Raw genomic sequence first — 56,229 nt, forward strand, 5'->3', positions numbered from 1 at the left:
AGGAAAGCCTCGGCGCGCCGCTTCTGGAGCGGCGCCGGCGCGGCGTGGTGCCGACGGCGGCCGGACAGGCGCTGCTCCACCATGCGCGCGCGGTGCAGAACCAGATCGAGGCGATGGCCGGCGACCTCGGCGCCTATGCCACGGGCCTGCGCGCCCGCATACGGCTGATGGCCAACACGGCGGCGACCAGCGAACTCCTGCGCGACACGCTGCCGGCCTTCCTGGTCGCGCATCCCGGGATCGACATCGAGCTCGACGAACGCCCCAGCCATGAGATCGCCGAGGCGGTGGCGAACGGTGCCGCCGATCTTGGCATCGCCGCGACCTGGGCCGGCCTTTCGCATCTCGAGCAAAAACCGTTCTTCGTCGACCGCCTGGTGGTGATTACGGCGCGGAACAGGCCCGGCCTCGAAGGCCAGACCGCCAGCCTTGCCGACCTTCTCGGCGAAGCCTATGTCGGCTTGAGCGCCGGCCATCCCTTGCAGGAGCACATCACCCGCCAGGCCACCCGGCTCGGTGGCCACCTGCACTTCCGCATCCGCGTGCCCGGCCTCGACAATGTCTGCCGGCTGGTCTCGCAAGGCGCCGGCATCGCCATCGTGCCCGAAAGTGCCACGCGCCGTTCGGCGCGCACGCTGCGCAGCCTGCGGCTCGGCGATGACTGGGCCACGCGCCAGCTCAATCTGTGCGCCCGCCGCTTCGAGGCGCTGACGCCGCAGGCGAAACTGCTGGCGGCGGCGTTGGCGTGAGGACAAGCCGCCCTGCCCTGCTCACACCACTTCGAGCACCTTGCCGGTGTCATGCTGGCGCACGAAGTCGACGCGGCCGCCGTCCCAGTGGTAACTGTAGTGGCGGCCCTGGACCGGGACACCGATGACATCGGGCCAAAAGATGCCGATACACTCCCCGTCCGGCATGCGCACGCTGTTCCACACCAGCCCGTCGCTTCCCGAGGCCCGCAGCGCCCGTCCTTCCGCCTGCGAGGCCGTGTAGTCGTCCGGGTCGAGCACGCCGGGCACGGCGTTGACGTCGTCGAGATCGCGGTCGACGCTGCCGATCAGCACGCGGAAGTCGGCCGTCCAGCCCGGCGCCTCGTTGGTCGCGCGCATGAATTTCTGGTGATGGTGGATGGTTTCGGCCAGCGCCACGTCCTCGCTGTCGCCGGCATAATAGATGCCGTAGCTGCCGTCCGAGAACCGGCCGGGCCGCAAGGTCGAGCAATGCACGAAAGGCGCCATGACGAAACTGGCGCCGGGGCCTGAAACCCGCCTTGCGGCCGGCACCTTGCCGAGATCGCCGAGTTCGAGCCGGATGCGCGGGTTGGTCTTCTCCTCGACGGCGGCCAGCGCCTCCCAGTCGCGCGGGTCGGCAATGTCCTCGAACAGGTCGATCGGCGGATGGATGGAGCGGATGATGCGATAGGTCTGTGGCCAGTGAACGCGGCGCCGGACCGCGAGCCCACTCACCATGCACCACGCTCCGCGTCGAGCCATTCGCGCATCGCCGCGAGATCGGAGATGTCGCCGCGCAGCATCAGGTCGAGCGCCGACTGCCCGCCGAAAGTGGCATTGGGCTTGCGGATCCAGGCATAGCCGCGCGCCGGCTCGGTGAAGAGGTAGCGCAGCCCCTTGTGGATGCCCATCAGATGCGCCATGCGGGTGCGCAGGTCGCGGTCGATCCGGCCGACGGCGCCTTCCTTCCACCGCGCCCAGGTGCGCGCCGAAATGCCGCCAAGCAGCACGCAGGCCTCGAAGTCGGTGAGGTTCCAGGCCTTGAACAGATTGACCGTGGTGCGCGCCAGCGCACCGGCCTCTTCATCCGAAATGGCTGAGCCGACCGCGGCCGGCGTGGTGGTGATGGCTTGAAGCTGCATATTTAGGCCTCGCTAATGGCAGATATATAGCACCTATCTGCCAATTGGCAAGGGTGGAGGATATGGCTGAGCATATCAGTGTGGGCCTTGTGACCGAGACCGCCAATCGCCGAGGTCGGCGCCGCCCCTCATTGTCCTGCCGGACATTTCTCCCCGTATAGTGACGGGGAGAAAGATGCAGGCCGCAATGCCGGCGCCGCCTTCGCAATGCTGGAGATTGGCGAAATCATCCGCGAAAGCGTCCTTCTCCCCGTCACTATACGGGGAGAAGATGCCGGCAGGCAGATGAGGGGCGGCGCCGGCCCCTCTCCAGCTACGCTGCGGCCAAAGAACTACTCCGCCGCCTCGTACCCCGCGATGCCCTTGATCTCGAGGAAATCCTCGAGCCCGTATTCGGCATATTCGCGGCCGTTACCGGACTGCTTGTAGCCGCCGAAGGGCAGGCCGGCGTCCCATTGGGGATAGTTGATGTAGACATTGCCCGAGCGCATGCGCGCCGCCACGTCGCGGGCCTTCTGCAGGTCCTTGGCCTGGATGTAGGAGGCAAGGCCGTAGACGGTATCGTTGGCCTGCTCGACCGCCTGCTCGACCGTGTCGTAGGGCAGGATCGCCAGCACCGGGCCAAAAACCTCTTCGCGCGCGATGCGCATGTCGTGGGTGACGTCGGCGAACACGGTCGGCCTGACATAGTAGCCGCGGTTGAGTTCGGCAGGACGGCCGGGGCCGCCGGCGACCAGCGTCGCACCCTCGTCGATGCCGCTCTGGATCAGGTCCTGGATCTTGTCGAACTGGACCTGGCTGACGACAGGGCCGAGCTTGGTGTTGGCGCCGTCGGCCGGGCCGACGGTGAATTTTTCAGCCGCGACCTTGGCGTATCCCGCGGCCTCGTCGTGGCGGTCGCGCGGCACGAACATGCGCGTCGGCGCGTTGCAGGACTGGCCGCTGTTACCGAAGCAGCCGGCGACCCCCTTGCTGACGGCGGTGGCGAGGTCGACATCCGGAAACAGGATGTTGGCCGACTTGCCGCCAAGCTCCTGATGCACGCGCTTGACGGTGTCTGCTGCGGCCTTGGCCACCAATATGCCGGCCCGGGTCGAACCGGTGAACGACATCATGTCGATGTCGGGGTGGCTGGACAGCGCCTGGCCGACGCCTGGGCCGTCGCCGTTGACGAGGTTGAACACGCCTTTCGGCAAGCCGGCCTCGTCGATGATCTCGGCGAAGATGATGGCGTCGAGCGGCGCGATTTCGGACGGCTTCAGCACCATGGTGCAGCCGGCGGCGAGTGCCGGACCCACCTTGCAGGTGATCTGGTTCAGCGGCCAGTTCCACGGCGTGATCAGGCCGACGACGCCGATCGGCTCCTTGACCACGAGATGGTTGCCCTTGACATGGCGGAACTGGAAATTCTTCAGCGTCTCGGCCATCTTCTGCAAATGCGCGAGACCGACGCCCACCTGGCTGTCGAGCGCCATCTGGCGCGGCGCGCCCATCTCGCGCGATACGGCGAGCGCCAGGTCCTTGCTGCGCTTCTTGTAGATCTCGATAACGCGGTTGAGGATATCGAGGCGCTCCTCGACAGAGGTGAAGCCGTATGTGTTGAAGGCGCGCTTGGCGGCGGCCACCGCCTTGTCGACATCGGCCTTGGAGCCGAGCGAGATCTGCGCGAAGGCGTCTTCATTCGACGGATCGATGACGTCGAGCGTGTTGGGCACCACAGGATCGACCCACGCGCCATCGATATAGAACTGCAGATCGTGTGACATGGTTTTCTCCCTGGGGGTGCCGCATGGCCGGTCCGGCCGTGATATCGGGCTAGAAATAACGATGCGCGAACGGCGCTGTCAAACGCAACCCCAGAAATGGTTGAGCCAGCGCGCCAGGGATTGAGCCAGAGCGCCAATCGTTGATCAGCGGCCGGCGATGAGCTGCCTAGAGCAGCGTATGCCCGGCTTCGCCCAGAAATCCTCTAGCCGCGGGCTCGTCTGTCGCTTTCACCAGCAGGTGGTCGCCATCGAAGGTCGATACCAGGAAGATGCCCAAACCGTTTTCCGACAGCGGCCTGATGACGGACAGCACAATGCCGGTTTCGTCGAACGCAAACGGCCCTTGCAACTTGAAGGCGACCCAGTCGCGATCGTGCTTGACGGCATCCGGCACGCGATCCTGAAGGCAGGTGATCGAGAGCTCGTCGTCGGTTCTGGTGACGCTGACGAAGCCTGGTCCGTCAGCCCAGGCAGGAATGCCGTCACCGGCTTGAAGTCGCGAAATCGCATACAGGCCGGGGAGTTGCTTGAGCTTGATCCTGGCAGCCATCCTCACGTTCCGGTTGGTGGGCATCCAACAAGCCGCTTGCTCATATAGATCGTCGTTCCGTTCAGGAACGGCTCCTCCCGATCGATCGCATAGCCAAGCTTGCGATAGAGCGACACATTGGCTTCGAAGGCGCCGTTGGTCAACAGGCGGAGCTCCGCGTGTCCTGCCGCGCGCGCCTTGGTTTCCACGCGCTCCAGCAGCAGCCGGCCGATGCCCCTGCCCTGCGCCTGCGGCGCAACGCAGACATTCTCGACCCACAGGTGATCGTCGGCGAGCAAAGTCTCGATCATGCCGACGATGCGGCCGTCCTCGACGGCGAGATCGAACGGATGCTCGGCGACAGCCTTGTCGTAATCGGCACGCATCGGCAGCGGCTCGCGGCCGATCACCGGCACCCATCTGGCATAGGCGGCACGCACGATATCCCTGATCGCGGCGGCGTCGGCAGGCTCGGCCGGCCGAAACCGGATGGAAGGATTGGCAATCATCAAAAGGCTCCAGACATGAAAACCCCGCCGGCTGATGGTGCGGGCGGGGCGGGAAACGAACAAACCGGATCTATCGTGCCGGATTTATCGTCGCGCAATCAGCCTGCCGCTCCGCGCTATGCAGGAGCGGCGTCGCTTGGTGTTGGCGGGCGCGCGAGCGAACATGGCGGCAAGCTGGCGCAGGAAGAGCGGTGCGTCAAGATCTGGGGATTGGCCCAAGCCCCCGACCTCGTCATCCACGGGCGAAGCAATGAGCGTAGCGTCGCGGCGCAGACCCGAGGATCCATGCCGCGACTTCCAGGCGCCGCAGCGGTGCAGAATCGGGCTCCGCTGCACCTCCCACCAAGGTCGCGGCATGGATCCTCGGGTCTTCGCGACGCCGCTACGCGGCTGCTCCGCCCGTGGATGACGACGGGGTTGATGTTTCCACCGATCGTCCGAGCATGTGGGTCATGAACGCAAGCGAGCCATCGAACTGTCAGCGCTGTTTCAACACTCCTGCGCCGTCGGCCTAGACAGGATCTTGTTGATGTCGACCTCATCCGGCTGGCTCATGGCGAACACCATCGTCCTGGCGAAGGAATCGGCCGGGATCACCACGCGGTCGTAGAGCGCGCACGCCTACTGCGACATCAGCGTGCTCGCTGCTGGTCGATGCATTCCGGTACCGGGCTGGAAAGTCTGGACTGTGCCGACGGTCGTTCTATCTTCCGGTCGAGCATGATCTCGTCCAAGCGTCAGCAACGGAGCCATCACCGTGACCGAAACCGATCTCTATCGAGGCTATATCGACTGCCTCAACAACCAGGATTGGCAAAGGCTGCACCGCTTCGTCCATGACGAGGTGCACTACAATGGCGACCGCGTCGGATTGTCAGGCTATCGCGACATGCTGGAGCGGGATTTTCGGGAAATTCCGGACCTCTATTTCGATGTGCAACTGCTGATCTCCGATCCGCCTTTCATAGCCAGCCGCCTCCAGTTCAACTGCACGCCCAAGGGAACGTTCCTCGGCCTGCCCATCAATGGCAAAAAGGTCTCCTTCAGCGAGAACGTCTTCTATGAATATCTGAACGACAGGATCAGGAACGTCTGGTCGGTGATCGACAAGGCGGCGATCGAGGCGCAGCTTTGATGTCATGCGCCACCTGGCCTCCTTGCAGCCGGTGGTAAACTTGCCTACTTTGCCCAGGTAGGAGAACCCGCCGATGGCGAATGTCGAGAAAGTGAGCGTTGCCCTCACGCCCGAAATGGCAACCATGATGCGCGAGGCCGTTGCGGCGGGCGAATACGCTTCGGCGAGCGAAGTCATGCGCGAGGCCTTGCGCGAGTGGAAGTTTCGTCGGATGCAACGCGACCAAGCCATCGACGAGCTAGGCCGGCTTTGGGACGAAGGCATGGCAAGCGGCGATCCGGTCGACGGCCGCGATACCTTCGCCCGGATCAAAGGCAAGCTTGATGCGAGGATTGCCGAGCGCACATCGCGATGACGCTACGCCTTCGACCGGAGGCCGAAGCTGATATCGAAGCCATCGCGCTTTATATAGCCGAGGACAGTCCTGCGGCGGCGTTGCGTTGGTATGACGAAATCCATGCCCATTGCGAACGCATCGCCGACATGCCGGGCATGGGCATTGCCCGGCCGGAAGTGCGACCGGTCTTGCGCACGTTCCCTGCGGGAAACTACTTGATCCTCTATCGCCAAACGGACGACGGTGCGGAGATCGTGCGTGTCATTCATGGCGCACGGCGGTGGCAGGACTTGTTGTAGCCCGACGGATTGCGTTCTCGCAGCTCGGTGCCGATGCATCGCCAAGCCATGAGCAATGCGCACACGCTTCCTTGAGACCGTTTGGACGGCCAATCGTTCGTAAAAATAGATCATTCCAACCACAATAATTCGTTGGAAAGATCGATTATGAAATGGCATTTCCCCGGGATACCCGCCTGGAGAATTGCATTGTCTTCCCTGACCCGCATCGCGAACGATATTCCGAAAAGCAGGATTTCCGCCGATCTGGCGCGGGGCCGCAAGCGCCTCGATTCCCTGTGGAACGGCATCATCCCCGGGATCGTGCTGGTGTCGATGATCACGGCCGTCGCCTTCTCCGCCCGCAATGTCTCCGGCTTCGCCTTGTTCAGCCCGATGATCCTGGCCGTCGTGGCCGGCATGGTCTATTCCAATGTGCTCGGCACGCCGGCGCACGCCAAGGCCGGCATCGCCTTCTCGCAAAAGCGCCTGCTGCGCTTCGCCATCGTGCTGCTCGGCTTCCAGTTGACGCTCGGCCAGGTGGTTTCGATCGGCGCCAGCGGCGTCGGCATCGTGGCGGCGACCCTTGGCGCCACCTTCCTCTTCACCATCACGCTCGGCCGGCTGATCGGCGTCGATGCCAAGCTGGCGCAGCTGATCGCCGCCGGCACTTCGATCTGCGGCGCCTCGGCGATCGTGGCCACCAACATCGTCACCGACGCGCGCGATGAGGACGTCACCTATGCCGTCGCCTCGATCACCTTGTTCGGCACCGTCGCCATGCTCGGCTTCCCGCTGCTGGCGCCGCTGCTTGGCCTCGACCAGCACGCTTTTGGCCTGTGGGCGGGCGCCTCGATCCATGAGGTGGCGCAGGTCATCGGCGCCGGTTTCCAGAACGGCACCCAATCCGGCGAGATCGCCACCGTGGCCAAGCTGACGCGCGTCGCCATGCTGGCGCCGATGGTCATCGCGCTCGGCCTGATGGCACGCCGCAAGAGCGGCGACCCCTCGGCGGCGCGCCCGCCCATGCCGTGGTTCGTCGCCGCCTTCGTCGCCGTCGTGGCGCTGAACAGCCTTGTGGCGGTACCGGCCGAAGTGAAGCAGGCGATAGTGCTTGCCACCACCATCATGCTGACCATGGGGCTCGCCGCCATGGGCCTGCAGGCCGACATTTCGCAGCTTCGCTCGCGCGGCCTGCGCCCGCTGGCGCTCGCCTTCTGCGCCTTCCTGTTCATCGGCGGCTTCAGCCTGATGCTGGTGAAGCTGGCCTGATCCGCCTGTCCCTGCGCGTGAAGGCATAGGGGCACACGGCATCTGTCAAAACAAGGGCTTAGAGCAATTCCAGGAAAAGTGCGTAGCGGTTTTCCCGGGAGAAGCGCCTAGCGCTTCCCCTTGGGAGTTGAGTAAAAACAAGAAGTTAGAGCGGGTCAGAGATTCTATCAAACTCTGAACCGCTCCAGGAGGCCTTGTCTGAATCTGATTGTGAGCCGGATTCAATCCTCGAACGAACTCGCCGCGACATAGATTGCCGCCAGCGCCTCGATGCCGGCCTGGTCGGCACTGTCGAAACGGCCGGGCGTCGGGCTGTCGAGATCGAGCACGCCGAAGACACCCTCCTCGTCTTCCAGCAGCACCACCAGTTCGGAGCGCGAGTCGGCGTCGCAGGCGATGTGGCCGGGGAAATCATGCACGTTCTTGATCAGCATCGAAGTGCCGAGCTCGACCGCCGTTCCGCACACGCCCTTGCCGACAGTGATGCGCACGCAGGCCGGCTTGCCCTGGAAGGGGCCGAGCACCAGTTCCTCGTCCGATGCCAGGAAGTAGAAGCCGGCCCAGTTGAGGTCGGGCACCATCTGGAAGATCAGCGCCGAGGTGTTGGCGGCGTTGGCGATGGAATCGCCCTCGCCCTCCAGCAATGCCTTCAATTGCTTGGCGAGGTCGCGGTAGAATTCGGCCTTGTTGGAGGCGTCGATGGCCTTGGCGGCAAACATGGCTTGTCTCCGTATACAGAATCGCGGTTCCGTTTTCCGCAAACGCCCCCAATCGACCACCGGACCATCCTAGGCAATTTCAGGAAGGTGCGAAACGGATTTCCGTTCGAAATAGCGTCCGTTGGCACCGCGGCCCGACCTACATTTCCCGGAGGCAAGGATAATCTTGGCCGCGGGAAAATATTCAAAAGTATTATTTCAGCGCTCGCTTTCTCGGTGCCCGCAAAGCGCCAAATAATTCGAAAGATTGAATTTTTCCTGCCGAGCGCCTATTTATCGGACAAGTTCGTTTTCACGATTTCAGCATGAAGGAGATTTGTTCGATGGCCGATGGCAATCAGACTCTGATGGAAAAAGCCCAAGCCCGCTTTGTCGACAAGCAGAAGAAGACGGCGGAGCACAACAAGGCGACCGCTGAATACATGTCCGAGGCGCGTGCCAGGGAGATCAAGACGAAACGGCTGAGGGAGTTGCGGCTGGCCAAGGAAGAAGCCGACCGCGTGGCCGAAGCGCTGAACCCGACGCCGAAGGCGAAACGGGTGGCCAAGAAGGCCGCCGCAACGGGGGTCAAGACATGAGCCTGACCTTCCCCAACCGCAGCCGCAGCTATGACGTGGCCGGTCAACGCATCCGCTTCGTCGGCCATGACGGCATGCTGCAGATTTCCTTCTCCGTGGCCGCCGATGCCATGACCAGGATGCAGCCCGACACCACCGCCGACGAGGCCGGCTATCTTGCCGCCTTCGACAGGTCAAGCTCCACGATCCACGACGTCGCCGCCAAGGCCTACAGCCGCACCCACAAGAGCTTGTATGTGCTGACATCGGATGATTTCCGCTGAGACGCTGCCGAAGCGGTCTTGAGTCCATGAATGCGCACGGCGAGACCTGTGAGCCCGGCACCGATTGGCCGCGCCCCCGCGAAATCCGATCGCGCCAGCGACTGCAATTTTTCTCTTGAACAGGTCTTGGATGTGCCCTAGCTTGAGTTGAGAAAAGGTTTTTCCAAACAGTCCCGATCAGGCTCGGCCATTGGCCGGGCCTTATTCCGGCCGATAAGGGAAAACCTTTTCCCAGCTAAGGATTCTTGCCGCGATGGCATCGGACGATCAGCCAGTTCCGGTCTTTCCCAAGCCCGTCACCTTGCGCGACGTGGCCGCCCGGGCCGGCGTCAGCGTCGCCACCGCCTCGAAGGCGCTCAACGGCCAGGGGCGCATGACGGCCGAGACCCGCGAGCGCATCCGCGAGACGGCGCGCAGCCTGGGATTTCGTCCCAACAGCCTGGCGCAGAGCCTGCTGAGGCGGCGCTCCTTCACCGTCGGCCTGCTCACCAACGATACCTATGGCCGTTTCTCGCTGCCGCTGATGTCGGGCATTTCGGACGCGCTGGTCGATGCCGGCGTTTCGGTGTTCCTGTGCAATGTCGAGGAGGATCCGCGCCTCGGCCAGCTCCATGTCGAGGCCATGCTCGACAAGCGCGTCGACGGCATCATCGCAACCGGCAAGCGCATCGACCGCCATTTGCCGGTCGACCTGTCCAATCTTCGCGTCCCGGTGATCTATGCCTTCACCCAGCCCGATCCCGACGCTGTCGCCTTCGTCTCCGACGATGGCGGCGGGGCGCGGCTGGCGATCGAGCATTTCCGCCGGCTTGGCCGCAAGCGCATCGCCCATGTCACTGGCCCGGCGAGCTTTGCCGTGGTGCACGAACGGGCGCAGGCTTACCGCGCCGTGCTGACGGAGAACGGCCTGCCGGTGATCGAGCCGCTGCTCGGCTCCTGGTCGGAAGCCTGGGGACATGACGCCGTGGCGAAACTGTTCGATGGCAACGGCGAAAAACCGGACGCCGTCTTCTGCGGCAACGACCAGATCGCGCGCGGCGTCATCGATGCTCTGCGCGAACGCGGCCTCGGCGTGCCCAGTGATGTCGGCGTCATCGGCTTCGACAATTGGGAGATCGTGGCCGAGGCGACCCGCCCGCCGCTGACCTCGGTCGACATGAACCTCGCCGCCCTCGGCCGCGAGGCCGGCCTGACCCTGCTTTCCCTGGTCGGCGGCCAATCCGCCGCGCCAGGCATCAGAAAACTGCCGTGCCGGCTGGTGGTGCGTCAGTCCTGCGGCCGTCCGCCGGACGGCTGAGAAAGACGGAACGAAACGCCGCGATCGGCGGCAAGCCGCGCATCGCGGCCAATGTGGAGGAGGAGAACATGAGGACTTTGATTGCCAAACTGGCCCCGACGAGACCGGCCCTGACGAGACTGGCCTTGACGGCTGCCGCTCTGGGCTGCGGCCTGCAACTTGCCGCCGCCGAGACCGCCAACATCTGGGTGCGCGCCGACGGCTCGAACTTCATGCCGAGGATCGTCGACGCCTTCAACAAGGCGAACAAGGACCAGGTCAAGCTCGACATCATCCCCAATGCCGAGATCATCCCAAAATATGGCGCGGCCGCCGCCGGCGGCACGGCGCCCGACGCGCTGTCGCTCGACCTGATCTACACCCCGTCCTTCGCCGCCGCCGGCCAGCTCGAGGACATCACCGACTGGGCCAAGTCCCTGCCCTATTTCGCCAGCCTGTCGCCGGCGCATGTGAAGACCGGCACCTACAAGGACCATATTTACGGCCTGCCCTTCTCGGCCGACGCCTCGGTGCTGATCTGGAACAAGAAGCTGTTCAAGCAGGCCGGCCTCGACCCTGAAAAAGGCCCGACCAACTGGGCCGAAATCGAAGCCGATGCCGAGAAGGTCAACGCGCTTGGCGGCAACATCAAGGGCTTCTATTTCTCCGGCAATTGCGGCGGCTGCAACATCTTCACCTTCACGCCGCTGATCTGGGCCTCTGGCGGCGACATCCTGTCGGAGGACGGCTCCAAGGCGACGCTGGACAGCCCGCAGCTGCGTGGCGCCATCGATCTCTACCGCTCCATGGTCAAGAAGGACCTGGTGCCGGCGGGCGCGCAGACCGACACCGGCGCCAATTTCTTCGCCGCCTTCGCCGCCGGCAATATCGGCATCTCGCCCTCCGGGGCCTTCGCCATCGGAGCGCTCAACACGCAGTATCCCAATGTCGACTACGGCATCACCTTCCTGCCGGGCAAGGATGGCAACTGGTCGTCCTTTGCCGGCGGCGACAATTTCGTCGTCACCAAGGGCACCAAGAAGCTCGCCGTGGTGAAGGAGTTCCTCGACTTCGCCTATTCGCTCGAGGGCCAGACCATCCTCGCCAAATACGGCAGCCTGCCGGTGCGCGGCGACATCGCCAAGGACACGCTCAAGGATCTCGATCCGCGCTACCAGATCGCCGCCGAGGCGATGGCGAAGGGCAAGACGCCCTACTCGGTGGTGTTCAACGATTTGATCAACTCCGCCAACGGCCCATGGACGCAGATGATCAACGAGGTGTTCTTCGGCGACGACGTCGATGGCGCGATCGCCAACGCCCAGGAAACCATGCAGTCGATCATCGACCAGGCGCCGCAGAAATAGGCGCCTGTCCGGCCGCCCGCCTGTCTCCCTGGGCGGGCGGCCGGAAATTGTTTTGGTTCAAATGGCAGGGCTATCGCGTTGAGAAGACTCGGTTGCATCTCCGCTTCGGAGCGTCGGAGGGTTGGTTCTCCCTTCTCCCCTTGTGGGAGAAGGTGGCCTCGCGAAGCGAGGTCGGATGAGGGGTGCTCCAGCTTGGCAACAAGTTCGAAATCGCACCTGCCTCATTGCTTGGCGCACCCCTCAACCGTCTCGGCGCTGCGCGCCGATCCACCTTCTCCCACAAGGGGAGAAGGAAGAACGAGCGCCCAGCCATGACCACCATCACAACCACCGCCCCGCCCCGCGCCCGCAAGCTCGTCGGCGCTGGGCGCCGGCAGTGGATCGGCCTGCTCTATGTCGCGCCGGCGGTCGCGCTCGTCATGCTGTTCTTCGTCATCCCGCTCGGCATGACGGCGTGGATGTCGCTGCACAATTGGCCGCTGATGGGCGAGCATTCCTTCATAGGCCTCGGTAATTACTGGGCAATCCTGCGCGATGCCAGGTTCTGGAACGCGCTGAGGTTCACCGGCTACTACACGCTGATCGTCACCATCGCGATCTTCGCCGTCGCCTTTCCGCTGGCGATCTTCATCGAGCGGCCGCGCCCGTTCACCAATCTCTACCGCACCATGTTCTTCATGCCGGCGGTGGTCGGCTTTGCCTCGGCGAGCCTGCTCTGGTCGTGGCTGCTCAACGTCGATTCCGGCCTGTTCAGCCCCGCCGCCTACGACCTCGGCCTGATCGACAGGAAGTTCAACCTGCTCGCCACCTTCCAGCCGGCCTTCTGGTCGATCATCGCCATGGTGGTGTGGAAGGTCGCCGGCTTCACCATGATCATCCTGATGACCGGCCTGCAATCGATCCCGCAGGACCTGCAGGAGGCGGCCGTCATCGACGGCGCCGGGCCGTTCGCGCGGTTCCGGGCGATCACCTTGCCGCTGATGCGGCGCACGCTGGCGCTGGCGCTGATCCTGTCGGTGGCCGGCTCGATCCTCGCCTTCGACCAGTTCTACATCATCCTGCGCGGCGGCCCGCGCAACCAGACGCTGACGGCGGTGTACTGGATCTTCAACCAGTCGTTCGTGTCGTTCAAACTGGGTTACGGCGCAGCCCTTTCGATGGTGCTGCTGGTCATCCTGGTGGCGCTCAGCCTCGTCCAGCTCTGGCTGCTGCGCAAGCCCGAGGGGCTCGACTGATGGCGCAGGCGATATCAGCCAGAGGCAAGCTCGCCGCGCGCTTGGCCAGGCACTCCACCGGCATCATCGCCTCGCTGCTGTTCGTGGCGCCGATCGTGTGGACGGTGCTGTCGACCTTCAAGCCGGCGCAGGAGGCGCGCCTGCCACCGCTGCCGCCCTGGCCGACCACGGGCTTCTCGCTCGAGAACTATCAAACGCTGAACAGTTTCGGCGACGGCCTGTGGGTCTCGGCGCAGAACAGCATCTATGTCTCGGTGATGACCGTCATATTGTCGGTCATCGTCAGCGTGCTCGCCGGTTACGGCTTCTCGCGGTTTCGGTTTCCGTTCAAGGACCTGTTCTTCGTCCTCATCCTGTCGACGATCATGATCCCGTTCCAGTCGATCCTGACGCCGATCTTCCTGGTGCTGACCAAGCTTGGCCTGCACAACACGCTGACCGGGCTGGTCGGCGTCTATGTGACGCTTCAATTGCCGTTCTCGATCTTCATGATGCGCAACGCCTTCGACGCGGTGCCGCGCGAGATCGAGGAGGCCGCTCGCATGGACGGCGCCGGCAACGCCACCATGCTCATAAAGGTGATGCTGCCGCTGGTCTGGCCTGGCGTCGTAACCATCGCGCTGTTTGCCTTCCTTGGCGCCTGGAACGAGTTCCTCGCTGCCCTGGTGCTGATGACCGACCAGTCCAAATTCACGCTGCCGGTGATGATGACCGCGCTTCAGTCGGGCCGCTTCGGCGCCATCGACTGGGGCGCCGTGCAGGCGGGCGTCACCGTGATGATGGTGCCCTGCCTGATCCTGTTCCTGGCTTTGCAGCGCTTCTACATCCGCGGCCTGATGGCCGGGGCCGTCAAGTAATCGATCGAATGGAGTGAGTTCATGACAGCATCGCCATCCCCCCGGCCCGCCACCACAGCCAGGCCCAAGCTCGCCTTCCGCCCGCTGCCGGTGCCGCAGGTCGACGTGCGCGGCTTCTGGGGCGACCGGGCGGAGGCGGTCGCGACGCGCACCGCCGACATCCTTTACGACCGCTGCGTGGAGGCGCGCATGCTGGAGCAGATCGACCCCGACCGCCCCTCGCCCGGCATCGTCATTCCCTTCCATTCGCCGTCGCCCGACGAGGCCGCCTCCCCCGGCTTCACCGGTTCGACGGTGACCACGCAGATGTTCTGGGATTCCGATCTCGGCAAGACGATCGAGACCGCGGCCTATTCGCTCTACCGGCGCAAGAATCCCGAACTGGAGAAGAAGATCGACGCCGTCATCGACATGTATGGCAGACTGCAGCAGGAAGACGGCTATCTCTCCAGCTGGTACCAGCGCATCCAGCCCGGCAAGCGCTGGACCAATCTGCGCGACTGCCACGAGCTTTACTGCGCCGGCCACCTGATCGAGGGCGCGGTCGCCTACTACCAGGCGACCGGCAAGCGCAAGCTGCTCGACATCATGTGCCGCTATGCCGACCACATCGCCTCGGTACTCGGCCCCGAGCCCGGCAAGAAAAAGGGCTATTGCGGCCATGAGGAGATCGAGCTGGCGTTGGTCAAGCTGGCGCGGGTGACCGGCGAGCGGAAATACATGGAGCTGGCCAAATACTTCATCGACCAGCGTGGCCTTGAGCCGCATTATTTCGACGAAGAGGCCCGCGCTCGCGGCGCCGATCCGAAGGCCTATCATTTCAAGACCTATGAATACAGCCAGTCGCACATCCCGGTGCGCGAGCAGGACAAGGTCGTCGGCCATGCGGTGCGGGCCATGTACCTCTACTCTGGCATGGCCGACATCGCCACCGAATATGGCGACGACACGCTGCGCGTGGCGCTCGACCGGCTGTGGGACGACCTCACCACGAAAAACCTCTATATCACCGGCGGGCTCGGGCCGTCGGCGCACAATGAGGGTTTCACCAGCGACTATGACCTGCCCAACGAAACCGCCTATGCCGAGACCTGCGCCTCGGTCGGTTTGGTGTTCTGGGCCAGCCGCATGCTCGGCATGGGACCGAACGCCCGCTATGCCGACATGATGGAGCGCGCGCTCTACAATGGCTCGATCTCCGGCCTGTCGCTCGACGGCTCGCTGTTCTTCTACGAGAACCCGCTGGAAAGCCGGGGCAAGCACAACAGATGGAAATGGCACCGCTGCCCCTGCTGCCCGCCCAATATCGGGCGCATGGTCGCTTCCATCGGCAGTTATTTCTACAGCCTGTCCGACGATGCGCTGGCCGTGCACCTCTATGGCGACTCCACCGCCCGCTTCGACATAGCGGGCGTGCCGGTGACGCTGACGCAGGCGAGCCGCTATCCCTGGGACGGCGCTGTCGAGATCACGGTCGAGCCGCAGGCCGCAGTGGAGTTCACGCTGCATCTGCGGGTGCCGGGTTGGAGCTCCAGAGCGGGCCTCGCCGTCAATGGCGAGACGGTCGACATCGAGGACGTGACCAGCGACGGCTACGCCGCCATCCGGCGCAACTGGAAAAAAGGCGACCGTGTCCGGCTCGATCTCGAAATGCCGATCGAGCGGCTCTATGCCAATCCCGAGGTGCGGCAGGATGCCGGCCGCGTCGCGCTGTCGCGCGGGCCACTGATCTACTGCGTCGAGGCGACCGACAATGACACCAGCCTGCATCGGCTGACCCTGCCGCGCACAGCCGGCATCGAGGCGCATGACGAACCGGACCTGCTCGGCGGCGTGGTGACGCTTGCAGCCACGGCGCAAGCCGATGCCGGCGACGGCTGGCAGGACGGGCTCTATCGCTCCGAACCGCCGGCCAAGGTCGAGACGCGCCTGACCGCCATCCCCTATTTCGCCTGGGATAACCGCGAGCCCGGCGAGATGCTGGTGTGGCTGCGGGACGGCTGAGGTTGGCGGCAGGGCCTCTTGCGGCTTTGTTATGTCCGGCTTGACTGGGTGGCGGCGGCAGGCAGCGGTGTTTTCGACGCAGCTTGCGCGGCGCTGCCGTCGTCGACATGCGCCCAGGCCGGCCGCTCGAACAGGAACATGCCGAAGCCGATGCGCTGTATGATGAAGTAGAGGATCACCGGGCTGATGATCGAGACCAGCAGCACCGTCAGGCTGAGCATGCCGGTGTCAGTCAGCAGGCCGCTTGCGAGTGCCGCGCCGCGAAACAGCGACATCGGGATGGTGAAGGCGACATAGACGACCAGTGAGTGCTCGCCGAGCCAGCGCAGCCATTCCATGGCCGGGAATTTCGACAGGAAACCGCCAAGCACGCACAGTGCCACCGCGCCGGCGACCGCCAAGGTGAGATGCAGCGGCGGCCATGCCGCGAGGCCCATCCGCATGCCGACCGGCTGCATGTCATAACCCGGCGAATAGACCAGCAGGCCGTTGATAACAGCCCACAGGAGCAGCCCGGCGGCGGCCAACGCCGGGCGGGCCTGCGTCCATTCGACGAGCCTGAACACCAGCGGCGCCATGACGAAGCCGACGTAGAAAAAGACGAAATAGGCCGCGAATTGTTCGACCGCGTAGCTATCGGGATGCGGCGCCCACATCTGCAGGCAGGCGGCGATCGGGATGACGATCCAGGCAGGGACCGCAAACTGCCGCAGCAGTTTCGCGGCAAGGCCGAACACCGCCAGCATGTAGATGAACCACAGCACGCCATAGGGCTGCACGACGGCCATTGCGAGGTCATGCAGCATGCCGGCGGGGTCCCGGCTGAAGATGCCGATCTTCAGCCCGATCGAGATGATCGCCCACAGCACGTAGAAATACAGGTAATGGACGACGCGCCGGTCGACATAGCGCCGCCATGGCCGGTCGATCACCAGCGACAGGAAAAGTCCGGAGATCAGGAAGAATTCGGGCATGCGAAACGGCGTCGCGAAGCCGATGACATAGTGGAGAAAGCCCACCCCGCCCGTGTACTCGCCGGTGTTGTAGGCCGAGTACATCATGACCACGAGGATGATCGAGAGGCCTTTGGCCGTGTCCACCCACGGCATGCGCATCGGGCTGCTGTTCATGGCGGCGAATCCAAACCCGGCCGGCCCGGCTGGCCAGCCATCATCCGGCGCTATCTAGCACCATCAAGCTTCCCAGATCGTAAACGGGGCCGATCGCTCGCGGCGACCAAACCATTACAGCTTTGACCGTCGGCGCTGCCCCTCACCTGCCTGCCGGCATCCTCTCCCCGTATAGTGACGGGGAGAGGGAAGCTGTATCAGCGTTGCAAAAAAATGCGCGGCGTTGCGGCAGCCACTCTCGCCCCGTTTACGGGGAGTTGAGGAGCGATCCGCGCAGCGGACGAAAAGCCAATTGCTTGGCTTTTCGAGTGACGAACGTCCGGCAGGACAGTGAGGGGCAGCGCCGACGGTGACCGTCACGCGCTATGACTATCACGCGGCAGACTACCTTCGCGCCTTCGACTTGTTCAAAGCCACGGCGGCGCGCACCAGCGCCTTGAAGGCCTCCTCGTCCACCTCTTCGCCTTGCTGGAAGTCGATGGCGCGGCGCGTATTGCCTTCGAGACTGGAGTTGAACAGCCGCGCCGGATCGGGCAGCGCCGCACCCTTGGCGAAGGTCAGCTTGACGACGGCCTTGTAGGTCTCGCCCGTGCAGATCATGCCGGCATCCTCCCACACCGGCACGCCGCGCCATTTCCACGTCTCGACCACATCGGGATCGGCTTGATGGATCAGCGCGCGCAGCCGCCCAAGCATCTCGCCGCGCCAGTCGCCCAGTTCCCTGATCCTGCCGTCGATCAGTTCGGAGGGAGATTTGCTCTCCTGCGCATCCGTGGTCGTCATTATCTTTCTCCTTCGAACCGACAAATAGAGCGCTTACATGCGCTCGCCAGGCAATTGGCTGGCCTGCTTCACCCAGGCGCTGAACCGCGCCTCGTCGAACACGTTATCCTCGCGGATGTCGAGATAGCTCGTATCCCCGCTCTTGGACGCGCCCGGCGGCACCGGGTCCAGCGCTAGGCCGCGAAAGAAAGCCACCTTGATGTATTGCGTGAAGCAATGGATGCCGAGGAACCAGCCCTCGCCTTCGACGCCATAGAGCGGCGAATTCCATTTGACGGCCTTCCGCACGCCGGGCACGGCGCGCTCGATGAGCGCGTCGAGGCGTTGGCCGACCTCGCCCTTCCAGCCCGGCATGGCCGCGATATAGGCCTGCACCGGCGCATCGCCATGGCCCTTGGCGATCCGCGGGTTGCCGCCGGAAAGCAGCATCGGCTCAGCCTTGGCGGCTAGTTTGGTCGATTTCGCCATCCGTTCCTATCCGTTGGCGCGCTGCGCGACGCGCGCTTTCGCGACATAGGGCAGCACGAACATATAGAGGCCGCTGAACAGCAAAAGGAAGAGCGGCAGGAGCGGCGAATAGACCACCCAGGCGGGCGGCTGCCCGAACGCCATGGTCGCGAAGTTCGCGGCCACGGTGATCGTGAAGATGATCGACAGCCAGCGATGCGCCTGCCGTATCCATTTGCTCCAGTCCAATTCTGCCTCCTCTTGCGCTATGTGTTGAAACCCGGCGCCTTACCAGCGCGCCAGCTCCGTGATCTGGATGAGATTGCCGCAGCCATCATTCACCTGCGCGATGGTCGAGCCGGTCACCGCGGTCGGCGCCATGGCGAAGGCACCGCCATTGGCCTTGATGCGCTCATGATCGCCGTTGATGTCGTCGGTGAACAGCATCAGCGCCGGCTGGCCCTGCTTGAAGATCGCCTGCTGGTAGGTTTTGGCCGCCGGGTTGTCGTTCAGCGCCAGCTGCAATTCGGTCCCGTCCGGCTCTTCGGCCGAGACGACCGTCAGCCAGCGGAACGGCCCATTGCTGAAATCGGCCTTCTTGGTGAAGCCGAGCACACCGGTGTAGAAGGCGAGCGCCTTTTCCTGATCGTCGACATAGATGCTGGTCAGTTTGATCTTCATCGCATTTCTCCATGGGTTTTGCTGGCGCAGAACCGCCCTTTGATAGTGCTTTGTGGTTTTCAGCCTGGCCGGGAACTCTCAGTCCGTTCGCGCCAGAAGCTCTTCCAGCTTCTCCAGGAATTGCGGCCAACCGGTTTTGGCGCCGCCATAGGCCCGTCTCTGGTCGGGCCGGAAACCGGCCTGCTCCATGCGCAGATGGGTTCCCGTTGGCGTCGGAGTAAGCGTGAAAGTCACCACGCTCCTGAGATCGAAGGCCGGATCCTGATGCGCCAGGTTCCAGGTATAGGACAGCGTCCTGTGCGGCTCGACGGCAAGCACCTCGCAATCGAGCACGCCGCCCCAATCGGCGCTGATGTTGAAGCGGTGGCCGACGACCGGACTGAAATCGTTCTTCATCAGCCATTCCTCCATCAGATGCGGCTGCGTCAGCGCGCGCCAGAGTTTTTCAGGCGGATGGGAAATCTGCCGCTCGACGACGACAGTGCGGGTCTCCTGGGCCCTATCGTTCACTGGTCCATCCTTTTGAGTAAATCCTCGAGGTCGTCGAACCGGCTTTCCCAGAACCCGGCCATCTCACGCGTCCAGTCCATCAGCGGCGCCAGCGCGGCAAGCTGCGCGCTGTAATGCGTCTGGCGGCCTTCATGGCGGTCGCGCACCAGCCCCGCCTGTTTGAGCACGCCCAGATGCTTCGACACCGCCGGCTGCGAGACGCCGGCCTGTATCGTCAGCGCCCCGACCGTCTGCTCTCCCTGTTGGCACAGCCGTTCGAAGATCGCCCGCCTTGTCGGGTCGGCGAGCGTCCTGAATATCATGTCATGAGCGTCCGGCATCCGAGATCGATAACCCGTTGGCTATTGGTTGACGTATAACCACAGAGATATATGTTCGTCAAGCGGGAAGATTGGGTAGGCGGTTAGCCGAAGCCCCCAAACTTCGTCATCCCAGGGCGAAGCAGGAGCGAAGCTCCGTCGCGGAGACCCTGGGATCCATGCCGCGACCTTGATCGAGGGTGCAGCGGAGCAGAATTCAGCACCCGTGGCGGCGCTTATGTGTCACGGCATGGATCCCTTGGGCTGCGAAGCAGCTCCAGGGGTCTGCGCCGCGTCCTTCGCTCCTTGCTCGGCCCGTGGATGACGAAGCGGTGGGCGGATCCGCCAATCGCCAAGGCAGGCGATCGGTCAACGCGGCGTCTGGTTTCGTGCAAAACCACTAGCCGGCCGCATGCACCCGCCCGATCTCCTGCGCCACCAGATCCTGCAACTGCCACAGATTGCGGTCGCGTATGCCGCAGGCGTCGAGGTGGCGGATCGTCTCGAACAGATATTGCGCGCCCGAGCCCCAATGGCCGACGGCGCTCGCCAGCGTCGCGGCGACCGCCTGCTTGTCCAGTTTGCCGGCGTAGCGCGAATTGGCCGGGTCGACGACGAAGCCGAGCGCCCGGCTCATCCCGCCTTCGGTCCTCACCCACAGCCAGCGCGGCACGTTGACGGCGGGCAGGATGGTCATTTCGCGGCGCAGCAGCGCCTCCAGATTGTCGGCAACCGGCTCGGCGATCTCGAACACCATGCCCTGGCATTGGCCGCCACGGTCGAGCGCCATCATCAAGCCGGGCTGATCGAGCGTGCCGCGAAAGCGTTGCACGGTGAAGCAGAACGACCGGTGCCAGCCCCGCGCCACCGCCCGTTCGCCGCCCCTCACCTCGCCGGCCGGCTTCCACAGCAGCGAGCCATAGGCGAACAGTTTCAGCGGCCCGGCCGGTGCCGAGGCCAGGATCTCGTCACGAAACCGCGCATAATCCTGGTCAGTCATATAGACCATGCCCGGCGTCGGCCCGGCATCCTCGACAACGCGCATGGTGCGCGCCACCAGCGCCTCGGTGAGCGCCATCGGCGGTTTGGGTGGCGCGGGTTTGCGCGGTGCGGCGGAAATCGGCTTGTTCATTTTCGTGCCTCGGCCATGGCAGCCATGTTGCCGAACGCAAAGGGATTCTCAAGAGCCATAACCGTTTGAACCTGGAATCGGCACTTGAGCAATTCCGCGCAGCAGCCTGATCGGATTCGAGAAATTCTGGCGAAATTCAACGTCCCGCGCACCTACGACACCAGCGGCATCGGCACCTTCAGCCCGTCGATCAGTGCGTCGCGGAACAGCGCGATCGGACGCGCCAGCCGCCCGGCCGGCGGACGGTGCAGCAGCCAGGCGCGCACTTGCGGCTTGAAGTCGGGACAGTCGATCACCTCCACCGCGTCGCGCCAGCGGCTGTCGGCGAAAGCGCCCGGGGTGACGATGCCGATGCCGTGGCCGCGCGCCACCAGCGACATTCTGAGGTCGACGCTGAGCGCCTCCACACCGACCTGGAACGGCAGCCTCGCGGCCTCGAAACTCTGCTTGATGAAGGCGCGAAAACCGCAGCCGTTTTCGTTCATCACCCAGGCGAAGCGCGACAGGTCGGCGAGTTTCGCCGGCTTCGGCACGCCAAGGCTGGGGGACGCGACCAGCAGCACCGATTGCGCGCCGAGATCGTCGCAGACCAGTTCGTCCGGCGGCGCCAGGCCTTCGGCAAGGCACACCGCCACCGCGTCGAGCTCGCTGCGCGCCACCTGCTCCACCAGCCTTGGCGACCAGCCCGAACTGATGCGCAGCGTCAGGTGCGGAAAGGCGGCGCGCAGGCTGTCGAGCGGCAGCGCAAGTGCTGCATCCGAGAGATAAGGCATGATGCCCAGCCGGAACTCGCCCTTGACCTCGCCTTGCGGCGAGACACCGGCCTTCAGATCCTCGAGCGAGCGCAGCACGCGGCGGCCATGCTCATAGGCCTCGCGTCCGGAGGCGGTCGGCTTCAGCGGCTTCGACTGGCGGTCGAGAAGTGCTGTCGCCAGCCCGTCCTCGAGGTTCTGGATGCGGCGCGTGACACCCGGCTGGGTGAGGTTGAGCCTGGCCGAGGCGCCGACGATCGAGCCGGTTTCCACAACGGCGACGAAGGCTTCGAGATCATGGATGTTCATGCGCACCTCGCATAATCATTATCGAATTGATTGAATTGTAGCATGATGAAGCTTTGGCATAAAGTCCTTGCACGATATGCAGCTTCATTGAGGACTTCATGCTCGATTCCAATGACGGCCAAACAGCCGGCCGGCTTCCGGTTCAAACCATCACCGGCCCGCAGACGCTGCTGTTTGCCGCCTCCACCGGCATCATCGTCACCAATCTGTTCGCGCCGCAGACACTTGTCGGGCTGATCGGCCCGTCGCTCGGCGCTGGCGCCGCGAGCGTTGGCCTTGTCGCCATGGTGACGCTGCTCGGCTATGCCGCCGGCCTGTTCTTCCTGGTGCCGATGGCCGATCTCGCCGAGAACCGCACCCTGATCCTGCGCATGCTGGTCGCGGCGGCATTGGCGGCCGGCGTGGCGGCGCTGGCGCCCACCATCGCCTCGCTGCTGATCGTCCTGTTCGTGCTCGGCGCCGCCTGTTCGGCGATCCAGATTCTTGTGCCGATCGCCGCTTCCATGGCCCCGGCCGGCGAGGCCGGCCGCGTCATCGGCGACGTGATGAGCGGGCTGATGATCGGCATCCTGCTGGCGCGGCCGCTGGCCAGCCTCGTCGCCGACACCTGGGGCTGGCGCGCCTTCTACGGCCTCAGCGCCGCCGCCCTGACGCTACTCGCCATCGTCCTTGCCTTTACGCTGCCGCGCCGGCGGCCGGTGGCGAAATCATCTTATGGCGCGCTGATCGCTTCACTGTTCCATCTGCTGCGCGAGGAGCCGGTGCTGCGGCGCCGCGCGCTGACGGCGGCCCTGGTGATGGCGGCGTTCAGCCTGTTCTGGACGGCGGTCGCCCTGCGGCTCGCGCAGCCACCCTTCGGCCTTGGCCAGCGCGGTATCGCGCTGTTCGCGCTCGTCGGTGCCGGCGGTGCGGTGGTCACGCCTTTGTTCGGCCGCGCCGGCGACCATGGCTGGACGCGATCCGCCACCATCTTCTGCCATCTCGTGCTGATCGGTGCGATGGCGCTGGCGGCCTGGGCCGGCTCCTTCTTGTCCGGAACGTCCTGGACGCCGCTCGTGCTGATGGGCATCAGCGCCGTGCTGCTCGATATCGGCGTTACCGGCGATCAGACGCTCGGCCGCCGCGCCATCAACCTGCTGCGGCCCGAGGCGCGCGGCCGCCTCAACGGCCTGTTCGTCGGCATTTTCTTCATTGGCGGCGCCATCGGCTCATTGCTGGCCGGTGTTGCCTGGGCCTGGGCCGGGTGGCCGGCGGTCTGCGCCATCGGCGGCGCCTTTGGGCTCGTCGCACTGCTAGTCGACTGGATCGGCGGCCCGGAATGACCGCCTGCCGGAACGACATTGCCTCATAAGCGTTGTCGGCTGGGAGGAAGTCATGAACGATGCGCCGGCAACGCCCGTCGGCAGACCGCTTTCGCCAGGCGAACTGGTCACCGTTATGTCCCATTTCCATCGCGCCGAGATCGCCCGCATGGCCGGCTGGCGCGACCGCCTCGACCGCACCAGCAATTGGGCGATCACCGTTGTCGCGGCGATGCTGTCGGTGTCGCTGTCGACGGCCAGCGCCCATCACGGCGTGCTGCTGTTCGCCATGCTGCTGGTGCTGCTTTTGTTGTGGATCGAGGCGCGCCGCTATCGCTTCTTCGACGTCTACCGCGCCCGCGTGCGCCAGTTCGAGCGCCATTATTTCGCGCAGATCTTCTCGCCGCAGCCCGATTTCGCCTCCGACTGGCTGCTGGTCGTCGGCGAAAGCCTACGCACCCCGAAATTCCTGGTTTCGCAGCGCGTGGCGCTGGCGCGCCGTCTGCGCCGCAACTACGTGCACATGATGCTGATCCTGCTGCTCGCCTGGATCCTCAAACTGTCGACCCCGAGCCTCATCGATCAAGGCGTGCCGGTCGGCTTTGTCGGCACAATGCGCGAGGCCGTCGGCGCGGCGGCGCTCGGTCCCATCCCGGGCGCGGCCATCGTCGCCGTGGTTGCCCTCCTCTATGCCGGCCTGCTGGCGGCCGCCTTCCTGACGCCAGGCGACGACGGCGAACTCTCCTTCGGTAACGTCCACGTCTGACCTCGATGCCGGACGCCAACAACTCGCGACGGATGGCTGCAACGCAAACGTCGGCCGCGCGTTGTGATGGTCAGTCCGCGGCGGCGTCTTGAAGGGACCCATGATCCATCCATCGGCAACGAGGCCGCACGGTACAGCGGCCGCCCTTTCGCTGGCCATTTTCGTTCTGGCGCCGGCAAACCACGCGCTGGCCGCGCAGCCGGCCGGCCACGCCTCGGGCATCGGCGGCTCGGCGGAGGGATTATTCGTCGCCGAGATCGTACTCCTGCTTCTGGTCGGCCGTGGCCTCGGCGAAATCTTCCAGCGCTATGGCCAGCCGGCGATCATGGGGCAGCTGATCGGCGGCATCCTGCTTGGACCTTCCCTCTTCGGCTGGCTGTGGCCCGACGCCCAGCATCTGATCTTCTCCACCGATCCGGCGCAGAAAAGCATGATCGATGCCGTCTCGCAGCTCGGCATCCTGTTGCTTCTCCTGCTTACCGGGATGGAGACGGATCTGCGCCTCGTGCGGCGGGTGGGCGCGGCCTGTTTTTCGATCTCGATCACCGGCGTCGTCGTGCCCTTTGTCTGCGGCTTCGCGCTGGCGCAGGCGCTGCCGGATTCCCTTCTGCCCGAGCCGGGTGAGCGCATCGTCGCCGGACTGTTCCTCGGCACGGCGCTGTCGATCTCCTCGGTCAAGATCGTCGCCATGGTGGTGCGCGAGATGAACTTCATGCGCCGCAATCTCGGCCAGGTCATCGTCTCCTCCGCCATCATCGAGGACACGATCGGCTGGCTGATCATCGCCGTCACCTTCGGCATCGCCACCAATGGCAGCTTGCAGGTGCTGCCGCTCATCATCACGGTGGTCGAAGTGGCGCTGTTCATGGTGTTTTCCTTCACCATCGGCCGCCGCCTGGTGTTCACCCTGATCCGCTGGAGCAACGACTCCTTCCGCAGCGAGTATGCCGTCGTCACCGTCATCATCATCATCATGGGCGTGATGGCGCTGATCACCAATCTGATCGGCGTCCACACCGTGCTCGGCGCCTTCGTCGCCGGCATACTGGTCGGGGAATCGCCGATCCTGTCCGACCACATCGAGGGCCAGCTGCGCGGCGTCATCACGGCGCTGTTCATGCCGGTGTTCTTCGGCATGGCCGGCTTGTCCGCAAACCTCACCGTGCTTGCCGACCCGACGCTGGCGCTGCTGACGCTGGCGCTGGTGCTGATCGCCAGCATCGGCAAATTCTCGGGCGCCTTCCTCGGTGGCCGGCTGGCCGGCATGTCGCTGAAGGAGGCGACCGCCGTCGGCAGCGCCATGAACGCGCGCGGCTCGACCGAGGTCATCGTCGCCTCGATCGGCCTGTCGATGAACATCCTGTCCCACAATCTGTTCACCATGATCGTCACCATGGCCGTCATCACGACGCTCGCCATGCCGCCAATGCTGCGCTGGGCGCTCGGCCGGCTGCCGGTCGGCGATGCCGAAAAGCAGCGCGTCGACCGAGAACTGCTCGACGAACGCGGCTTCGTCTCCAAACTGGAGCGATTGCTGCTGCTCGTCGACGACAGCCCGGTCGGCAAGTTCACCGCCTATCTCGCCGGGCTCGTCGGCGGCGGCAGCGGCATGCCGACCACGCTGCTCCACCTCGAGGACGGCAAATTGCCCGGCCCTGCCCGCGACAAAGGCCCCGAGCGGGCCTCGAAACAGGTCAAGAGGGGAGCGGCCAGAAGCGCCAGGGCTGTCAGCAAGGCCGAGGACACGCCCGTCGACAAGATCCATCTCACGGCCCGCGCCGAGCTTGAAGCCACCACCGAAACGATCGCCGCCGAGGCCCGCAAGGGCTACGGCCTTCTGCTGGTTGGGCTCGACAACGCGCTGACCGGCAAAGGCACCTTCAGCGGCACGCTGAACGATATCACCAGCGGCTTCGACGGCCCGCTCTGCCTGGTGCTGAATGGCGCCAAATCCAGCGGCAGGATGCCGATGCTGCGCGCCGGCGCGACCATTCTGGTTCCCGTCAACGGCACCGAGGTGGCGCGGCGCGCGGCTGATTTCGCGCTGGCCCTGGCGCGGCCGCACCGGGCGCGCGTCAAAGTCCTTTATGTCTCGCAGGCCCGCAAGGGCAGCCGGCCAGGCTCGGTTTCGCACCGCCGCGAGGAGGCCGTGCTCAAGGATGTCGCCGATCTCGCCGACCGCTATGGCGTCGCCGTCGAGACCGCCATCAGAACGCGCGCCACGCCCGACCAGGCGATCGCCAGGGAAGCGGCCAAGGGCGCGGCGATGGTGGTGATGGGCGTCACCCAGCGGCCGGGCGAAGAGCTGTTCTTCGGCGACACGGCGACCGCCGTGCTGGCCGCCGTCGCCTGCCCTGTCGTGCTTCTGGCAAGCGATCGCGTCAGGCGAGCCGACGCCGGCGCTGAGGAGGCGACAGCCGAGACCGGCGCCTGATGTCTATGGTCCTATAGGCCGAGGAACTGCCGCCCGATCAAGTAGCCCAACGCCGCCGCGACGAGCGGGAACAGCGCCGGCGCGACCCTGCTGAACAAGGAAATGCTCGTGTCCTTGGGCGGCACATAGCGTGCATTGCCGAGATTTTTGGTCATTGCGTACCCCACGCGCACCGATAATTAGCAGATGCTTATTGATGCATGGCCGAATTAACGGGTTGTAAAGAAATTCGATCGAATAGCCGACCATTGCATGGCGCCCACAGCCTATTTGTCGCCTTGTTCGAAAGCGCCGATGCCTTGCGCGATGAGGTTGGTGGCCATGACCAGCGAAATGATCGCCGCCGAATTGAACACCACCACCCACCATTTGCCGCCGGTGAGGAAGCCGTAACCGTCGGCGATCGCCAGCCCCCAGTCGGCCGATGGCGGCTGGATGCCGAGGCCGAGGAAGCTCAGCGTCGCGATCGAGAAGAAGGCGTAGCCGAGCCGGGTGATCAACTCGATCAGGATGGTTTCCCGGACATTGGGCAGGATTTCCAGGAACATGATCGCCAGCCGCCCTTCGCCGGCCAGCCGCGCGGCGCTGACATAGTCGCGCTCGCGCTGTTCGCGCGCGGCGGTGCGCACGGTGCGCGCCACCAGCGGCGCATAGGCAAGGCCGATCACCGCGATGACGGTGAGGTTGGACGGGCCGATCGCCACCAGCGCCATCGTCACCAGCACGATGAAGGGCAGCGACATGACCGCGTCGAGCAGCCGCGCGCCGACGGCATCGACCAGGCCGCCGAAGGTGCCGAGCACCAGGCCGATGACGCTGCCCGAAGCAACACCCGCCAGCGTCGCCAGCGGCGCCACCAAAAGGATGTCGCGTGAGCCGACGATGATGCGCGAGAGCACGTCGCGGCCGAGCTGATCGGTGCCGAACCAGTGCACCGCGTCGGGCGGCGTCATCATCGACAGGAAATCCTCGGCATAGGGATCGAACGGCACGAACAGCGCGCCGAACAGCGCGCAGGCGACCCAGAACAGCAGCACCACCGAACCGATCACGGTCGACGGCGCCACATCGGGGATCAGGCCGCGCAACCTGCCGATCCAGGAGAGCCTGATGTCGCCGCGCACCGGGGATTGCGCCAGATCGGTCATGGCGCGCTCCGGCGGCGCTGGCGCGGATCGAGCAGCGCCTGCAGGAGATCGCCGATCGCGGCCGTCGACACGAAGATCGCCGCCATCACCAGCACGCCGGCCTCGAGCATCGGGAAGTCGCGCGCCTTGGCGGCGCTCAGCACCAGATTGCCGAGCCCCTGTATGCCGAACAGCGCCTCGATCACCACCAGCCCGCCGAGCAGGAAGCCGCTCTGCGTGGCGATGACGGCGACCGTCGGCACCAGCGCGTTGCGCAGCACGTGCTTGAACAGCACCTGCGAGGGGCTCAAGCCTTTGAGGATGGCGGTGCGGGTGTAGTCGGCGCCACGCGCCTCGATCACCCCGGCCCTGGTCATGCGCGCGACATAGCCGATCAGGTTCAGCACCAGCGGCAGCGCCGGCAGGATGAGGTAGTAGCTGGTCGTCCAGAAGCCGGAGGCTTGCGGCGCCGCGCCCGTGATCGGAAACCAGGCCAGCCACAGGCCGAAGACCATCAGCAACAAAAGGCCAGAGACGAAGTCCGGCACGATCGAGAGCGAGACACCGGTGAGCACGATCACCCGGTCGACGAGGCTCCCCGAGCGCAGGCCGGCGACGACGCCGGCGCCGATGCCGATCGGCACCAGGAACAGCAGAACGACGCCGGCCAGTGCGGCGGAGTTCCTGATGCTTTCCAGCACGAACGGCGCCACCGGGGCGCGCATCGACAGCGAGTCGCCGAAATCCCCCGTCATCGCCCGGCTGAACCAGTGCCAGTATTGCGCAAGGATCGGCTGGTCGGTGCCGAGCTTGCGGTTGAGTTCGGCGACCGCCTGCGCATCGGCGAACGGGCCGAGCATGACGCGGCCGACATCGCCGGGCAGCACCTGCCCGGCGAGGAAGACCAGCGCGCTGACCAGCCACAGCGTCAGAAGCAGCGAACCCGCGCGCGCCGCCAGAGGCCTGACGACCGCCATCGAGGCGATCACACGAACGACACCTTGTCGAGCAGCAGATGCGAGATGGCGGTGAAGCGCACGCCTTCGACCTTGGCGCTGACGATGCGGCTGTATTGCGAGAAATAGCTGATGATCAGCGGCGTCTCGTCGAGCAGCAGGGTTTGGATCTTGCCGGCGGCGAGCCGCTGCGCCTGCAGGTCGCGCGCCTTGCCGTAGTCGATGAGCAGGGCATCATAGTCCGCATTGTTGAAATGCGCCGCGTTCCAGGCGCCCGAACTCTTCAGCGTCGCGTTGAGGAAGATGTCGGGCGTGCCGCGATGGCCGAAATCGGTGATGCCGAGATTGGAGTCCAGCCACGGCGAAGAACCGAATGTCGCCGAGCCGTAATAGGCATCCTGCGGCAGCACGTTAAGCTTGATGTCGATACCGGCCTTTTTCGCGAAGTTCTGGATGATCACCGCATAATCGGGAATGTCATAGGCGCGCTCGGTGGTCAGCGTCACCTCGAACCCATTGGGCACGCCGGCCTCGCCGAGCAGGCGCTTGGCCTCGGCGATGTCCTGCTTGCGCTGCGGCACCGACGGATCGGCCGAGGGGAAGATCGGCGCGAAGGGCGTGTCGTTGCCGACGATGGCGCGGCCCTTGAGCAGGCCCTTGACCACGGCCTCGCGGTCGATGGTCAGCGCCAGCGCGCGGCGGATGCGCTTGTCGGTGAACGGCGCCTGGTCGGTTCTGAGATGCGCCGGATCATGCGAGCTTGCCTGCACGCTGAGCAGCTTGAAGTTGGGGTTGCCCTCGATCGCCAGTTCCAGCCGCGTGGTGCTCGGGATGACGTCGAGCTGGCCGGCCTGCAGCGCCAGCACCTGCGCCTGTTCGTCGTCGAAGAACTTGATCTCGACGCGGTCGGGCAGCGCCTTGTCGCCCCAATAGTCGGGGTTGCGCACGAAGCTGGCGCCTTGCTTGGGGCGGAACGATTCCAGCTTGAACGGGCCGGTGCCGTTGAAAGTCTTCTCGAAGTCGCCGGCATAGTCGGCCGGCACGATGACGGCGTTGTAGACGTCGGAGGAGACATAGAACGGGAAGTTGCTGTTCGACTGGTCGAGATCGAAGGCGACCGTCTCGTCGTCGACGACCTTGGCGCCGCCCTTGGAGAGGATGCCCTTATAGGCCGACAAGGCCGAGGAGCCGCTGGCCGGATCGACCAGCCGTTCGAAGCTCGCGACCACGTCCTTGGCGGTCACGGTGCGGCCGTCGTGGAATTTCACGCCTGGCCTCAGCTTGAAGGTCCAGCGCCTGGCGGTCTCGTCGGCTTCCCAGGACAGGGCAAGCTTCGGCTGCAGCCCGTCCTTGGGATCGTCGAGGATGAGATACTCGCCGACCTGGCTGATCACGCCGATGCTGGCCGGATCGGTGATCGTGACGGGATCGATCGCCTTGGTCGGCTGGCCGAGGCCGACGCGCACCGTGCCGCCGGCAGTCGCCGCGCGCGCCGCACCTGGCGTGAACAGCCCCTGCGAGGCGGCAAAGCCGGTGAGGCCGAGAAGTGCCGCGTATTTCAGCAGGTCGCGGCGCTTGAGAAAGCCTTGCGCGTATTCGTCCACCGCGACATTCCAGATGTCGCCGGATTGATTGCGCAGAAGATCGATGTCGGAACGTTTCGTCATTGTTTTTCTCTCTTGATTTGAATGGCTTTGAAAGGGAGCGTCAGGCCGGCTGGCCGTCGAGATGGATGCGGTCGACCGCCTGCGGATAGAAGGCGATCAGGCCCTTGATTTTCGCGACCTCGTCGATCGGCTCGCGATAGCTCCAGGCGATGTCGGGGCGAACCGAACCATCCCCGAGCAGGCCCGACCAGTAGGAGGCGATGCCCTTGTAGGGACATCGCGTCGTCGAACTGGACGCCGTCAGCCGCTCCAGCCGGATATCCTCCGGAGGAAGGTAGAAACGCGTCGGCAGATGGGTCTCGAACAGCAGCACCGGGCGGTGGCTGTCGGCGATGATCTCGCCGTCGAACCAGACCTCGACATGGCTGGAACTCTGCAGCACGTCGATGCGGGCATAGGGATCGCGGGCATGGACGAAGACTTCTTCCTCCTCCTCGAACCATTGGTCGACCGCCTTCCAGGTGAAAGCAATGCGGCCGGCGAGCGGCGCCAGGTTTTCATCCGGCGGTGCCGTGAACGACCAGGCCGCGTTGGCGGCGCGCTTGTCGCCGCTGTCGATGTCCCAATAGGCGGTCTCGCCGCCGACGGCATGCGGCTCGCGATGCAGCGACGGTTTCAGCACCGAAGGATCGACCGCGGACGGCGGGAAGAAATAGATCGGCAGGAAATGGTTGGAGCGCAGCACCAGCACGTTGCGGCTGTCGGCGATGGTGCGGCCGCCGAATTTCACACGCACACGCTTGGGGCTGTGCAGCACATTGACGAGACGCGGAGCAGTGGCTTCGCGGGGCTGGAGGTTCGGCGCGGCGGTCATGGCTTTTCCTCTCAGGACACGGCGCGCTGATTGGCGCGCTGCTCGGCGAAACGGTTGGCGGGGCGGGCAAGGCCGAAGCGGTCGCGCAGCGTGCCGGGCGCGTATTCGGTCGGCACCAGGCCGCGCCGCTGCAGTTCCGGCACCACCTGCTCGGCGAAATTCACCCAGTCCTCGGGCAGCAGCGGGAACATCAGGTTGAAGCCGTCGCAGGCGCCGGCGACGTACCAGTCTTCCAACTGGTCGGCGATCTGCTTCGGCGTGCCGGCCACCGTCGGCACCGAGCCGCTGTTGGCGAGCTTGCGGGCGATGTCGCGCAGGCTGAGGTTCTGCTTCGACCATTGCTTGACGCGGTTGAGCGAGGTGCGCCCGCCATTGAAGGTGCTCTCGTCCGGCAGCGGCGGCAGCGGGCCATCAGGCGGGTAGGCGGAGAGGTCGATGCCGCTCCAGCTCGACAACAGGTCGATGCCGACCTGGTCGGGCAGCAGCGTCTGCAGGTATTCCTGCTTGTCGCGGCCCTCTGCCTCGGAGGCGGCGACGATCGGCAGGATGCCGGGCAGTATCTTGAAGCTTTCCGGCCGCCTGCCGTGGCGCGCCAGCCGCTCGTTGATGTCCTGCCGGTATTTGATGCCGTCTTCCCGTGTGGAGAAGATGGCGAAATGCACGTCGGCCTGGGCGGTGGCGAAATTCTTGCCGTCCTCGGACGAGCCGGCCTGGACGATCAGCGGATGGCCCTGCGGCGGCCGAGACACGTTGAGCGGCCCGCGCACCTTGAAATGCTTGCCCTTGTGGTCGATCGGATGGACCTTGTCGGGGTCGGCGAAATAGCCCGTCTGCTTGTCGATGAGGAGCGCCTCGTCCTCCCAGCTGTCCCACAGCGCCTTGACGATATCGAGGAATTCGCCTGCGCGTTCATAGCGGAAGGCGTGCTCGATATTGCCGTCGCGGCCGAAATTGCGCGCCTCCTCGTCCATCGCAGAGGTGACGACGTTCCACGACGCCCTGCCCTTCGAGATATGGTCGAGCGAGGCGAACAGCCGCGCCACATTGTAGGGCTCGCTGTAGGAACTCGACGCCGTGGTGATCAGGCCGATATGCTTGGTCACGCCGGCCAGCGCCGACAGCAGCGTCAGCGGTTCCAGCCGCGCATTGGCGTAGTGCGCGACGCCGCTCTTGACCGAATCCCAGATCGACACGTGGTCGGCGACGAAGATGGTGTCGATCGTGGCCCGCTCGGCCGCCTGCACCAGCTCGCGGTAATAGTCGAAGTCGAGCACCTCGCGCCCCGGCGCGCGGGGGTGGCGCCAGGCCATGCGGTGGTCGCCCTGCGGGTTGAAGAAGAACGCGCTGAGGATCATGTGCGACATGCCGGTAGCCTTCTCTGTCCATGCGGAAATCGTCAGGCGCGGCAGTGTGTGGCCGTGCCCTGAAAACCTTCCAGTCGGTAAAAGTTAGATTGCGCCCGGGCTTAATTCGAGTAATTTTATAGAGATTGTTCTATGTGAAAGCGGAAGCGATTGCCCCCGATCGCCGCGCGGACAGAAAGTGGTTTCGGGCATGTCCTCTTCATCGTCGTCTTCGGTCCTAAGCGTCGAGCACCTTTCGGTTTCCTACCGGGGCGCCCGGCGCATCCACCGCGCGGTCGATGACATCTCGCTCGGGATCGGCCAGGGCGAAGCGCTCGGCCTGGTCGGCGAATCCGGTTCGGGCAAGAGCTCGGTGGCGCTGGCCGTGCTGCGCTACCTGCCCAGGCACGCCCGGGTCGAGGCCGCGCAACTCGCCTTCGAGAACCGCGAAATCCGCGACCTCTCCCCCGCCGAACTGCGCCGGCTGCGCGGCGACCGCATCGCCGCCGTCTACCAGCATCCGGGTTCGGCGCTGAACCCGAGCATGACCATTGGCGGCCAGATCACCGAGACGATCCTGCGCCACCGCCCGATGCATCATGACGACGCGCAGGCGCGCGCGGCGCAACTGCTCGGCCGCGTCCGCGTCGCCAATCCGGAGCGCGTGCTAAAACTTTATCCGCACGAACTGTCGGGCGGCATGCAGCAGCGCGCCAACATCGCCATCGCGATCGCGCTCGATCCGGCGCTGCTGGTGATGGACGAGCCGACCACGGCGCTCGACGCCAGCGTCCAGTCCGAGATCATCGCCATCCTCGACGATCTGCGCCGCGAGCACCGCACCTCGATCCTGCTGATCAGCCACGACATCAACCTCATCAGGCGCTCCTGCGACCGCGTCTCGGTGATGCAATCCGGCGCGATCGTCGAGACGGGTGTCGCCGAAGAAGTGTTCGACAATCCGCGCCACGCCTATACCAGGGCGCTGGTCGCGGCGATCCCGACGCTGACCCGCACCAAGCGCGACGGCAGGCTGGCCGAGGATGCCAGCCCCATCGACCTCGCCTCGCCCACGCCGGCGACCGACAGCCTCCCCGCCCGGGAGCGCGAGATCGCCATGTCCTGCCGCGGCATAAGGCAGTCCTTCGGCGGCCAGCCGGTGCTGCACGGCATCGATCTCGACATCGCCGCCGGCGAGACCTTCGGGCTGATCGGCGAGTCCGGTTCCGGCAAGTCGACGCTGGCCCGCATCGTCACCGGCCTGCAGCCGCCGACGGCGGGCAGCGTCGAGCTGTTCGGGCGCACGGTGGCGCCGCTGGTCGAACGGCGCCAGCCGGCCGAGCGGCGCGACGTGCAGATGGTGTTCCAGTCGCCAGACCGCACGCTCAACCCGCGCCAGCGCATCGGCCGCATCCTCGGCCGCCCGCTGCGCCGGCTGGCCGGCCTGCCGCGCCGCGCAGTACCCCAGCGCGTCGGCGACCTCTTGGCCTCGGTGCGCCTTGCCCGCACCACGGCGGAGCAGAAACCCGGCACCCTGTCGGGCGGCCAGCGCCAGCGCACGGCGATCGCCCGCGCCTTCGCCGGCCTACCGAGGCTGGTGGTGCTGGACGAGCCGACCTCGGCGCTCGACGTCTCGGTGCAGGCGACCGTGCTCAACCTGCTCAACGATCTGCAGAAGACGAAAGACACCGCCTATCTCTTCATCAGCCATGATCTCCGGGTCGTGCGCTACATGGCCGACCGCATCGGCGTGCTCTATCGCGGCCGCCTGGTCGAGACCGGTTCCTCCGACCAGATTTTTGCCGGCCCCAACCACCCCTACACGCAGATGCTGCTGGCGGCGTCTTCCAATGAGGGGCGGACCATGGCGCAAGCCGCCATCGAAGCCAGCCCCGATGCCAGCCTCGATAATGCCCTCGCCGGCTGCGCCTTCGCCGGCCGCTGCCCGCTGGCCGACGACGCCTGCCGCAAGGCGCAGCCTGTCGCTCGGGAAGTTGAAGCAGGCCATGTCATCGCCTGCTGGAAACGCGCCGGCTGAGGTTCGCCGGGATAAAGCCGGTGCATCGGCGGCTTGAGCAGCCGAGCGCTAAATCCGGCAGACCGCCATGACGAAGAACTCGCGGTAGCAGAAATCGGGATCGTCGAGCAGGCGATCCGGCCGCTGCTTCAGCTCGCGCCAATAGGCCTGGTCGGCATCAGGCAAGGCATAGCCCGGCGCGACGCTGGCAAAATAGGCCAGCAGGTCGCGAACATAGTCGCGCGTGAAGCGAGGCGCGGGCGCCCAGCGCTCGACCAGCCAGCCCTTGCGGCTGACGACCTCCAGCCCCGCTTGCCGCAGGCGCGCCGGAAGCGTCGAGCCGCAATCGGTGCCGAGCACGCCCCGGTCGCGAAACCCCTGCAGCCTGGCGGCCATGAAGCGCGCCAGAAGGGCTCGGTCCATGGGCAGGATCTGCAGGATGGTCGAATCGAAATCCTTGACCGCGAAAATGCCGCCCGGCTTCAGTACGCGCCTGGCCTCGCCGACGGCAAGCTCGAACTCGGCCGGCGTCAGATACTGCATGACATTGCCGGACCAGACGCAATCGAACGAGGCGTCGGCGAATGGCAGCGACAGGATGCTGCCGACTTCAGTGGCGATTTCCGGCGGCTCGGGCAGCGTGCCCGCCAGCGCCTCGACCCGGCCGATGTTTTCAGGCGCTAGGTCGAGCGCGGCGATGAAGCCGGATGGGCCGACGGCCCTCGCGATGAGCGGCAGGAAGCCGCCGCTGCCGCATCCGGCGTCGAGCACGCTCCAGCCCGGGCGGATGCCGGCATCGAGCAGGGCCGCCTCGTATTCGGGCCGCGACGATTCGAAATGAAGATCGAGCCACCCGGCCTCGCTCGCTTCGTGACCGGTGGACGTTTGATTCCCAGCAGACAAATGATCACCCTCCATGGCGCGGCAGGGATAGAAGCGCCGTGTCCCGCCATTCAGCCCAAGAACGCGGTCTTGAGCAAGGTCACTGCCCGCTCGACCCGCCGGGAAGATCGGCAACGGCTGGCACCGCGAGCAATTTGGCCGTGAGGAACTGAGGGCGCGAGGATCGCGCTCCTCAGATCGTGAGCCTCGGTCGGCTATTTGGTCTGCAACAAATCCCAAGTGCTGTCGGAAGTCGTGCAGTCAGTCGTATAAGGCGCTTTGTTTGTATCCACCCAAGCGAGGCATTGCCCTCGGGAACTGCTTCTGATTTTGAGGTTGGTTTCCTTTTTATCTATCTTCTTCTCGAGGCAGACCAACTGTTTTTTGACACTCTTCTCCTTCGCACATTCGCCATCAGCATGAGCTGATGACACAATAGAAATAGCGAAGGCGAACGACAATCCGATAGCTGCGGTAACTCCGAGTGATTTTCCCATTTTCCCTCTCCCATTTCGCCATATTTATCTGGCGCAAACAAAAATTAGACAAAACTAAATAAATGTATAGATGTTCACGTATTTTTGATGCGCTGGACCGTCTTGGACAAGGCCGAAGCGAAGTCGTCCGATGACTCGCACCTTCATCCGGAATGATTTCCATGAAACGGTGAACCGTTCTAGATTTGCGCCTGGCGCGACACACCAGGGGAGCATCGAGATGAGCAAAGCCAGTTCAACGCCGGCCGGGCAACCCCGACCGCCCAGCCCGAGACAACTCGCCGAGATCGCCAGCTACCACGCCCATATCTATTACGGCGACGCCGACCAGCGCCAATACGCCGAATGGCTGCGCCAGCGCATCGCCGAACGCTTCCGCGTGCGCCTGGGCAGTTGGCGCGACGAGCCCGTCGGCCCGCATGAGCAAGCCATGTACCAGGTCTCCTTCGCCACCGAAATCTTCGCCACGCTGGTGCCCTGGCTGATGCTGAACCATGGCGGCCTCAGCATCCTCATCCACCCCAACACCACCAACCCCAAGCGCGACCACCTGGTCGACCCGCTCTGGATCGGAAAGGCATTGGGCGTGCATGGCGAGGTGCTGGGGGAAGAGGATGAGGCGGAAGAGGCGCTGGAGGTGAACACGGAGCCGACGCTGGAGGCGTGAGAGGGCGTCCAGACCCGCGATGAGGGGCTCTCGCGGCGATTTGATGATCCCATGGGGAATGACAAGATGAACAACCAACCTTTGGCCGCCGAAACCTTGCCCTATCTGTCGGCCGCCCTGCTCGACCGCCTGTCGATCTCGACAGTCGACATGGTTGACGAGATCGAACGCCAGATATCAGGCCAGAGGCGGGGCGAAGTCTGGTGCGCGCCGAAGGCGGTCGTGCTGCCGGGCGACGACCGCTACATCATGGCGACGCTCGGCGTTGCGTCGACGCCGCCCGTGCTGGCCACGAAATCGCTGGTCGTCAATCCGCGCAACGCCGGGCGCGGACTGCCCACGCTGAATTCCCTGATCACGCTGCTCGACGCCGAAACCGGCCTGCCGCTTGCCCTGGTCGACGGCAATTGGGTGACCGAGAAACGCACCGCCGCCTTGAGCGCCGTCGCCGCCAGGCAAATGGCCAGAAGCGACGCGTCATCCCTGGCCTTCATCGGCTGCGGGGTGCAGGCCCGCGGCCACCTCGAAGCCTTCGCCGACCTCTTCCCCTTGCGCGAAATCCGCGCCTTCGGCCGCGGCACCGCCAACCGCGACGCGCTGTGCCAGATGGCGCGGTCGCGAGGGCTGCAAGCAATCCCCTGCGACACGGCAAGGGCCGCGATTGAAGGCGCCGACATGGTGGTGACGACGGTGACCCTGGTGCCCAAACCCGAACCGTTCCTCGACGCCAACTGGCTGAAGCCGGGAAGCTTCACCGTGATGACCGACCAGGCCCTGCCCTGGCTGCCCGAAACGATGCGCCGCTTTGATCGCATTGTCGTGGATGATCTGGAGCAGGAGAAGAACATGGCCAAGCCGATGGTTGATCCCGGCTTGGTTGTGGGTGACCTGACGGGTTTGGTTTGCGGTGATTTTGTGGGGCGGGAGAGCGCGGGCGAGACGACGGCGTTTGTTTTTCGAGGGCTGGCGGTGGGGGATCTGGCGGTGGCCGGGCTGGCGTATGAGCGGGCAAAGGTGGTGGGGACGGTTGGGAGGTAGGGTAAGACGAGCAGAGCGAAAAATATGCGTGCTTTTATCGCCTATCAAAATCCCGCGCTGCAACGGAACGCATGAGTTCATATAGCTCAACGCGGCTTGAATTTGCTGAGGCTGAATTGGCCAAATAGTCAAACTTAACTAGCAAGGCACAATTTCGCCTTGGGTTTAGCAAAAGGCAATCAGACCATACATCTTCTTTGTTTTCAATTGACGCCGCGTATCTTAGAAGCCAGTACATGAGAATCTGCCTGAAGTCGCCAGATACAAAGTTCCTGTCCGTGTGTTTTACTTCAATAAGAATATTTCCCAGCGAGAAATCTCCGTTCCCTGATGCAATCCACCCGTATCCCGGTATAAATGGAGCTTTCTCAAGGCGAGCATCCGGGTGCTGCGCCCTTACACTTCTTAGCATCTCCATGAGGTTATGCGCGGCTAGCTCGGCAACATCAATATCGCACCGTTCGAGTTTTGTCGGAATTCTTGCGTCATAGTGCTGACTCTGGCGCCTTGCTGCTACCTTGAGGCAGTCGTCCCATGTTGCCTCGCTCAATCCATCACAGGCGAAATCGACGCGGGCCATCGCTACCTCGAACAACATGGCCTTTTGCAGTCGGCTTTGCTCAATTAGCTCAATCGGGATGGCATTCAACTCGGCAAACGAAAACATCGTCTTGTTCAATGACGACACTAGCCCTCCGGATAATCGAGGGAAAAGGATATCCAATACCCCGGGAATGTCTCGAGCAACAGTTCGTGGATCCCTTAAGGGGAGCCTATTAAGAGCCATTTGCCACCCAGTCTTCATAACACGAAGCAAAAGTAGGCCCTATGGTTGACTCAAACCCAAGCCGCCATTCTTGCGCTAGTGTCCTGCGCAATTGACTTCTTGCATGTGCTCCATCATCCCCGAAATTGCCAGCTGAAAGCCAAACCATCCTTTGCTCGTCAGGGCCGAGATTCTGCCACTGATTTCTTAGGCGCATAAAGCTGGCACGATCGCCCCAATGCCGCCAGCAGTCGATGCAAGCACGCCTTACCGCTTGCGACGATGATCCGTCATAGATGCGACGAACAAAACGGCCGCGCACATCTGTTCGTCGAAAGCGTATAGCTCTCAAAAAATGAAGTAGATTGGTCTCTGGCATAAGCAGGTGTGACGCGGCTGCGGGTAATCTATCCAGAAGGCCATCAATCTGATCAAACACCACGTTAAAATCCTCGTTCGCGCGAACAGAGTACACACCGCGCATAATCTTTGCCCATGACGCTCTAAAAGAATCGAGGTTGCGGACGTCCAGCAAAGTTGCGCAAAGTTGGGCGGCTACAGTTGGCTCCTGAAATTTCAGAGCCCGCCCTATCTGGGCCAAAACGAAGTTATCGGGCTGTGATTTCTGCTTCTCAAGATCGAGCAGAAATTGAATATCAATATCATCAAAAGATTTTTTCAGCTCCTCGTAATCGCTCTTGGATGCGTCCGAATAAGGATCAAAATGCAGGTCAAGTTCCCTCAGCGCCGTGCTTGCATCTTCTCCATGACCGAGCTGAGCAGCAATATAATCCTTATAGTGTTTCGCGCTCAGAATCGTTGTTTTTGTTCTATTAAGTGAAAGACCGTAGTCAGCAAGTGAATGAGACAATGTCGAAAGTGCACGGTAGGCATCTTGTTGAGAATCGCATATCAATGTAAAATCATCTACATAGCGATGCCAAACTATCCCAGCATCCGAAAGAGATACGTCTATCGGAGACATCATAACTTCCGCAAGAATTCGGGCGCACTGTCCGCCGACGGGCAGACCGAAAGATCGGCCCGATGAGAGTTTGCTCAGGATTCGATCGATCTGTACTGCAACCGTGGACCCAGAGGGGCTAAGATCGTTTAGGAGATTTTCCAGTCTGTGGTGATAGATATGCTCGTAGTAACTGGATACGTCCGTTTGAATAACGACACTATCCTCATTATTCAAGGCTTCCTCATTTAAGGTTGCTTCTTTATAGGTTCTCCATGAGCGCGACCTGTCAAAGAATGACGGAAAATTGTGCAAGTCGCGGCCAAGCCGATAGGAATGCACCCGGGAACTACGGCTGTCTTCGTTCGCTTCGGCTATAGCTAAGCCAAGACCATTAAGGTACAAGTTCCAAAATGGGTGTATTTTAGTCGTGATGCGAAATCCGTGCGAGCCAGAAGGAGCAAGTAGGCGTTCCGCACCCACTGTAATCTCGCTCATGAAGGCGGCGGCCTGCTTAACAGATTTATTGTTGATATTTTTAAATAACTCAAAACATATTTTTGAGAGCTCTGGTGATCTGTCACGGATAAAGCTCGCGTCGATATCGTAGGGAAGAGTATCGTTTTCGCCGCTTTCCCCGATCTCCATCGCTGCTGCAAGAAAATTTCTCTCTTTAACGTCCAGCATAATACCTTCCGCAGCAGCATGGGCCCGAATCTATGAGATGACACCCCTAAGGTTATACATTTGCAAGCTTCGCCATTAAAAGTCTAGCCAATGAAATCTATCGATATTTTCGTTTCTATCGCCGATTGGAATGATCGTGCCGCCGGAAGAGGGGCGGCCCAGAAGGCGCGGCTTATGACAAACCTTGACTGGCCCACCTGTTCGGATACTGTTGAGGAATGCTCCGAGAAGAAGCGGCGCCGGGCATTGAGGACAGCCGCACGATAACCGACAATGGGTTTGGTCCCTTACGTCGACGATAAGAAGAACCAGCGCCAGCCTATGGCTGACTATGCTGCCGAACACTCCTCGAACGAAACCAGCGTCTGCGCGCCGTGGTGCGCACACCTACGGAGGGAGTCATGCGGTTTGCATTGGTGAATAGCGAACGAAGCGAGGCTAGGCCCGCGTTGGCAGGCAGTTGCCCGTGCTGCTCGCAGCGGATGGTCGCAAAGTGCGGAACGCAACGAGTTTGGCATTGGGCACATTGCGGCAATCGGAACTGCGACCCTTGGTGGGAGCCGGAAACCCTTTGGCACCTAAGCTGGAAAAATCAGTTTCCCTCCGAGTGGCAGGAAATCATCCGGCATGATGAGAGGGGTGAGAAGCACGTCGCAGACGTGATGACCGAAAATAGCCTGGTAATTGAGTTTCAGCATTCGCACCTGCCTTTGCAAGAGAAGGTGGCGCGCGAAGGTTTCTACCAGAGTATGGTTTGGGTCGTGGACGGTACGCGCCTAAAAGGCGACCATCCCCGATTTCTTGGCGGGCGCCGGCTGTTCAGATCCACACACATGAACGGTGTTTTCACCGTCGCTGATCCGAAAAATTGCTTCCCCTCCGGATGGCTCAGTTGCGGCGTGCCCGTCTTCTTTGATTTTGAGCACACCGTTACGTCCACTGATACATCAACAGCAAAGACCGAGCTGCTCTGGTGCCTTTTGCCGGGACGCGCTGAAGGATGCGCTGTCGTCGTTGCGGTTTCGCCAGTCACCTTTGTGAAAGCCGCGCTGAAGTGGACCTGGATCATCCCAGTTCGGGCAGTGATGCAAACGGTTGCTGCCACGCTAAGGCGCGAGCGAGAAATTGCTGAACGTGAAGCTCGGTCCTCAATTTATGACCGCCCACAGTACCGCAGGCGGAGGTCTAGATCGTTCCGCAACTTTCGTCGGCGACCACGTTTCTAGCCACCAGGCGCACAGGAAGTGGGAAGTCCTAGTTGTTTACCCCCCAGCCAACCGCGGCAGCAAAAATATCTCCGCCCCCTCCGGCAGCTTCTTCCCCCAGGTATCCCGATAAATCACCCCGTCGATCGCGACCGCAATGCCGCGATCGATCCAAGGCTCGAGCCCGGGATACTGTTCAGCCAGTTTCCTGAACAGTTCCCTGATATCCTTGGCCTCGACCTCGACCTTGCTCTTCCCGCCGGCGAGCTGGCTGAGCGCGCCCCAGAGCGTGACTTCGACCATCGCGCGCCGGAGCCTCGTCCTAGCCTTCCCGTTCCGCCTCGATCGCCGCCAGGATGCGTGGCGGCGACATCGGAATATGGGTCATGCGCACGCCGGCGGCGTTCGACACCGCGTTGGCGATCGCCGCCAGCGGCGGTACGATCGAGGTTTCGCCGACGCCGCGCACGCCATAGGGGTGGTTGGGGTTGGGGATTTCCAGGATCTGCGTGTCGATCATCGGCAGGTCGGAGCACACCGGGATGCGGTAGTCGAGGAAGCCGGCGTTCTGCAGCCGGCCGTCCTTGCCGTAAATATACTCCTCGTTGAGCGCCCAGCCGATGCCTTGCGCCGCACCGCCCTGGTACTGGCCCTCGACATAGGTCGGGTGCACCGCCTTGCCGGCATCCTGCACCACCGTGTAGCGGATCACCCTGGTCGCGCCCGTCTCGGGGTCGACCTCGACGTCGCATATATGTGTGGCGAAGGAGACGCCGGCGCCGTCGGCGACAAGCTCGCTATGGCCGGCGATCGGCCCGCCTGTGGTGCCCGACTTGGCCGCGATCTCCTTCAGCGACAGTCTGCCGAGATTGCCGTGCTTCTCGCCCTTGGCGACCGCGTGGCCCTGCTCCCAGACGACGTCGTCGACGGAGATATCCCACATCTGCGCGGCGCGATCGCGCAGGATCTTGATCGCGTTGCGGGCGGCCGAGATGGTCGCCATCGAGGACGAGAAGGTGCCGCGGCTGCCGTCGGTCATGTCGTTGTAGCCGAGGCTCGACGTGTCGGCGACCACCGCCTTGAGCTGGGCATAGTCGATGCCCAGTTCCTCCGCCGCCACCAGCGACAGCGAGGCGCGGGAACCACCGACATCGACGGTACCGACAGCGAGCGACACTGAGCCGTCCATGCCGATGTTCAGGTCGACGCAGGTCTGGCCGCCGAAATTGAACCAGAAGCCGCAGGCCATGCCGCGCCCCTGGTTCTTCTTCAGCGGCGCCTTCATGTGCGCATGGGCCTTCACCGCTTCCAGCGTCGGGCCGATGCCGATCGGGCCATAGACCGGGCCGTAGGACGAGCGCGTGCCTTCCTGGGCGGCGTTTTTGATGCGGAACTCGACCGGATCCATGCCGAGCTCCTTGGCGAGCTCGTCGACCGCGCTTTCCACCGCGAAGGCCGCCATCGGCGCCGAGGGCGCGCGGTAGGCGGCGGTCTTGGGCCGGTTGACCAGCACTTCGAAGCCGACGGTCTTGACGTTATCGAGCTTATAGCAGGCGAACGCCGTCATGGCGCCGATCTCGGCCCATGAACCGGCATAGGGGCCGGCGGAATAGCGCAGCGTGGCTTCCGCCGCCGTGATGGTGCCGTCCTTGCGGGCGCCGATCTTGACGTCGATCGAGGTGGCGCTGGTCGGACCCGAAGCGCGGAACACCTCGTCGCGGGTCATCACCAGCTTCACCGGGCGGCCTGCCTTGCGCGACAGGGCGAGCGCCACCGGCTCGGCCCAGACATGGGTCTTGCCGCCGAAGCCGCCGCCGATCTCGGAGGAGGTGACGCGCAGCTTCGAGGCTTCCATGCCGAGCAGTTGCGCGCAGTGCTGGCGGTAGACGAAATGCCCCTGCGTGCAGACCCAGAGGTCCGCCGTGCCGTCGGAGCTGACATTGGCCACGCAGGCATGCGGCTCGATATAGCCCTGGTGCGTCTGCTCGGTCTTGAACGAGCGCTCGACGATGAAGTCGGCGTGGCCGAAACCCTGATGCACGTCGCCATGGCCGAACTGGCTGCGCTTGGTGACGTTGGACGGCTTGACCGGCTTTTCCTCCAGCCCCTCGGTGAAGACCGTGTCGTTGATCAGCGGGGCGTGGTGCTGCATCGCCTCGTCGACGTCCGTGACATGCGGCAGCACCTCGTAGTCGACCACGATCAGCTTCAGCGCCTGCCTGGCGGTGTGGGCATCGATCGCCGCGACAGCCGCCACCGCATGGCCGTCATAGAGCGCCTTGGTGCGCGCCATGCAATTGTCGAGGATGTCGTACATGGCGGCATCGCCATCGGTGAGATCGGGCAGGTCTTTCGCCGTGATCACCGCCTTGACGCCCGCAAGCGCTTCCGCCTTCGAGGTGTCGATCTTCCTGATCTTGGCATGCGCGTGCGGGCTGCGCAGCACGCGGCCGACCAGCTGGCCGGCCATGTTGAAGTCGGCGCCGTAGCGGGCGCGGCCGGTCACCTTGTCGACGCCGTCGGGACGGATCGGGCGCGTGCCGACGGAAGCGAATTTACGCCCCGAAAAACGCGGATCGAAATTCATCTCAGGCTCCCTTCATCACGATTGCCGCGTCCTGGACGGCACGCACGATCTTGTCATAGCCGGTGCAGCGGCAGAGATTGCCGGCCAGGCCGAAGCGGATTTCCTCCTCGGTCGGGTCGGGGTTCTTGGCCAAGAGGTCCTTGGCCGCGATCAGGAAGCCGGGCGTGCAGATGCCGCATTGCAGCGCCGCATGCTCCAGGAACTTCTGCTGCAGCGGGTGCAGCTTGTCGCCATGCGCCATGCCCTCGACCGTCTCGATGCGGCGGCCTTCCGCTTCCGCGCCGAGCACCAGGCACGAACAGACCAGCCGGTCGTCGAGGATGACGCTGCAGGCGCCGCAGTCGCCCGTGCCGCAGCCTTCCTTGGCGCCGGTCAGCCCGAGCCGGTCGCGCAACACGTCGAGCAGCGTCTCGTCGGGCTGGCAGAGATATTCAATCGTGTCGCCGTTGATCGTGGTTGAAACCGCTACGCCAGCCATCATTTGCCTCCTGCACGTGCATAGGCGGTCTGTGCGGCCCGCCCGGCCAGCACGCCCGCAACCTTGCGTCTGAATTCGATTGTGCCGCGCTTGTCGTCGATGGGGCGGCAGGCCCCGGCGCAGACCTTGGCCAGCCGATCCAGCGCTGCCTCGTCGAGCTTGCGGCCGATCAGGGCCTCGGCCCCTTCTTCCACCAAAAGCACCGTCGGCGCCGCGGCGCCGATCGCCACGCGGGCCGCCGTCACGACGCCCGCCTCGTCCAGCGTCAGGTTGACGCCGGCGCTGACCACGGCGATGTCCATCTCCGTGCGTGGAATGAACCTGAGATAGGCGTCGGCCGAGCGCGGCGCTTGGCTGCCGAGCAGGATCGCCTCGATGATCTCGCCCTTGGCGAGCGATGTCCGGCCCGGCGCGGTCGGCACGGTCTCGACGGCAATGGTGCGCTTGCCCGACGGGCCGACGACCACCGCCCTGGCGCCCGCCGCCACCAGCGCCGGAACGCTGTCGGCCGCCGGCGAGGCGTTGCACAGATTGCCAACGATGGTGCAGCGTCCCTGCACCTGCTTGGAGCCGATCAGCTTCGCCGCCTCGACGACGCCTGGCCACGCCTTCTTCAGCGCGGCGTTCTCGCCCAGCACGGCGCAAGGCACGGCGGCACCGATGCTGAAGCCCTCGGCGGTTTCCCTGATGTCGCGCAAGCCGGCGATGGACTTGATGTCGATGATCAGTTCGGGTTCGACAAAGCCGCCCTTCATCCTCACCAGGAGGTCACTGCCTCCGGCAAGGATGGCGGCCGGGCCGGCCGATCCGGCCAGTTGGCCGACGGCGTCTTCGATTGAAAGCGGACGTATGTAGCGCATCGTCTCCCCTTGGTATGGCGATTTCAGCGACCGTTATAAACAATCGTCTCATAATGACCATCCGGTTCGTAGGCCAAGGCGATTGGGCCAGATGGCAAGATGCGCCGGTGCAACGGGTCTTGACCGCGCCTTGTCGGGCGCCGATCCTCCCGGCCAAAGGGAGGAGCTTCCGGTTAAGACTACACGCTGGACCCGTTCAAGGCGCTCTGCCCCAACCGCGTGAAATAACGGGTGCGAAGGTTTCTGGCCCGCCAAAGCCCGGAAGTTGGACCGTGGCCGGCACGGCCGTTTATCGCTAGCACGGGAATGCAGCGGAGGCGCGAAAACCATGACCCTGACCAATCGCGACATTGTCGAACTGACCGAGTGGCGGCGCAAGCTGCACCGGCAGCCCGAAATCTCGAACGAGGAGGAGAAGACGGCTGAAGCGGTCGTCGCCTTCCTCGCCGACACCGGGCCGGACAAGGTGCTGACCGGGCTGGGCGGGCACGGCGTCGCGGCCGTCTACGACAGCGGCAAAAACGGACCGACCGTCCTGTTTCGTTCCGAACTCGATGCGTTGCCGATCGAGGAACTGTCGGGCGTGCCGCATGCATCGCAAGTGCCGGGCAAGTCGCATATGTGCGGCCATGACGGACACACCGCGATCCTGGCAGCCCTTGGCCGCCAGTTCGGCCGCGAGCGACCGGCCAGCGGCCGCGTCGTGCTGATGTTCCAGCCGGCGGAGGAAACCGGCAATGGCGCGGCCGGCGTCGTCGCCGATCCGCGCTTCGGCGAGATCGCGCCGGATTTCGCCTTCTCGCTGCACAATCTGCCCGGCGTGCCGTTCGGCGAGGTCAGGCTCAAGCCCGGCGTGGTCAACTGCGCCTCGCGCGGCATGCGCATCGTGCTGGAAGGCAAGACCGCGCACTCCTCCATGCCAGAGACCGGCACCTCGCCCATGCCGGCGATATCGGAGCTGATGCCGGCTCTGCCGGCGCTCGGCCGCGCCACCTTCGCCGATGACGACTTCTCCATGGTCACCGTCACCCATGCGCGGATGGGCGAAGCCGTGTTCGGCATCGCGCCCGCCCACGCCGAGGTCTGGGCGACGCTGCGCACCCGCCGCGACGAGCGCATGGCGGACCTCTGCGCCGCCGCCGAAACGCTGGTCACCGAGATTGCCGGCCGGCACGGCCTCTCGGCCAGGTGGGACTATCACGAGATCTTCGTCGCCAGCGTCAACGCGCCCGACGCGGTCGAGCATCTGCGGCGCGCCCTCGACGAAGAGAGCGTCACGCATGGCGAGGAAGCCCTGCCGATGCGCGCCTCGGAAGATTTCGGCCTGTTCGGCCACAGCGCTTCGTCGGCGATGTTCTTTCTCGGCGCCGGCGAACGCCACCCTGCCCTGCACAATCCCGACTATGACTTTCCCGACGACCTGATCCCGATCGGCTCGAGGATCTTCATGCGCACGGCACGCAACCTTCTCGGCTGATTTCAGCGGAACCCGGCCAGCACCGTGGCCAGCACCGCCACGCCCTGCCGCAAGGCATCCACGTGGAGCCCCGCATAGCCGAGGATGAACCCCGCCGTGGCCGGCTGTGGCCCAGCCGGGTCGTAGAGCGGCGTCACCGGATGGAGGCCGATCCCGGCGGCCTGCGCGGCCGTGACGATCGAAGCGACGCGATCGGCGCCGACGCCGTTCACCCAGATGACCAGGTGCAGCCCGGTGTCGGCGCCCTCGATGGTGACCGATTGGCCGAGCTTGTCCGCCAGCGCCCGCAGCAGCAGCGCCCTTCGCTCGGCGTTCTTCCTGCGGATGGCGCGCACATGGCGCTCATAGGCGCCGCTGGCCAGCATATCGGCCAGCGCGTCCTGTTCCAGCAGCGGCGAGTGCCGGTCCGTCAGGCGCTTGGCCGCGCTGAACGCCTGGCGCAGGCCGGCGGGAACGACGAGATAGCCGAGCCGCAGCGTCGGCGACAGCGTCTTGGACAGCGTGCCGGCATAGATGACCATATCCGCGTCCAGCGTCCGCAGCGGCGGGATGGGAGCGACGTCGTAGCGGTATTCGCCGTCGTAGTCGTCCTCGATGACATAGGCGCCTTCCCGGGCCGCCCAGGCCAGCAGCGCGCGCCGGCGCGTCGCCGACAGGACGCCGCCGAGCGGAAACTGGTGCGAGGGCGTCACATAGGCGAGCCGCGCCGGCGGCAGCGCGTCCGTCCTCAGCCCGTCGCCGTCGACGGCGATGGGCGTGGCGACACCGCCCGCCGCCGCGAAGGCCTGGCGGGCAAGCAGATAGCCGGGGTTTTCGATGACGAAGCGGTCGCCCGTATCGAGCAGCAGCCGGGCGCAGAGATCGAGCCCTTGCTGCGAGCCGTTGACGATCACGATCCGGTCCGGCGTGCAGGAGATGCCGCGCGCCCGCCAGAGATAGCCCTGCAGCGCGGCGCGCAGATCGGCCGAGCCCTGCGGATCGCCATAGGCCAGCCGCGCGCCGCGCCGCACGCTGGCCCTGTTCATCGCGCCCCGCCAGGCCAGCACCGGAAAGTCGGCGCCCGACAGGTCGCCATAGCGGAAATCCGCGACCCGCGCCGGCTGCATCAGGGCTGGCACCGGCAGGCCGAGCAGGCGTTGCGCGAAGGCCGAGAGGTGACGGGGCGCGGCCGCCATAGCGGGTTTGGGCGCCACCGTGGCCCCCAGCCCCTGGGCCACTTCAGCGCGCGCCCCGGCCCGCGAGATCAGGTACCCCTCGGCGATGAGCTGGCTGTAGGCCGCCGTCACCGTCGTGCGCGACGCACCCCATTCGGCGGCGAAGACCCGGGTCGACGGCAGACGGTCGCCAGGCTGATAGGCGCCGCTGTGGATCTGCTCCTTGATGGCCGCGATGATGCGGCGCGCGGCTCCGTCCAACTGGACCACCTCAACTCTTCGAAACTGGATATTCCAACAGGCCAGATTGTCTGGCATCTGTGGCTGCAACGCAAGGAGTTCGACCATGTATACCCCGCCCGCCTTCCGCGACGACGACAGGGACAGCCTGATGGCGACGATCCGCACCGCGCGGCTGGCAAATCTCGTCACCGCCACGGCGGACGGACCGCTGGCCACCCCCCTGCCGCTTTTTCTCGACGAGACGGAGGGTGAGCACGGCGTGATCCATGGCCATCTGGCCAGGGCCAACCCGCAGTGGCGCGTTCCCGCGATTGGCGACGGGCTTGCCATCTTCATGGGGCCGGACGCCTATGTGACGCCGTCCTGGTACGCGACCAAGCAGGAAACCGGCAAGGTCGTTCCGACCTGGAACTACGCGGCCGTTCATGCCTACGGGCCGGTCGAGTTCTTCGACGATGCGGACAGGCTGCTGGAGGTCGTCACCCGGCTGACCAACCTGCATGAGGGTGCGCGCGATGCGCCGCGCTGGGCGGTGTCGGACGCGCCGCCCGACTTCATCCAGTCGCAGCTTCGCGGCATTGTCGGCCTGCGCATGCCGGTCGTGAGGCTCGAAGGCAAGCGCAAGATGAGCCAGAACCGCAATGCCGCCGACCGCGCCGGCGTCGCCGCCGGGCTGGCCGCCAGCGAACGGCCGTCCGACCGCGAGGTCTCCACCCTCATCCCGTCGTGAAGGCACGACGCCTCGCGACCTGTTGTCTCCTATCAGCGCCCGCCGCCACCACGGTAAGCTCCGGCTTCCCTTGCCAGCATCAGGTCCGCGTCGTCGAGGATGTAGCGGACGTAGCGGTAGTCGCGAATGAAGCTGATCCGGCCTTCGCGCCATTCCAGCCACATGAAGTGATTCGGCTTCGCCGCGGTCCGGTCTTCGAACACCGCGATCACCTCGCGGCCCTCGACCCATGCCGGCTTGAGCCACAAGCCGTCGCTCTTGGCGTAGATCGTGAAGAACATGCCGACGTCGGCGGCGCCCGCGCGCGGCGGGTGCATCGACTGGTGGAGCCTCACATCGTCGGCAAGCAGTGCGCGCAAGCCGTCCCAGTCGCGCTGGTTGAACATGTTGACGTAGCGCACGATAGCGGCGGAGGCGATGCGCGCATCGGGACGCGGATCGGCCTGCGCGTTGATCTGCCGAAGCCGGGCGCGGCCGCGCGCCAGATGCCCCTTCACCGCATCCACCGTGATGCCGAGCAGGGCGGCGATGTCGGCCAGCGGCTCGCCCAGCACATCCCTGAGGATGACGACGCTGCGTTGCGGCACCGGAAGCTCCGCGAAGCGCGACACGGCGGTTTGCACGGCTTGCCTGCGCATCAGCATCTCCACCGGGTCAGCCGCGTCGGCAATTTCGAGCGCCGCCTCGATCGGCTCGGCCACGCGGATCGCGCGGCTGCGCAGCAGGTCCAGCGCGCGGTTGTGGGCGATCCGGAACAGCCAGGGCCTCAGCTGCGGCACCTCGCACAACTCGTCGAGCGCCACGAAGGCCCGCGCGAACGTGTCCTGCACGACATCCTCGCCGTCGATGACCGATCCCATCAGCCGCGAACAGTAGCGGTGCAGCTCCGGCCGCAGCGCGGCGGCAAGGGCAAGCAGCCCCTCCCGCCGGTCGCGCTCCACGGCTGATTTTTCGTCGCTCAAGGACCAGCGCCCTCCATGATCGTCACGCCCGCGTCGCCGCTGAGGCCGAAGACGACGCCCTCGGCATAGGCCGGGTCCTCCAGCAGCGAGACGACCCTGTCGCCGAACGCCCGGGGCGGCATCGGCGCGCCGAAGCGGGCGACGAATTGTTCCGGCGTGATGCCGATCGAGCCGGCATAGGCGCCGGCGGCCGCATCGCCGATCCCGGTGCCGAGGATTATCTGGCGGGGCAGGATCGCCTGGAAGCGTATGCCGAGGTCTTTCTCTTGCGCCACGCCATTGGCGTATTTGGCCATGAACCACAACATCCGCTTGGACCCACCATAACCGCCCGACATCTGCGATCCGGTGACGGCGGCGCCGCTCGACCCGACCAGCACCCGGCTGCCCGGCTTGAGCGGCAAGTTCAGCGCCGCCTGCAGCCAGTAGAGCCCGGCCTTGACGTCGGTTTCCCAGGCGACGGAGAAATCTTCCCACTTCAACTGGTCCAGCCGCCCCATGCGCGGCGTCGCACCGGCGTTGAGCACCACTATGTCTGGGCGCACCTCGCCCAGAATGCGATAGGCCGCATCCTCGTCCGTGACATCGGCCGCAATGGTGGCGACCCCAAGCCGCGCACCAACCGCTTCCAGCGCCTCGGCGCCCCGCGCGACAACAGTCACCTCGGCGCCCTGCCCGACCAGCGCTTCGACCAGACCGAGGCCAAGCCCCCGGCTGCCGCCGGTGACCACGATTTTCTTGTCCTTGAGACTCATTGGACCCTGCTCCAGTGTTTCACTGTAGCTAAGACGTTTGAGGATCGGGAAAAGAGTCAGCGGTGCGCGAGATTTGGTGATGGCGTCCAGACGTGACGCCGCCAATATGGGGCCGTGAGTGGACTGGCAGGTTTTGGGCCAGCTTCCAGCTTTGTTGCCGTTCCGAGCGAGTTCCAGCGGGAAGGCGCGGTGAGGACGCTCACCGATCTATCGCGCGATCTTGCGAATGCGGTAACAGGAGCGGGGTTTCAGGGTGATGACGGCCACCATCACCACCCCGACACGGATTCCAAGAGGCGGCCCGCCAAGTGACTTTTAAACCCCGATCCCGACGTCGATAGCATCAAGTTAAAGTCGTTAGAGTTTCCAATAAACAGCTGCGTTTTTCCGGTGAAAGCTTGATTGAAAGCTTCCGCCGCCCTTTGAAAGGCCAAAATGGGCTCGAATTCTTGCCAGGAGGAATCGGCTGGACGATTATGCAAACAGGTTTCAAAGAGTCTCCTCAGTGTCTGACAGCATTTTGCCAATACCGGCCATACCTCCAGGCCTTAAGGAAGCTGCGGCGCGTGGCGTGCTAATCCCATTTATTGGCGCCGGCGCGTCCGTGCTCACTGGCTGTCCGTCCTGGGTAAAACTCGCTGATGGCGCACTGACTCAATGCATTGCGGCCAACAAGTTCTCTTATGCTCAATTGGCACAAATCGAACATCTGTCTCCAAGAATAAAACTTTCGATTGCCCGAGGACTGGAGGCAGAACACCAATTTAAGATCAACTACGACAATCTGATCAATCCTGCGGTAGGCTACGATAACAATGAATTAGGTCACCGGGTCTATCGTTCACTCAGCAAGTTGGGCGAAACCTTTGTCACAACGAATTATGACGCGTGGCTCGACATCGATATCCCGGATGTCAAAATTTCAACTAGCCCGGTTGATAAAGTTCAAACCACGACGGCTGCCAGACCTACGAAGCGCCGGGCAATCTACCGTGTTAACGAATTTACTCCGGCGAACCTCAACCAGCCTCGAACAGTTTTTCATCTGCACGGATCGTTAGTAGACCCCAAGGGCATGGTCGTGACCACGAGAGATTATATCACTCGCTACGCAAACGACCGCGCCGATGATGATCCCGAACTTGAGAACCGTACGCTGACTTTCCTGAGCCACCTGTTTTCCACCAAGACGGTGCTATTCGTAGGGTACGGTTTGGAGGATCTCGAAATTCTCGAATACGTGATTCAGAAGGCGCGCGTTCCATCACCAGAGGGCAAACCCGAGGCAAGGCACTTCATGCTGCAAGGTTTCTTCTCGCATCAAATGGAGTTAATGCGCAGCCTCTCGTCGTATTATCAGCAGTTCGACATTCAGCTCCTGCCTTTTCAACGCGACAAGAAAGACTGGCATCAGCTCATCGATGTGCTGGAGCATTTTTCGGAAGCCATGCCGGCAAGGTCGCCTTTGAACCTCCAGAAACAAGCCGAGATGGAGGCACTTCTTGACTAACTTACCCTCCAAACTTGAGTCATTTTTCGAGACTATGCGCGAAGGCGAGGAATTTGCTCGGCATGGGTTTGAGCTCCTCACAAAACGGTCAACGCCGGAGCAATATTTTAATCCTTTGAGCGCAGCAGGCTTTTTTGATCCAACGCAAAACTCAGGTCCTGTACCCTCTAATCGCGAGGGATTTGTGCAGATTCCGTTCTGGTCCGCGCTCAACTATCTGGAGGTGGTAGCTAAGCGCGCTGATGAATTGAATGACCACGCATTGGCCGAAAAGGTGATGAACGTCGTACGGGAGGTATCCAACTTCCGGGACATCGATGGCTCCGCCCGCGATAACTACCATACCTACCGCAAGTTCGCGGAGATCCTGGGTTACCTTCCGATAGGCGTTGTCACGCTTGCCGACATCGATCTCATTCCTGCCTGGCTTACAAGCCGATACGATCGCGGAGGTGTCGGCAAAGCCCTCGGGGATGGATTACTCAAGAAGCTGCTAGCAGTCCCCACTCAGGAAAACGTGGAACGAGCATGCCATCTGATGAGCGTATGCATGGCCTTTCGGTGGTTAGCGGAAGATGATCCAAGCGGAAAAGGGCTCGTCACCGAGATTGACGACTACTGGCTAAAAGCAATTGTCGACTCCCACGCCAAGACACTGGGAGTTCAGGGCGGGCTTCAGGCTGTCAAAATATTTGAAAACGGCCTGCGCATAATATTCTCAGACCCCCGCCGGAACTTTGGAAGTTCACTATGGCGACCCGCGGTCGAGACTAATTCGCAAAACGCAAGCTTTAGAGGTCCGGAGAATCGCTATGTCGAAGGTATGCGAAACGCCTTAAGTGGTTGGCTGGAAGCGAGCCCGAACAATGCCGTAAACTATGTCAAAGCCACTCTCAGCGATGAAAGCGGAATAATTAAACGCATCGCTATTCATGCGGTTACGGAACATTTCGAGCTGCTTCGCGATGTATTCGAAGAGGCGATCAACGTAAAGCTATTCAGCTCGGAGTGCCGTCACGAGCTCTATCAACTTCTGTCCGAGAAGTTCGCAGGTCTATCCGAATCAGCAAAAGCAAAGGTGATTTCCGCACTGCGCGCGCTGCCGGTTCCAAGAAGCGGTGAAGATCGCGATCGTCGGCTCAAATACACACAGCGGGAGTGGCTGACCGCCATAAAGACCCAACCCGAGGCGGCCGTATGGTTCGCAGAATTGTCGGCGGACCCCGAACTTGGGTCGCCTTCGGATCATCCGGATTTTTTGAGCTATCACGAAGTTAGAAGTGGCCCCGGTCCAACGCCTTTTGGTGAAGACTCATTGATGGCTTTTGCCGAAGATGGCAGCATTGTGGATCGCCTAAATGACTTCGAGGGCAGGGATAGCTGGAAAGGCCCCACCGTCGGAGGTCTGGTCGCCGCGTTGGAAAATGCCGTCGCTACCGCCCCAAATACATTTCTGCCTCTTCTGGCTAACTTTCATCAGGCGAAGGTTTCTTATCAGCACGCATTAATTTCGGGGTTTAAGCGCGTGTTTGAGGCTTCTACCCCAACCGATACTACGTTCGACTGGCGAATGGCTTGGCCCAAGCTCATGACTTTTTTCGAAGAATGCCTGGCGGCCGAGCAATTTTGGGAACCGGAGGCGGAGCAGAACAGGGACCTGCTCCCGACACGCTCATGGATGGCCTCACTGATCGCCGATTTGCTTGAGGCGGGCACCAAGACGGACGAAACGGCCTACCCAGTCGATTTGCTGCCGAGAGGCTGGGAGTTAATCAAACTACTCCTCGCCCGCACCAAAGATACCAGCGCAAGCCTGTCGGACCCGATGTCACACGCGCTCAACACCCAAAGGGGCCGAGCAATCGGAGCAATGTACAACCACGCCCTGCGTGTTTGTCGCGTCGCCCAGCAGGCAGGCCAGCCGGTGGAAGAAGCGTGGGCAACCCTGGTGCCGGTTTTTGATCAGGAACTAGGCAAGTGCAGGGATGCGAACTTCGATTTCACAACCCTGTCGGCGTCCTACATCGCCAACATCGATTACATGAGCCATGACTGGCTGGTCGCAAACATCAACGGGCTTTTCAACAAGGCTTATCCCGCCAATCTCAAGGCGGCGTTTGGGGGCTTGGCCTACGCCACGCCGACACACCCGATTTATCAACTGCTATCCTCGAACGGTATACTCGAGGCGGGCATGAACTCGAACTTGGAAGACTCTCACAGCCGAGAACGCATCATTGAATGGATCTGCCTCGCATATCTTTGGGGCGACGAAACTTTAACGTCGCCCCTGATGGTAGCCATCTTTGCGGGTGGCACTTCTGATCTCTCTGATGCCGCAGAGTTTTTCTGGAGAGTTCAGGGGAACGAGTTGACGCCGGAGCAAATCGAAGGTGTGTTGGCCTTTTGGGAGAAGTGCTTAGCTTGGGCAAAAGGCCAGACCGAACCGCCTGAGCACCTACTTTCGAGACTGGGCCGGCTGGCGCCGTCTATCGGAGATATTAACGAGCGCACAAAGGCGCTTTTGTTCGGCGTCGTCCCGTTCGTTCACACCGATTATTCGTCGGACCAGATGGTGGAGCAGCTCGCGAGATTGTCTGACACCAATTTGGCGGCGACCATGGAGCTCTTGGAACGGATGTTCGAGGTCAGCACTCCCGACTATGATATGGACGACAAATTGAAAACCTTGCTTCGCAAACTTGCCGACGCAGGGCACCGAGCCGCAGTTCTTCGCTGCATAGAAAAGCTTCGGAAGACACTGCCTGGCATGCTCGAATTATACAAAAAAATATTGGCGGAAGCGCCAACCGCCCCGTCAACTTAGCGGTCTCCCTTAACAAAACGGCATTAGGCGGAGTTGTCCGCTTTCGGGAATTCCCTCGCCCACTTTGAACGACCGCGATGAGCCGCATGGCAGCCACATGGCCTGAGGCCGGCGGCGAACCGGCAGCTTCAAGGGCATGCCCAGTGGACGGTCCGCGAGACATATGCTCCATGGGCAAGGGACGAAGCGGCGGGGAAGAAGTGAAGCGCGTTTTTCGATTGTTTGCCGCGGTGGTCATGGCGTCCGCAGTCAGCGGCTGCACCAGCATTTCCTATTACGCGCAATCGCTGGAGGGTCATGTGCGGATCATGGCCGCGCGCGAAGACGTCGGAAAACTGATCCAGGCCCCTTCTACCCCTGCGGCCTTGCGCACCAGGTTGACGTCGGCGAGCGCGATCAGGCGGTTCGCCACGGACGAACTGGCACTGCCCGAAAACAGCAGCTACCGCAGCTATGTCGACATCCACCGGGATGCCGTGACCTGGGCCGTTTTCGCCGCCCCGCAATTTTCGCTGACGCCAACAACATGGTGCTTTCCGGTTTTCGGATGCGTTCCCTACCGGGGTTACTTCGACCGGAAATCCGCGACGGAAAGCGCTGCCGCACTTCATGAACGGGGGCTGGACGTCTATGTCTCCGGCGTCACCGCCTATTCCACGCTTGGCTGGTCCAGTGACCCGCTGCTCAGCACCATGCTGCGTCAGGACGACACTTATCTCGCCAGCCTCATCTTTCATGAATTGGCGCATCAGCGGCTCTATGTGAATGGCGATTCCGCATTCAACGAGGCTTTCGCGGTTGCCGTCGAAACCACCGGGACAAGAAAATGGCTCCGCGCGGCCGGCGACCGCGCCGGCTTGCGCCGCTACGAAGCCGATCGCAGGCGCAGCGCCGACTTTCTCGCACTGGTGTCAAAAACCCGCGACGAGTTGAGGCAGGTCTATCAAAGCTCCCGTAGCCCCGAGGAGATGGCGGCTGAAAAGGCAGCCACGCTCGACAGGCTGCGGATGCGCTACCGGCAAACGCGCGACAGACGCTGGGCCGGATACCGGGGATACGACGCCTGGTTCGATGCCCCGATCAACAACGCAAAGCTCGCCGCGACTGCCGTCTACGGCGAACAGGTTCCGGCGTTCATTCGCCTGTTCAACCTCTGCTCCGGCGATTATCCGAGGTTTTACGCATCCGTTCGACGGATCGCGGATTTGCGCCAACCTGCCCGCGCCGAAGCGCTTGAGGCCGCCGCCACGTGTGATTGATTTTAATAAGCGAACGCAATTGTTGAAGGGTTCCGCCTCGTTCTTGCTTTAGCGGTCGAGACCCCAAACATCTGGATGTCGTGCGAAATACTCGATCAGCATTTCGATGAGGACCCGGACTTTCCGTGTGGGGTGCCTACCCGGCGGCCGGACGACATACACGCCTGCCGAAGGCGGGGGATAGCGCGTCATCACCGCAACGAGTGCGCCGGAGG

General features: G+C 63.6%; 57 protein-coding genes (2 of these 57 cut by a window edge). 24 read left to right on the top strand and 33 right to left on the bottom strand.

Annotation, left to right across the window (positions count from 1 at the left end):
* On the top strand, positions 1-749 hold the 3' portion of the coding sequence (locus tag EN804_RS18745; RefSeq protein WP_135920687.1) for a LysR substrate-binding domain-containing protein. 124 nt of this gene lie to the left of the window's left edge; the window shows 749 of its 873 coding nt (coding positions 125-873); its start codon lies off the left edge, out of view; it ends in the stop codon at positions 747-749.
* Positions 750-770: 21 nt separating this feature from the next.
* Here the strand turns inward: EN804_RS18745 and EN804_RS18750 are convergent, their stop codons facing one another.
* The 5 genes from EN804_RS18750 to EN804_RS18775 form a co-directional block, all read right to left on the bottom strand.
* Entirely contained in the window at positions 771-1,469 is a 699-nt protein-coding gene (locus tag EN804_RS18750) for an RES family NAD+ phosphorylase (protein ID WP_135920689.1), read from the bottom strand.
* Entirely contained in the window at positions 1,463-1,873 is a 411-nt protein-coding gene (locus EN804_RS18755; protein ID WP_135920691.1) for an MbcA/ParS/Xre antitoxin family protein, read from the bottom strand. The genes EN804_RS18750 and EN804_RS18755 overlap by 7 nt, the downstream gene beginning before the upstream one ends.
* Positions 1,874-2,205: 332 nt before the next feature.
* Positions 2,206-3,639 (bottom strand): aldehyde dehydrogenase family protein, encoded by a 1,434-nt coding sequence (locus EN804_RS18765; protein WP_135920693.1) that lies wholly within the window; start codon positions 3,637-3,639, stop codon positions 2,206-2,208.
* A 166-nt stretch (positions 3,640-3,805) separates the two neighbouring features.
* The gene (locus tag EN804_RS18770) at positions 3,806-4,189 is read right to left on the bottom strand and encodes an ACT domain-containing protein (RefSeq protein ID WP_135867378.1); all 384 of its coding nucleotides are present in this window, start codon (positions 4,187-4,189) and stop codon (positions 3,806-3,808) included.
* A 2-nt stretch (positions 4,190-4,191) separates the two neighbouring features.
* On the bottom strand, positions 4,192-4,677 hold the full coding sequence (locus EN804_RS18775; protein ID WP_135920695.1) for a GNAT family N-acetyltransferase: 486 nt from the start codon (positions 4,675-4,677) through the stop codon (positions 4,192-4,194).
* Positions 4,678-5,434: 757 nt separating this feature from the next.
* Between EN804_RS18775 and EN804_RS18785 the strand changes: the two genes are divergently transcribed.
* From EN804_RS18785 to EN804_RS18800, 4 genes are all read left to right on the top strand, one after another.
* Complete coding sequence (locus EN804_RS18785) at positions 5,435-5,812, top strand: ester cyclase (RefSeq protein WP_127870188.1); 378 nt, start codon at positions 5,435-5,437, stop codon at positions 5,810-5,812.
* Positions 5,813-5,885: 73 nt separating this feature from the next.
* A complete protein-coding gene (locus EN804_RS18790; protein WP_135920697.1) occupies positions 5,886-6,167 on the top strand; it encodes a type II toxin-antitoxin system ParD family antitoxin in 282 nt (93 codons plus the stop codon).
* Positions 6,164-6,448 (top strand): type II toxin-antitoxin system RelE/ParE family toxin, encoded by a 285-nt coding sequence (locus EN804_RS18795; RefSeq protein ID WP_135920699.1) that lies wholly within the window; start codon positions 6,164-6,166, stop codon positions 6,446-6,448. Before EN804_RS18790 ends, EN804_RS18795 begins: the two co-directional genes overlap by 4 nt.
* Before the next feature lie 189 nt (positions 6,449-6,637).
* The gene (locus EN804_RS18800) at positions 6,638-7,699 is read left to right on the top strand and encodes a YeiH family protein (RefSeq protein WP_135920701.1); all 1,062 of its coding nucleotides are present in this window, start codon (positions 6,638-6,640) and stop codon (positions 7,697-7,699) included.
* Positions 7,700-7,920: 221 nt separating this feature from the next.
* On the opposite strand, the gene EN804_RS18810 is transcribed toward EN804_RS18800, so the two are convergent.
* Positions 7,921-8,418: a GAF domain-containing protein gene (locus EN804_RS18810; protein ID WP_135920703.1), complete on the bottom strand. Its 498-nt coding sequence runs from the start codon at positions 8,416-8,418 to the stop codon at positions 7,921-7,923.
* Positions 8,419-8,741: 323 nt separating this feature from the next.
* Here EN804_RS18810 and EN804_RS18815 point away from each other — a divergent pair, with 323 nt between their 5' ends.
* The 7 genes from EN804_RS18815 to EN804_RS18845 all read left to right on the top strand — a co-directional run bounded on the left by EN804_RS18815 (position 8,742) and on the right by EN804_RS18845 (position 15,998).
* Positions 8,742-8,996 (top strand): hypothetical protein, encoded by a 255-nt coding sequence (locus EN804_RS18815; RefSeq protein ID WP_127280276.1) that lies wholly within the window; start codon positions 8,742-8,744, stop codon positions 8,994-8,996.
* Positions 8,993-9,259, top strand: coding sequence for a DUF1488 domain-containing protein (locus EN804_RS18820; RefSeq protein ID WP_127280275.1), 267 nt, complete (start codon positions 8,993-8,995; stop codon positions 9,257-9,259). Before EN804_RS18815 ends, EN804_RS18820 begins: the two co-directional genes overlap by 4 nt.
* A 253-nt stretch (positions 9,260-9,512) precedes the next feature.
* The gene (locus EN804_RS18825; RefSeq protein ID WP_135920705.1) at positions 9,513-10,556 is read left to right on the top strand and encodes a LacI family DNA-binding transcriptional regulator; all 1,044 of its coding nucleotides are present in this window, start codon (positions 9,513-9,515) and stop codon (positions 10,554-10,556) included.
* A 68-nt stretch (positions 10,557-10,624) separates the two neighbouring features.
* Positions 10,625-11,902, top strand: coding sequence for a sugar ABC transporter substrate-binding protein (locus EN804_RS18830; protein WP_135920708.1), 1,278 nt, complete (start codon positions 10,625-10,627; stop codon positions 11,900-11,902).
* A gap of 311 nt (positions 11,903-12,213) precedes the next feature.
* Complete coding sequence (locus EN804_RS18835; RefSeq protein ID WP_135920948.1) at positions 12,214-13,137, top strand: sugar ABC transporter permease; 924 nt, start codon at positions 12,214-12,216, stop codon at positions 13,135-13,137.
* Complete coding sequence (locus EN804_RS18840) at positions 13,137-13,994, top strand: carbohydrate ABC transporter permease (protein ID WP_135920709.1); 858 nt, start codon at positions 13,137-13,139, stop codon at positions 13,992-13,994. Before EN804_RS18835 ends, EN804_RS18840 begins: the two co-directional genes overlap by 1 nt.
* Positions 13,995-14,015: 21 nt before the next feature.
* A complete protein-coding gene (locus EN804_RS18845) occupies positions 14,016-15,998 on the top strand; it encodes a glycoside hydrolase family 127 protein (RefSeq protein ID WP_135920711.1) in 1,983 nt (660 codons plus the stop codon).
* Positions 15,999-16,027: 29 nt separating this feature from the next.
* On the opposite strand, the gene EN804_RS18850 is transcribed toward EN804_RS18845, so the two are convergent.
* The 9 genes from EN804_RS18850 to EN804_RS18890 all read right to left on the bottom strand — a co-directional run bounded on the left by EN804_RS18850 (position 16,028) and on the right by EN804_RS18890 (position 22,041).
* Positions 16,028-17,128 (bottom strand): acyltransferase family protein, encoded by a 1,101-nt coding sequence (locus EN804_RS18850; protein ID WP_135920714.1) that lies wholly within the window; start codon positions 17,126-17,128, stop codon positions 16,028-16,030.
* 384 nt (positions 17,129-17,512) lie between these two features.
* On the bottom strand, positions 17,513-17,911 hold the full coding sequence (locus EN804_RS18855) for a DUF1801 domain-containing protein (RefSeq protein ID WP_135920716.1): 399 nt from the start codon (positions 17,909-17,911) through the stop codon (positions 17,513-17,515).
* 33 nt (positions 17,912-17,944) lie between these two features.
* Positions 17,945-18,379: a DUF1801 domain-containing protein gene (locus tag EN804_RS18860; RefSeq protein WP_135920718.1), complete on the bottom strand. Its 435-nt coding sequence runs from the start codon at positions 18,377-18,379 to the stop codon at positions 17,945-17,947.
* 6 nt (positions 18,380-18,385) lie between these two features.
* Positions 18,386-18,607: a hypothetical protein gene (locus EN804_RS18865; RefSeq protein ID WP_135920719.1), complete on the bottom strand. Its 222-nt coding sequence runs from the start codon at positions 18,605-18,607 to the stop codon at positions 18,386-18,388.
* Positions 18,608-18,646: 39 nt separating this feature from the next.
* Positions 18,647-19,039, bottom strand: a complete 393-nt coding sequence (locus tag EN804_RS18870) for a VOC family protein (RefSeq protein ID WP_135920721.1) — start codon at positions 19,037-19,039, stop codon at positions 18,647-18,649.
* Between the two features lie 78 nt (positions 19,040-19,117).
* Entirely contained in the window at positions 19,118-19,549 is a 432-nt protein-coding gene (locus tag EN804_RS18875) for an SRPBCC domain-containing protein (protein ID WP_135867368.1), read from the bottom strand.
* Positions 19,546-19,869, bottom strand: coding sequence for a metalloregulator ArsR/SmtB family transcription factor (locus EN804_RS18880; RefSeq protein ID WP_127870177.1), 324 nt, complete (start codon positions 19,867-19,869; stop codon positions 19,546-19,548). The genes EN804_RS18875 and EN804_RS18880 overlap by 4 nt, the downstream gene beginning before the upstream one ends.
* A gap of 379 nt (positions 19,870-20,248) precedes the next feature.
* The gene (locus tag EN804_RS18885; RefSeq protein ID WP_135920723.1) at positions 20,249-20,980 is read right to left on the bottom strand and encodes a gamma-glutamylcyclotransferase; all 732 of its coding nucleotides are present in this window, start codon (positions 20,978-20,980) and stop codon (positions 20,249-20,251) included.
* 152 nt (positions 20,981-21,132) lie between these two features.
* Positions 21,133-22,041: a LysR family transcriptional regulator gene (locus EN804_RS18890; protein ID WP_135920725.1), complete on the bottom strand. Its 909-nt coding sequence runs from the start codon at positions 22,039-22,041 to the stop codon at positions 21,133-21,135.
* A gap of 98 nt (positions 22,042-22,139) precedes the next feature.
* Between EN804_RS18890 and EN804_RS18895 the strand changes: the two genes are divergently transcribed.
* The 3 genes from EN804_RS18895 (at position 22,140) to EN804_RS18905 (ending at position 26,542) form a co-directional block, all read left to right on the top strand.
* Entirely contained in the window at positions 22,140-23,363 is a 1,224-nt protein-coding gene (locus EN804_RS18895; RefSeq protein ID WP_135920727.1) for an MFS transporter, read from the top strand.
* A 52-nt stretch (positions 23,364-23,415) separates the two neighbouring features.
* Positions 23,416-24,108, top strand: a complete 693-nt coding sequence (locus EN804_RS18900) for a DUF2270 domain-containing protein (RefSeq protein WP_135867364.1) — start codon at positions 23,416-23,418, stop codon at positions 24,106-24,108.
* 100 nt (positions 24,109-24,208) lie between these two features.
* A complete protein-coding gene (locus tag EN804_RS18905) occupies positions 24,209-26,542 on the top strand; it encodes a cation:proton antiporter (protein ID WP_246693448.1) in 2,334 nt (777 codons plus the stop codon).
* Positions 26,543-26,553: 11 nt separating this feature from the next.
* On the opposite strand, the gene EN804_RS37270 is transcribed toward EN804_RS18905, so the two are convergent.
* From EN804_RS37270 to EN804_RS18930, 6 genes are all read right to left on the bottom strand, one after another.
* Positions 26,554-26,697, bottom strand: a complete 144-nt coding sequence (locus tag EN804_RS37270; protein ID WP_167531334.1) for a hypothetical protein — start codon at positions 26,695-26,697, stop codon at positions 26,554-26,556.
* Positions 26,698-26,808: 111 nt separating this feature from the next.
* Positions 26,809-27,690 carry an ABC transporter permease gene (locus EN804_RS18910; RefSeq protein ID WP_135920729.1) on the bottom strand — a complete coding sequence of 294 codons (882 nt, stop codon included), beginning with the start codon at positions 27,688-27,690 and terminating at the stop codon, positions 26,809-26,811.
* On the bottom strand, positions 27,687-28,646 hold the full coding sequence (locus EN804_RS18915; RefSeq protein WP_135920952.1) for an ABC transporter permease: 960 nt from the start codon (positions 28,644-28,646) through the stop codon (positions 27,687-27,689). Before EN804_RS18915 ends, EN804_RS18910 begins: the two co-directional genes overlap by 4 nt.
* 8 nt (positions 28,647-28,654) lie before the next feature.
* Entirely contained in the window at positions 28,655-30,292 is a 1,638-nt protein-coding gene (locus tag EN804_RS18920) for an ABC transporter substrate-binding protein (RefSeq protein WP_135882508.1), read from the bottom strand.
* A gap of 40 nt (positions 30,293-30,332) precedes the next feature.
* Positions 30,333-31,106: a DUF427 domain-containing protein gene (locus EN804_RS18925; protein ID WP_135920731.1), complete on the bottom strand. Its 774-nt coding sequence runs from the start codon at positions 31,104-31,106 to the stop codon at positions 30,333-30,335.
* Positions 31,107-31,117: 11 nt separating this feature from the next.
* Positions 31,118-32,470 carry an LLM class flavin-dependent oxidoreductase gene (locus EN804_RS18930; protein ID WP_135920734.1) on the bottom strand — a complete coding sequence of 451 codons (1,353 nt, stop codon included), beginning with the start codon at positions 32,468-32,470 and terminating at the stop codon, positions 31,118-31,120.
* Positions 32,471-32,660: 190 nt separating this feature from the next.
* On the opposite strand from EN804_RS18930, the gene EN804_RS18935 reads away from it, so the two are divergent.
* The gene (locus EN804_RS18935; RefSeq protein ID WP_135920736.1) at positions 32,661-34,487 is read left to right on the top strand and encodes an ABC transporter ATP-binding protein; all 1,827 of its coding nucleotides are present in this window, start codon (positions 32,661-32,663) and stop codon (positions 34,485-34,487) included.
* Between the two features lie 48 nt (positions 34,488-34,535).
* On the opposite strand, the gene EN804_RS18940 is transcribed toward EN804_RS18935, so the two are convergent.
* Together EN804_RS18940 and EN804_RS18945 are read right to left on the bottom strand one after the other, a co-directional pair.
* Positions 34,536-35,369, bottom strand: a complete 834-nt coding sequence (locus EN804_RS18940; protein WP_246693449.1) for a methyltransferase domain-containing protein — start codon at positions 35,367-35,369, stop codon at positions 34,536-34,538.
* Positions 35,370-35,563: 194 nt separating this feature from the next.
* Positions 35,564-35,845 (bottom strand): hypothetical protein, encoded by a 282-nt coding sequence (locus tag EN804_RS18945; RefSeq protein ID WP_127281077.1) that lies wholly within the window; start codon positions 35,843-35,845, stop codon positions 35,564-35,566.
* Between the two features lie 220 nt (positions 35,846-36,065).
* Here EN804_RS18945 and EN804_RS18950 point away from each other — a divergent pair, with 220 nt between their 5' ends.
* Positions 36,066-36,512 (top strand): DOPA 4,5-dioxygenase family protein, encoded by a 447-nt coding sequence (locus EN804_RS18950; RefSeq protein WP_127281076.1) that lies wholly within the window; start codon positions 36,066-36,068, stop codon positions 36,510-36,512.
* Positions 36,513-36,578: 66 nt separating this feature from the next.
* Positions 36,579-37,550 carry an ornithine cyclodeaminase family protein gene (locus EN804_RS18955; RefSeq protein ID WP_135920738.1) on the top strand — a complete coding sequence of 324 codons (972 nt, stop codon included), beginning with the start codon at positions 36,579-36,581 and terminating at the stop codon, positions 37,548-37,550.
* Between the two features lie 34 nt (positions 37,551-37,584).
* Here EN804_RS18955 and EN804_RS18960 read toward each other — a convergent pair whose 3' ends face one another.
* Positions 37,585-38,238 carry a hypothetical protein gene (locus EN804_RS18960; RefSeq protein ID WP_245464514.1) on the bottom strand — a complete coding sequence of 218 codons (654 nt, stop codon included), beginning with the start codon at positions 38,236-38,238 and terminating at the stop codon, positions 37,585-37,587.
* A gap of 88 nt (positions 38,239-38,326) precedes the next feature.
* A complete protein-coding gene (locus tag EN804_RS18965) occupies positions 38,327-39,967 on the bottom strand; it encodes an RNA-directed DNA polymerase (RefSeq protein ID WP_135920740.1) in 1,641 nt (546 codons plus the stop codon).
* A gap of 401 nt (positions 39,968-40,368) precedes the next feature.
* Between EN804_RS18965 and EN804_RS18970 the strand changes: the two genes are divergently transcribed.
* Positions 40,369-41,193 (top strand): competence protein CoiA family protein, encoded by an 825-nt coding sequence (locus EN804_RS18970; RefSeq protein WP_127280617.1) that lies wholly within the window; start codon positions 40,369-40,371, stop codon positions 41,191-41,193.
* Between the two features lie 36 nt (positions 41,194-41,229).
* Here EN804_RS18970 and EN804_RS18975 read toward each other — a convergent pair whose 3' ends face one another.
* The 4 genes from EN804_RS18975 to EN804_RS18990 are packed head-to-tail and all read right to left on the bottom strand — an operon-like array spanning position 41,230 to position 45,097.
* Positions 41,230-41,475 (bottom strand): MoaD/ThiS family protein, encoded by a 246-nt coding sequence (locus EN804_RS18975; protein ID WP_135920742.1) that lies wholly within the window; start codon positions 41,473-41,475, stop codon positions 41,230-41,232.
* Between the two features lie 19 nt (positions 41,476-41,494).
* Entirely contained in the window at positions 41,495-43,759 is a 2,265-nt protein-coding gene (locus tag EN804_RS18980; protein ID WP_127276998.1) for a xanthine dehydrogenase family protein molybdopterin-binding subunit, read from the bottom strand.
* 1 nt (position 43,760) lies between these two features.
* Entirely contained in the window at positions 43,761-44,237 is a 477-nt protein-coding gene (locus tag EN804_RS18985) for a (2Fe-2S)-binding protein (RefSeq protein ID WP_127277000.1), read from the bottom strand.
* On the bottom strand, positions 44,237-45,097 hold the full coding sequence (locus EN804_RS18990) for a xanthine dehydrogenase family protein subunit M (protein ID WP_135920744.1): 861 nt from the start codon (positions 45,095-45,097) through the stop codon (positions 44,237-44,239). The genes EN804_RS18985 and EN804_RS18990 overlap by 1 nt, the downstream gene beginning before the upstream one ends.
* Before the next feature lie 328 nt (positions 45,098-45,425).
* On the opposite strand from EN804_RS18990, the gene EN804_RS18995 reads away from it, so the two are divergent.
* Positions 45,426-46,574: an amidohydrolase gene (locus EN804_RS18995; RefSeq protein ID WP_135920746.1), complete on the top strand. Its 1,149-nt coding sequence runs from the start codon at positions 45,426-45,428 to the stop codon at positions 46,572-46,574.
* A 2-nt stretch (positions 46,575-46,576) separates the two neighbouring features.
* On the opposite strand, the gene EN804_RS19000 is transcribed toward EN804_RS18995, so the two are convergent.
* Positions 46,577-47,989 (bottom strand): PLP-dependent aminotransferase family protein, encoded by a 1,413-nt coding sequence (locus tag EN804_RS19000; protein ID WP_246693450.1) that lies wholly within the window; start codon positions 47,987-47,989, stop codon positions 46,577-46,579.
* Between the two features lie 85 nt (positions 47,990-48,074).
* Between EN804_RS19000 and EN804_RS19005 the strand changes: the two genes are divergently transcribed.
* On the top strand, positions 48,075-48,701 hold the full coding sequence (locus tag EN804_RS19005; RefSeq protein WP_135920748.1) for an FMN-binding negative transcriptional regulator: 627 nt from the start codon (positions 48,075-48,077) through the stop codon (positions 48,699-48,701).
* A gap of 32 nt (positions 48,702-48,733) precedes the next feature.
* Here the strand turns inward: EN804_RS19005 and EN804_RS19010 are convergent, their stop codons facing one another.
* On the bottom strand, positions 48,734-49,663 hold the full coding sequence (locus EN804_RS19010; RefSeq protein WP_135920750.1) for a sigma-70 family RNA polymerase sigma factor: 930 nt from the start codon (positions 49,661-49,663) through the stop codon (positions 48,734-48,736).
* Positions 49,660-50,418, bottom strand: a complete 759-nt coding sequence (locus EN804_RS19015; RefSeq protein WP_135882478.1) for an SDR family oxidoreductase — start codon at positions 50,416-50,418, stop codon at positions 49,660-49,662. Before EN804_RS19015 ends, EN804_RS19010 begins: the two co-directional genes overlap by 4 nt.
* 505 nt (positions 50,419-50,923) lie before the next feature.
* On the opposite strand from EN804_RS19015, the gene EN804_RS19020 reads away from it, so the two are divergent.
* From EN804_RS19020 to EN804_RS19030, 3 genes are all read left to right on the top strand, one after another.
* Positions 50,924-51,928: an SIR2 family protein gene (locus tag EN804_RS19020; protein ID WP_189524537.1), complete on the top strand. Its 1,005-nt coding sequence runs from the start codon at positions 50,924-50,926 to the stop codon at positions 51,926-51,928.
* Complete coding sequence (locus EN804_RS19025; RefSeq protein ID WP_135920754.1) at positions 51,921-54,755, top strand: hypothetical protein; 2,835 nt, start codon at positions 51,921-51,923, stop codon at positions 54,753-54,755. Before EN804_RS19020 ends, EN804_RS19025 begins: the two co-directional genes overlap by 8 nt.
* A gap of 236 nt (positions 54,756-54,991) precedes the next feature.
* The gene (locus EN804_RS19030; RefSeq protein WP_135920956.1) at positions 54,992-56,014 is read left to right on the top strand and encodes an aminopeptidase; all 1,023 of its coding nucleotides are present in this window, start codon (positions 54,992-54,994) and stop codon (positions 56,012-56,014) included.
* A gap of 48 nt (positions 56,015-56,062) precedes the next feature.
* Here EN804_RS19030 and EN804_RS19035 read toward each other — a convergent pair whose 3' ends face one another.
* Positions 56,063-56,229, bottom strand: the 3' end of a protein-coding gene (locus EN804_RS19035) for a LysR family transcriptional regulator (protein ID WP_127277014.1). The gene runs 727 nt beyond the window's last position; the window shows 167 of its 894 coding nt (coding positions 728-894); the start codon falls outside the window, past its right edge — the gene reads right to left on this strand; it ends in the stop codon at positions 56,063-56,065.

The organism is Mesorhizobium sp. M8A.F.Ca.ET.161.01.1.1, assembly GCF_004792105.1.
Lineage (GTDB): Bacteria > Pseudomonadota > Alphaproteobacteria > Rhizobiales > Rhizobiaceae > Mesorhizobium.

Excerpts from the sequence above, each read along its gene's own strand:
- EN804_RS18750 (WP_135920689.1), bottom strand. The coding sequence starts at position 1,469 with ATGGTGAGTGGGCTCGCGGTCCGGCGCCGCGTTCACTGGCCACAGACC.
- EN804_RS18755 (WP_135920691.1), bottom strand. The coding sequence starts at position 1,873 with ATGCAGCTTCAAGCCATCACCACCACGCCGGCCGCGGTCGGCTCAGCC.
- EN804_RS18765 (WP_135920693.1), bottom strand. The coding sequence starts at position 3,639 with ATGTCACACGATCTGCAGTTCTATATCGATGGCGCGTGGGTCGATCCT.
- EN804_RS18770 (WP_135867378.1), bottom strand. The coding sequence starts at position 4,189 with ATGGCTGCCAGGATCAAGCTCAAGCAACTCCCCGGCCTGTATGCGATT.
- EN804_RS18775 (WP_135920695.1), bottom strand. The coding sequence starts at position 4,677 with ATGATTGCCAATCCTTCCATCCGGTTTCGGCCGGCCGAGCCTGCCGAC.
- EN804_RS18790 (WP_135920697.1), top strand. The coding sequence starts at position 5,886 with ATGGCGAATGTCGAGAAAGTGAGCGTTGCCCTCACGCCCGAAATGGCA.
- EN804_RS18795 (WP_135920699.1), top strand. The coding sequence starts at position 6,164 with ATGACGCTACGCCTTCGACCGGAGGCCGAAGCTGATATCGAAGCCATC.
- EN804_RS18810 (WP_135920703.1), bottom strand. The coding sequence starts at position 8,418 with ATGTTTGCCGCCAAGGCCATCGACGCCTCCAACAAGGCCGAATTCTAC.
- EN804_RS18815 (WP_127280276.1), top strand. The coding sequence starts at position 8,742 with ATGGCCGATGGCAATCAGACTCTGATGGAAAAAGCCCAAGCCCGCTTT.
- EN804_RS18820 (WP_127280275.1), top strand. The coding sequence starts at position 8,993 with ATGAGCCTGACCTTCCCCAACCGCAGCCGCAGCTATGACGTGGCCGGT.
- EN804_RS18825 (WP_135920705.1), top strand. The coding sequence starts at position 9,513 with ATGGCATCGGACGATCAGCCAGTTCCGGTCTTTCCCAAGCCCGTCACC.
- EN804_RS18830 (WP_135920708.1), top strand. The coding sequence starts at position 10,625 with ATGAGGACTTTGATTGCCAAACTGGCCCCGACGAGACCGGCCCTGACG.
- EN804_RS18835 (WP_135920948.1), top strand. The coding sequence starts at position 12,214 with ATGACCACCATCACAACCACCGCCCCGCCCCGCGCCCGCAAGCTCGTC.
- EN804_RS18840 (WP_135920709.1), top strand. The coding sequence starts at position 13,137 with ATGGCGCAGGCGATATCAGCCAGAGGCAAGCTCGCCGCGCGCTTGGCC.
- EN804_RS18845 (WP_135920711.1), top strand. The coding sequence starts at position 14,016 with ATGACAGCATCGCCATCCCCCCGGCCCGCCACCACAGCCAGGCCCAAG.
- EN804_RS18850 (WP_135920714.1), bottom strand. The coding sequence starts at position 17,128 with ATGAACAGCAGCCCGATGCGCATGCCGTGGGTGGACACGGCCAAAGGC.
- EN804_RS18855 (WP_135920716.1), bottom strand. The coding sequence starts at position 17,911 with ATGACGACCACGGATGCGCAGGAGAGCAAATCTCCCTCCGAACTGATC.
- EN804_RS18860 (WP_135920718.1), bottom strand. The coding sequence starts at position 18,379 with ATGGCGAAATCGACCAAACTAGCCGCCAAGGCTGAGCCGATGCTGCTT.
- EN804_RS18870 (WP_135920721.1), bottom strand. The coding sequence starts at position 19,039 with ATGAAGATCAAACTGACCAGCATCTATGTCGACGATCAGGAAAAGGCG.
- EN804_RS18880 (WP_127870177.1), bottom strand. The coding sequence starts at position 19,869 with ATGCCGGACGCTCATGACATGATATTCAGGACGCTCGCCGACCCGACA.
- EN804_RS18885 (WP_135920723.1), bottom strand. The coding sequence starts at position 20,980 with ATGAACAAGCCGATTTCCGCCGCACCGCGCAAACCCGCGCCACCCAAA.
- EN804_RS18890 (WP_135920725.1), bottom strand. The coding sequence starts at position 22,041 with ATGAACATCCATGATCTCGAAGCCTTCGTCGCCGTTGTGGAAACCGGC.
- EN804_RS18895 (WP_135920727.1), top strand. The coding sequence starts at position 22,140 with ATGCTCGATTCCAATGACGGCCAAACAGCCGGCCGGCTTCCGGTTCAA.
- EN804_RS18900 (WP_135867364.1), top strand. The coding sequence starts at position 23,416 with ATGAACGATGCGCCGGCAACGCCCGTCGGCAGACCGCTTTCGCCAGGC.
- EN804_RS18905 (WP_246693448.1), top strand. The coding sequence starts at position 24,209 with ATGATCCATCCATCGGCAACGAGGCCGCACGGTACAGCGGCCGCCCTT.
- EN804_RS37270 (WP_167531334.1), bottom strand. The coding sequence starts at position 26,697 with ATGACCAAAAATCTCGGCAATGCACGCTATGTGCCGCCCAAGGACACG.
- EN804_RS18910 (WP_135920729.1), bottom strand. The coding sequence starts at position 27,690 with ATGACCGATCTGGCGCAATCCCCGGTGCGCGGCGACATCAGGCTCTCC.
- EN804_RS18915 (WP_135920952.1), bottom strand. The coding sequence starts at position 28,646 with ATGGCGGTCGTCAGGCCTCTGGCGGCGCGCGCGGGTTCGCTGCTTCTG.
- EN804_RS18920 (WP_135882508.1), bottom strand. The coding sequence starts at position 30,292 with ATGACGAAACGTTCCGACATCGATCTTCTGCGCAATCAATCCGGCGAC.
- EN804_RS18925 (WP_135920731.1), bottom strand. The coding sequence starts at position 31,106 with ATGACCGCCGCGCCGAACCTCCAGCCCCGCGAAGCCACTGCTCCGCGT.
- EN804_RS18930 (WP_135920734.1), bottom strand. The coding sequence starts at position 32,470 with ATGTCGCACATGATCCTCAGCGCGTTCTTCTTCAACCCGCAGGGCGAC.
- EN804_RS18935 (WP_135920736.1), top strand. The coding sequence starts at position 32,661 with ATGTCCTCTTCATCGTCGTCTTCGGTCCTAAGCGTCGAGCACCTTTCG.
- EN804_RS18945 (WP_127281077.1), bottom strand. The coding sequence starts at position 35,845 with ATGGGAAAATCACTCGGAGTTACCGCAGCTATCGGATTGTCGTTCGCC.
- EN804_RS18950 (WP_127281076.1), top strand. The coding sequence starts at position 36,066 with ATGAGCAAAGCCAGTTCAACGCCGGCCGGGCAACCCCGACCGCCCAGC.
- EN804_RS18955 (WP_135920738.1), top strand. The coding sequence starts at position 36,579 with ATGAACAACCAACCTTTGGCCGCCGAAACCTTGCCCTATCTGTCGGCC.
- EN804_RS18965 (WP_135920740.1), bottom strand. The coding sequence starts at position 39,967 with ATGCTGGACGTTAAAGAGAGAAATTTTCTTGCAGCAGCGATGGAGATC.
- EN804_RS18970 (WP_127280617.1), top strand. The coding sequence starts at position 40,369 with ATGCGGTTTGCATTGGTGAATAGCGAACGAAGCGAGGCTAGGCCCGCG.
- EN804_RS18975 (WP_135920742.1), bottom strand. The coding sequence starts at position 41,475 with ATGGTCGAAGTCACGCTCTGGGGCGCGCTCAGCCAGCTCGCCGGCGGG.
- EN804_RS18980 (WP_127276998.1), bottom strand. The coding sequence starts at position 43,759 with ATGAATTTCGATCCGCGTTTTTCGGGGCGTAAATTCGCTTCCGTCGGC.
- EN804_RS18985 (WP_127277000.1), bottom strand. The coding sequence starts at position 44,237 with ATGGCTGGCGTAGCGGTTTCAACCACGATCAACGGCGACACGATTGAA.
- EN804_RS18990 (WP_135920744.1), bottom strand. The coding sequence starts at position 45,097 with ATGCGCTACATACGTCCGCTTTCAATCGAAGACGCCGTCGGCCAACTG.
- EN804_RS18995 (WP_135920746.1), top strand. The coding sequence starts at position 45,426 with ATGACCCTGACCAATCGCGACATTGTCGAACTGACCGAGTGGCGGCGC.
- EN804_RS19005 (WP_135920748.1), top strand. The coding sequence starts at position 48,075 with ATGTATACCCCGCCCGCCTTCCGCGACGACGACAGGGACAGCCTGATG.
- EN804_RS19015 (WP_135882478.1), bottom strand. The coding sequence starts at position 50,418 with ATGAGTCTCAAGGACAAGAAAATCGTGGTCACCGGCGGCAGCCGGGGG.
- EN804_RS19030 (WP_135920956.1), top strand. The coding sequence starts at position 54,992 with ATGGCGTCCGCAGTCAGCGGCTGCACCAGCATTTCCTATTACGCGCAA.